Source organism: Pseudomonas sp. P105 (genome assembly GCF_032614175.1).
GTDB classification, from domain to species: Bacteria; Pseudomonadota; Gammaproteobacteria; order Pseudomonadales; family Pseudomonadaceae; genus Aquipseudomonas; species Aquipseudomonas rhizophila.
Map to the genome: position 1 here is coordinate 1 of NZ_CP126693.1, position 56,926 is coordinate 56,926.

Here is a 56,926-nt window from a genome sequence, read left to right on the forward strand (position 1 = left end):
GTGTCAGTGGAACTTTGGCAGCAGTGCGTGGAGCTTTTGCGCGATGAGCTGCCTGCCCAACAATTCAACACTTGGATCCGTCCGCTACAGGTCGAAGCCGAAGGCGACGAGTTGCGCGTCTATGCACCGAACCGTTTCGTTCTTGACTGGGTCAACGAAAAGTACCTGGGACGGGTCATGGAACTGCTCGATGAGCATGGCAATGGCATGGCGCCTGCGCTGTCCTTATTAATAGGCAGCAAACGCAGCTCTGCGCCGCGCGCCGCCCCCAACGCCCCGTTGGCCGCTGCGGCCTCCCAGGCCCAGGCTGTCGCGGCGCCGGTTAACCATGCCGCACCGGCCCCCACGCCGGCACCGAGCAAGCGTAATGCACAAAAAGTGGCCGAGGTCAGCGAAGAGCCCTCGCGGGACAGCTTCGACCCAATGGCCGGCGCCAGCTCCCAACAAGCTCCGGTACGCGCCGAACAGCGCACCGTCCAGGTCGAAGGCGCGCTCAAGCACACCAGTTACCTGAACCGCACCTTTACCTTCGAGAACTTCGTTGAGGGCAAGTCCAACCAACTGGCGCGAGCGGCAGCCTGGCAGGTCGCGGACAACCCCAAGCATGGCTACAACCCGCTCTTCCTTTATGGTGGCGTAGGCTTGGGTAAAACCCACTTGATGCACGCGGTGGGTAACCACCTATTAAAGAAGAACCCGAATGCCAAGGTCGTGTACCTGCATTCCGAGCGTTTCGTGGCCGACATGGTCAAGGCGCTGCAGCTGAACGCGATCAACGAGTTCAAGCGCTTCTACCGTTCGGTGGACGCCTTGCTGATCGACGATATTCAGTTCTTCGCCCGCAAGGAGCGTTCCCAGGAAGAGTTTTTCCACACCTTCAACGCATTGCTTGAAGGCGGGCAGCAGGTCATTCTTACCAGTGACCGCTACCCGAAAGAAATCGAAGGTCTGGAAGAACGTCTCAAGTCGCGTTTTGGCTGGGGCCTGACGGTTGCCGTCGAGCCGCCGGAGCTGGAAACCCGGGTGGCGATCCTGATGAAGAAGGCTGATCAGGCCAAGGTCGAACTGCCTCACGATGCCGCATTCTTCATTGCCCAGCGTATCCGCTCGAACGTCCGTGAGCTCGAAGGCGCCCTCAAGCGGGTCATCGCTCATTCCCACTTCATGGGCCGCGACATCACCATCGAGTTGATTCGCGAGTCCTTGAAGGACTTGTTAGCGCTCCAGGACAAGCTGGTTTCTGTGGATAACATTCAGCGCACTGTCGCTGAATACTACAAAATCAAGATATCCGACCTGCTGTCCAAACGCCGATCGCGTTCGGTGGCTCGCCCGCGTCAGGTGGCGATGGCCTTGTCCAAGGAGCTGACCAACCACAGTCTGCCGGAAATTGGCGATGTGTTTGGCGGACGCGACCACACCACGGTGTTGCACGCCTGTCGTAAGATCAACGAACTTAAGGAATCCGACGCGGACATCCGCGAGGACTACAAGAACCTGCTGCGAACACTGACCACTTGATGACCACCAGCGCAGCTTATTAAGGCAAGGGACTAGACCATGCATTTCACCATTCAACGCGAAGCCCTGTTGAAACCCCTGCAACTGGTCGCAGGCGTCGTCGAACGCCGCCAGACCTTGCCGGTACTTTCCAACGTGCTGCTGGTTGTCGAAGGCCAGCAATTGTCGCTGACCGGTACCGACCTGGAAGTCGAGCTGGTCGGTCGTGTACAGCTTGAGGAACCGGCCGATCCAGGTTCCATCACCGTGCCGGCGCGCAAGCTGATGGACATCTGCAAAAGCCTGCCCAACGATGCGCTGATCGACATCAAGGTCGATGAGCAGAAGCTCGTGGTCAAGGCCGGTCGCAGCCGTTTCACCTTGTCGACGCTGCCGGCCAACGACTTCCCGACGGTGGAAGAAGGCCCAGGCTCGCTGACCTGCAGCCTCGAGCAAAGCAAATTGCGCCGTTTGATCGAACGCACCAGCTTCGCCATGGCGCAGCAGGACGTGCGTTACTACCTCAACGGCATGCTCCTGGAAGTGTCCGCCGGTATCATCCGCGCCGTCGCCACCGACGGTCACCGTCTGGCCATGTGCTCGATGCAGGCCGATATCGGTCAGCCAGACCGCCACCAAGTCATCGTTCCGCGCAAAGGTATCCTGGAGCTCGCGCGCCTGCTGACCGAGCCGGACGGCAATGTCAGTATCGTGTTGGGCCAGCACCATATCCGCGCCACCACGGGTGAGTTCACCTTCACCTCGAAGCTGGTCGATGGCAAGTTCCCTGACTACGAGCGCGTGCTGCCCAAAGGCGGCGACAAACTGGTCTTGGGTGACCGCCAGGCGCTGCGCGAGGCGTTCAGCCGTACCGCGATCCTGTCCAATGAGAAGTACCGCGGCATTCGTCTGCAATTGGCCAACGGTCAGCTGAAAATCCAGGCGAACAACCCGGAGCAGGAAGAGGCGGAAGAAGAAGTGGGCGTTGAATACAACGGCGGCTCTCTGGAAATCGGCTTCAACGTCAGCTACCTGCTCGACGTACTGGGCGTGATGACCACTGAGCAAGTGCGTCTGATCCTGTCGGACTCCAACAGCAGTGCGCTGGTGCAGGAATCCGATAACGACGACTCGGCCTACGTTGTCATGCCGATGCGTCTGTAATCAGCTAGATGTCCTTAAGTCGCGTCTCGGTCACCGCGGTGCGCAATCTGCACCCGGTGACCTTCTCCCCTTCCCCCCGCATCAATATCCTTTACGGCGCTAACGGCAGCGGCAAAACCAGCGTTCTGGAAGCTGTTCACCTGCTGGGGCTTGCTCGTTCGTTTCGTAGCACCCGTCTGTTACCGGTTATCCAATACGATCAGTTGGCCTGCACCGTGTTCGGACAGGTGGAGTTGGCGCAAGGCGGTCACAGTGCCTTGGGGATATCACGGGACCGGCAAGGCGAATTCCAGATCCGCATCGATGGGCAGAATGCCCGCAGCGCCGCGCAACTGGCGGAGATCCTGCCGTTGCAGTTGATCAACCCGGACAGTTTCCGTTTGCTGGAAGGCGCGCCGAAGATTCGTCGACAGTTTCTCGACTGGGGCGTGTTCCACGTGGAACCGCGGTTCATGGCCACTTGGCAGCGCTTGCAGAAGGCGCTGCGCCAGCGAAATTCCTGGCTGCGGCATGGTACACTTGACGCCGTTTCGCAAGCGGTTTGGGACAGGGAACTGTGCCAGGCCAGCGCTGAAATAGATGAATACCGCCGCGCTTACATCAAAGCCTTGAAACCGGTCTTCGAGCAGACCTTGAGCGAACTGGTTGAGCTTGAGGGCCTGACGCTCAGCTATTACCGAGGCTGGGACAAGGACCGGGAACTGAGCACCGTACTGGCTGGCTCGCTGCAGCGGGACCAGCAGATGGGCCATACCCAGGCTGGACCGCAACGCGCTGACTTGCGCCTTAGATTGGGCGCACATAATGCCGCGGACATCTTGTCCCGGGGGCAGCAGAAGTTGGTGGTGTGTGCCTTGCGTATTGCCCAGGGCCATTTGGTCAGCCAGGCTCGACGCGGTCAGTGTATTTATCTGGTGGATGACTTGCCGTCCGAATTGGACGAAGCCCACCGCCGCGCACTTTGCCGCTTGCTGGAAGACTTACGCTGCCAGGTTTTTATCACCTGTGTAGATCACGAATTATTGAGGGAAGGCTGGCAGACGGAAACGCCAGTCGCTCTGTTCCACGTGGAACAGGGCCGTATCACCCAGACCCACGACCATCGGGAGTGAAGGCATTGAGCGAAGAAAATACGTACGACTCAACGAGCATTAAAGTGCTGAAAGGCCTGGATGCCGTACGCAAACGTCCCGGTATGTACATTGGTGACACCGACGATGGCAGCGGTCTGCACCACATGGTGTTCGAGGTGGTCGACAACTCCATCGACGAAGCCCTCGCCGGTCATTGCGATGACATCAGCATCATCATCCACCCGGATGAGTCCATCACTGTTCGTGACAACGGTCGTGGCATCCCGGTAGACGTACACAAGGAAGAAGGCGTTTCCGCAGCCGAGGTCATCATGACCGTGCTGCACGCCGGCGGTAAGTTCGATGACAACTCCTACAAGGTTTCCGGCGGTCTGCACGGCGTAGGTGTATCGGTCGTGAACGCACTGTCCGAAGAGCTTGTTCTTACCGTTCGCCGCAGTGGCAAGATCTGGGAACAAACCTACGTCCACGGTGTGCCTCAGGCGCCAATGGCGATCGTGGGTGACAGCGAAACCACCGGCACCCAGATTCACTTCAAGGCTTCCAGCGAAACCTTCAAGAACATCCACTTCAGCTGGGACATCCTGGCCAAGCGGATTCGTGAACTGTCCTTTCTCAACTCCGGTGTCGGTATCGTCCTCAAGGACGAGCGCAGCGGCAAGGAAGAGCTGTTCAAGTACGAAGGGGGCCTGCGTGCATTCGTTGAATACCTGAACACCAACAAGACTGCGGTCAACCAGGTGTTCCACTTCAACGTCCAGCGCGAAGATGGCATCGGCGTGGAAATCGCCCTGCAGTGGAACGACAGCTTCAACGAGAACCTGTTGTGCTTCACCAACAACATTCCACAGCGCGATGGCGGTACTCACCTGGTGGGTTTCCGTTCGGCGCTGACCCGTAACCTGAACAACTACATCGAACAGGAAGGTCTGGCGAAGAAGCATAAAGTCGCCACCACCGGTGACGATGCCCGTGAAGGCCTGACGGCGATCATTTCGGTGAAAGTGCCGGATCCGAAGTTCAGTTCCCAGACCAAGGACAAGCTGGTTTCTTCCGAAGTGAAGACTGCGGTCGAACAGGAAATGGGCAAATACTTCTCCGACTTCCTGCTGGAAAACCCCAACGAAGCCAAGCTGGTGGTCGGCAAGATGATCGACGCCGCCCGTGCCCGTGAAGCAGCGCGCAAGGCTCGTGAGATGACCCGCCGCAAAGGCGCGCTGGACATCGCCGGTTTGCCGGGCAAGCTGGCCGACTGCCAGGAAAAAGACCCTGCCTTGTCCGAACTGTACCTCGTGGAAGGTGACTCTGCTGGCGGTTCCGCCAAGCAAGGCCGCAACCGCCGCACCCAGGCCATCCTGCCGCTCAAGGGCAAGATCCTGAACGTCGAGAAGGCGCGCTTCGACAAGATGATCTCCTCCCAGGAAGTCGGCACGCTCATCACTGCGCTGGGCTGTGGCATCGGCCGCGATGAGTACAACATCGACAAGCTGCGTTATCACAACATCATCATCATGACCGACGCCGACGTCGACGGTTCGCACATCCGCACCCTGTTGCTGACGTTCTTCTTCCGTCAGTTGCCGGAGCTGATCGAGCGCGGCTACATCTATATCGCCCAGCCTCCGCTGTACAAGGTCAAGAAAGGCAAGCAAGAGCAATACATCAAAGACGACGACGCCATGGAAGAGTACATGACGCAGTCGGCCCTGGAAGATGCGAGCCTGCACCTGAACGAAGAGGCCCCAGGCATTTCCGGCGAAGCCCTTGAGCGCCTGGTCAACGACTTCCGCCTGGTGATGAAGACTCTCAAGCGCCTGTCGCGCCTGTACCCACAGGAGCTGACCGAGCACTTCATCTACCTGCCGGCTGTCAGCATGGAACAGCTCTCCGATCACGCTGCAATGCAGGATTGGCTGGCCCAGTACGAAGTTCGTCTGCGCACCGTAGAGAAGTCTGGCCTGGTGTACAAAGCCAGCCTGCGTGAAGACCGTGAACGTAACGTCTGGCTGCCAGAGGTCGAACTGATCTCCCACGGCCTGTCGAACTACGTCACCTTCAACCGCGACTTCTTCGGCAGCAACGACTACAAGACTGTCGTCTCCCTGGGCGCGCAACTGAGCACCCTGCTGGACGAAGGCGCGTACATCCAGCGTGGTGAGCGCAAGAAAGCCGTTACCGAGTTCAAGGAAGCCCTTGAGTGGCTGATGGCCGAAAGCACCAAGCGCCACACCATCCAGCGCTATAAAGGTCTGGGTGAAATGAACCCGGACCAGCTGTGGGAAACCACCATGGACCCAGGCTCGCGCCGGATGCTGAAAGTCACCATCGAAGACGCCATTGGCGCGGACCAGATCTTCAACACCCTGATGGGTGATGCGGTCGAGCCTCGTCGTGACTTCATCGAGAGCAATGCGTTGGCGGTGTCTAACCTGGATTTCTGATCCACAGCCACCCTGCCCCAACGAAAAAGGCCAACGCATATGCGTTGGCCTTTTTTTTCGCCCGTTGGCCCTAACTCGCCACCGAAGCCTCACTCCCCGCCGCCACACTCTCCAACCGATACCCATACCCATAAATCGTCAGCAACTGCCAACCCCGATCCGCCGTCAGCCCGAGTTTGTTGCGCAGACGGTAGATGTGGGTGTCGAGTGGGCGCGACGAGGTCATTTCCTCGTGGGTCCAGAAGCGTTCATAGAAATACTCCCGGGACAGCGGACGGCCCAGGTTGGCGAACAGGCAGCGGGCCAGCCGGTATTCCCGTTCAGTCAGGCTGATGGGCATGCCGGCGCGGGTGACGGTCAGTTCGGCGTCGTCGAATTCCAGGTCGTTGAATACCAGCACGTCGCTGGCTGGAGCACGTTGCAGGTTATGGCGTCGCAACACGGCTGTGACCCGGGCCTTGAGTTCGTTAGGCCTGAAGGGCTTGCTCACGTAGTCGTCGGCTCCGGCATTGAGGGCCTGGACCACATCGTGCTCGCCGTCGCGGCTGGTGAGCATGATGGCGGCCGGGGGCGAGTCCATGTGCTCCCGCGTCCAGCGCAGCAGCGACAACCCGCTGATGTCGGGCAATTGCCAGTCGAGGATCAACAGGTCGAAGGTTTCCCGGCGCAGCTGCCGCAACAGGTCTTCGCCGCGCTCAAAACTGTGCAAGGTCCAGGCTTGCTCGCCCCTGCCGGGGATTTGTTGCAGTGTCTGTTCCACCCGGCGCAGCTCGGCCGGTTCGTCATCCAGTATGGCGACACGCATGGGATGCGATTCCTTGATCTCGAGAGTAACGGACATCATCAGGGTGGCCTGCAATCTGAACAAATATTCCACTTGCCCGATGTAACCTCGGCGGGCCGATAAGTTGTCGGGTTGCAGGTCCCCTGTCGCTGGCAGTGACAATACCGGCTCATGACGCGCAGGGAAAGGTAGCAGCGCGCCACCTATCGAGTCCGCTATAGTCTTTGGTCTTCAGCCTGCTGGTGCGACACGCGACCCCCCATGAAAAAAATCCCCCGTTCCTATGTTCTGTCAGGGTGCTTATGAGCAACCAGCGTCGTCGTGAAAGCCGTGAACCGACCCAAGTCCAACGCATGTTTCGCCAATTGGTACGGGAATGGTTGTGGATAAGTCTTCTTCTATTACCGCTCACCGCGTTGTTGTCGTTCAGTACCCAGCCAACACGCCACGGGCCAGAAGCGGCGTTGTTGTCGGTGTTTGTGGTCGCTGTTGTGCTGGGGTTGCTATTGCTGCGCCCTCGCCTGGCGCTGTGGACGACAGTGGGTGGCATGAGCATGGCCCTGCTGATCAGTGTCGTACTCGCGGCTGAAGGTTGGTGGTGGTCGCCCATGGCGAGCGTGCTGGGCATCGTGTTTGGTTATCTGATCTGGAATTGGCGGCGGCTGAGCGTGGTGCTGGCCTACTTTGGCTGGGAACTGGCGCGCCTGGATGCGGAGCCCAAGGTTTTCCCCGAACGGCGTCGTGCGCCCTACACGGGCAGCGACCGCTTGCAGGGCCAGATCATGGCCCTGGAGCAAGCCATGGGGAGAACCCGGGACACCCGTCGCTTTATTGCCGATGGCCTCGAATACCTGCCGGTGGCAACAATGATCATCGATCCCCAAGGCAAGATATTGCTGGGTAACCGCAAAGCGCGTGATCTCTTCGGCCATGGCTTGGCGGGGGGCGATGTATTGGAGCATCTCGCGCAGCTGGGTTACCCAGGACTGGAACGCGGGGTGCCTCACCGGTTATCCACATTACCCCTGGTGGAGTTTCGCGACAGCCGGGAGCGCAGCCTGCGTCTGGAACGAGCCCCGCTATTGCCGGTTGACGGAGAGGCGCCGATAGGCTGGTTACTGAGCCTCATCGACCTGAGCGCGGAGCGCGAAGCCGAAGAGCAGCGCAGCGTCATGCTGCGTTTTTTGTCCCATGATTTGCGCGCGCCCCACTCGGCGATCCTGGCCCTGCTGGATGTGCAGCGGCATCAGACCGGAGCGAATAATCCGCTCTTCGATCAGATCGAGCGGCAGGTGCGTCGCGCCTTGGAATTGACCGATGGCTTTGTGCAACTGGCCAAGGCCGAGTCTGAGGCGTATCAATTCCAACCGACGCTGTTCGCCATGTTGGTCCTGGATGTACTTGACCAGGCGCTGCCCATCGCCCAGGCAAAACGCATCCAGTTGATTCATGAAATAGAGGATGAAGAGGCGATGGTGAGCGCGGATCAATCATTGCTGACCCGTGCCCTGTTCAATCTGCTGGAAAATGCCATCAAGTACAGCCCGCCCGACGCCTGCATTTCCCTGCAGGTTCATTGCACGCCGGGTTGGTTGACCTGCAACGTCGCCGACCAGGGCAAGGGCATCAGCGCCGAAGAACTACCGGACCTGTTCAGCCAGTATCGACGGTTTTCCTCGGCTCACGGTGTGGATGGTATTGGCTTGGGACTGTCGATGGTCAAGGCCGTGGTGGACCATCACGAGGGGAAAATCGAATGCCATAGCGTGGTAGGCAAAGGCACGACGTTCAGCCTGCGATTCCCGTTGTTGGCGGAGTAAAGACCGTCCGAACGCGGCCCGAGCCTTCGGACGATCTTTTGGTGCTATAAAAAACTTATGCACCTGTACGTGGCTTTTATGTGTTTATGAAATATGTATTAAAAACAAAGACATAAAACAGAAAAGTAACGGATTTCGAAAAAACGGTGCACAGGTTATCCACAGATATCAAACAGCGGCTTGTTCCGTGGGCACTTCCGCGACAGGACCGGGTGGAAGCGAACCCATCTCCCGTTGGGTCTGTTCGTTCCAGGTTTGTACGCGTTCATTGAGCTCGGCAATGGCGCGGGGCCCACTACCTTCGGCGTACATGGGTTTGCCGATCACCACGGTGATGACGCCCGGTGTCCGGAGCCAGCCACCTTTGGGCCAGAACTTGCCGGCATTGTGTGCAATCGGCAGCACCGGGAGGTCAGCGTTTACCGCCAATGCGCTGCCACTGCGGGAGAATTTGCCGATCGTCCCGTAGGGAACACGGGTACCCTCTGGAAAGATCAAAACCCAAACCTTGTCCTTGAGCAGCTCATCACCTTTTTTCGCCACTTGCTTGAGAGCAACCTTGGGGTTGTCCCGGTCAATGGCGATGGGGCGCAGCATTGCCATGGCCCAGCCGAAGAAAGGTACGAACAGCAGCTCACGTTTGAGCACTTGGCTCAGGGGCTCGAAGTAAGCCGAAAGGAAGAAAGTCTCCCAGGTGCTCTGGTGGTTGGACTGGATCACGCACGGCCGCTCAGGCACGTTTTCGGCGCCTTTTACTTCATACCGTATCCCCAGAAAAACCTTGCTCAGCCACAGCGCGCAACGGCACCAGTACACATTGATAAAACGGTAGCGCGTCCTGAACGACATGAAAGGCGCTACAAAAAAACTCAACGTGCACCACAACAACGAACTGGTGCCCAGCAGCAGGTAAAAGAGAAAGGTTCTGATGGCCTGCAATATCGACATAGCGGCATTTACCGTTGCGGGCAGTGCCCGACTGTTTAAGCGCTTCCCGAACAGTCCTTGATCAGGATGTCTTGGGAGCTCTAATTGTGGATAAGTTCAGCGGCAATCGCCGCCAAGTCTTCAAAAATCAGGGTGCCCACCGGCAGGGTCTTGCCCAGAGTCTTCTCGCCTTTGCCGGTCTTTACCAAAACGGGCTGACAATCGACGGCCTTGGCCGCCTCCAGGTCACCCAGGCTGTCGCCGACGAACCACACTCCCGCCAGCGTTACATCGTAGTGAGCGGCAATGGTTTTCAACATGCCCGGCTTGGGCTTGCGGCAATCACAACCTTCGTCCGGCCCGTGCGGGCAGTAGACGATCAGCCCGACTTCACCGCCCTGCTCGGCCACCAATGCGCGCAAGCGCTCATGCATGGCCTCAAGGACCGCGAGGTCGTAGTAACCGCGGGCAATGCCCGACTGGTTGGTGGCAACCGCCACCGTCCAGCCGGCCTTGCTCAACTGCGCGATGGCTTCGATCGAACCGGGGAGCGGCAACCACTCCTCCACCGATTTGATATAAGCGTCGGAGTCGTGGTTGATCACTCCGTCCCGATCGAGAATCAGCAGTTTCAACAGCAGCCCCTCAACCCAGCATGGAAATGTCGGCAATATTGAGGAACAGGCCCCGCAGGCGCGCCAGCAGTGCATAGCGATTCTTGCGAACATCTTCGTTGTCCGCATTCACCATCACGGCTTCAAAGAACGCATCGACAGGATCGCGCAGTGCTGCCAGGCGTGCCAGCGCTTCGGCATACTCGCGCTTTTCCATCAGCGGTTGCACGGACGTAGACGCCTGCTGGATAGCCGAGTTGAGAGAGAACTCCACGGCGTTATCAAAGTACCGCGCCTCAGGTACGGCGAAAATTGTAGGCTCGGCCTTGCTCAGCAGATTCGACACCCGCTTGTTCACCGCCGCCAGCGCTGCTGCTTCCGGCAGTTGGCGGAAAGCCTGCACCGCTTGGACGCGCTGGTCGAAGTCCAGGGCCGAACCGGGCTTCAGGGCCCGCACCGACAGGTAAGTGGCGACATCGACGCCTTCGTCTTCATAACGCGCACGCAGGCGGTCGAAGATGAATTCCAGCACCGCATCGGCCAGACCGGCAGACTTGACCTTGCTGCCGAACGCATTGACGGCGAACGCCACGGCGTCGTTCAGGTCCAGGTCCAGTTGCTTGTCGATCAGGATCCGCAGCACACCCAGTGCCGCGCGACGCAGGGCGTACGGGTCTTTGCTGCCGGTAGGCAACATGCCGATGCCGAAAATACCGACGAGGGTGTCGAGCTTGTCGGCGATGGCCACGGCCGCACCGGTCAGGGTGGTCGGCAGTTCAGCGCCGGCACCGCGGGGCATGTACTGCTCGTTCAGCGCCAGGGCCACGTCTTGCGGCTCGCCGTCGTTGAGGGCGTAGTAGTAACCGGCAACGCCTTGCATCTCCGGGAACTCACCGACCATTTCGGTGGACAGGTCGCACTTGGACAGGATGCCGGCACGGGCCGCGCGCTGGGCGTCGCCGCCAATGCGTGGAGCGATGAAAGCAGCCAGTTTCGAAACGCGCTCGGCCTTGTCATAGACGCTGCCGAGTTTTTCCTGGAACACCACGTTCTGCAGGCGTTCGTTGAAGCTTTCCAGCGGTTGCTTCTTGTCCTGCTTGAAGAAGAACTCGGCGTCGGTCAGGCGCGGGCGAACGACTTTCTCGTTACCGGCGATGATCTGCTGCGGGTCCTTGCTTTCGATGTTGGCGACGGTGATGAAGCGCGGCAGCAACTTGCCTTCAGCGTCCAGCAGGCAGAAATACTTCTGGTTGTCCTGCATGGTGGTGATCAGCGCTTCCTGCGGCACTTCAAGGAAACGTTCCTCGAACGAGCACACCAGCGGCACTGGCCATTCCACCAGCGCGGTCACTTCGTCCAGCAGACTTGGCGGCACGATGGCGGTGCCTTCCTGCTGGGTGGCCAACTCTTCGGTGCGCTTGCTGATCAGTTCGCGACGCTCGTTGGCGTCAGCCAATACGTAGGCGGCACGCAGGTCGGCCAGGTAATTGGCCGGCGAGGTGATGCGCACGCTCTGCGGATGATGGAAGCGGTGACCGCGGGAATCGCGACCGGCCTTCTGGGCCAGGATCGTGCAGTCGATGACTTGGTCACCGAGCAGCATCACCAGCCATTGGGTCGGACGCACGAACTCTTCCTTGCGCGCGGCCCAGCGCATGCGCTTGGGAATCGGCAGGTCGTTCAGGGAATCTTCGACGATGGTCGGCAACAGGCTGGCGGTCGGCTTGCCCTTGATGCTCTGGCTGTAGCGCAGCTTCGGCCCGCTCTGGTCGATTTCGCTCAGGTCCACGCCACATTTCTTGGCGAAACCGAGGGCGGCTTGGGTTGGGTTGCCGTCGGCATCGAACGCGGCCTGGCGTGGCGGGCCGTCGAGGTTGATGCTGCGGTCCGGCTGCTGGGTCGCCAGGGCGGTGATCAGCACGGCCAAACGACGCGGCGCGGCGTAGACATGCTTGGCTTCGAAGTTCAGGCCAGCGGCTTGCAGGCCCTTCTCGATACCGGCCAGGAACGCATCGGCCAGGGTGTTCAGGGCTTTGGGTGGCAGTTCTTCGGTGCCCAGTTCAACCAGAAAATCTTGAGCACTCATTGTGCAGCCTCCAGCTTAGCCAACACTTCATCACGCAAATCCGGGGTCGCCATCGGGAAGCCCAGCTTGGCACGGGCCAGCAGGTAGGCTTGCGCAACGGAACGCGCCAGGGTGCGTACACGCAGGATGTATTGCTGGCGCGCAGTCACGGAAATCGCCCGGCGTGCGTCCAGCAGGTTGAAGGTGTGGGACGCCTTCAACACCATTTCATAGCTCGGCAACGGCAGCGGCTGGTCCAGTTCGATCAGGCGCTTGGCTTCGCTTTCATAGAAATCGAACAACTCGAACAGCTTGTCGACGTTGGCGTGTTCGAAGTTGTAGGTCGATTGCTCCACTTCGTTCTGGTGGAACACGTCGCCGTAGGTCACTTTGCCGAACGGGCCGTCGGCCCATACCAGGTCGTAGACCGAGTCCACGCCTTGCAGGTACATGGCCAGACGTTCCAGGCCATAGGTGATTTCGCCGGTCACCGGGTAGCACTCGATGCCACCCGCTTGCTGGAAGTAAGTGAACTGGGTCACTTCCATGCCGTTGAGCCAGACTTCCCAGCCCAGGCCCCAGGCGCCCAGGGTTGGCGATTCCCAGTTGTCTTCAACGAAACGAATGTCGTGCACCAGCGGGTCGAGGCCGACGTGCTTGAGCGAGCCCAAGTACAGCTCCTGGAAGTTTTCCGGGTTCGGTTTCAGGACTACCTGGAACTGGTAGTAGTGCTGCAGACGGTTCGGGTTTTCGCCGTAGCGGCCGTCAGTCGGGCGGCGGCTGGGCTGCACATAAGCGGCGTTCCAGGTTTCCGGGCCGATGGCACGCAGAAACGTGGCAGTGTGGAAAGTGCCGGCGCCTACTTCCATATCGTAGGGCTGAAGTACCACGCAACCTTGCTCGGCCCAGTATTGCTGGAGGGCGAGGATCAAGTCTTGGAAGGTACGCACGGCTGGCGTAGGCTGGCTCACGAAATTCACCTGTTTCTTGGGCTGCGATTTAAAGAGCGGGAGTATACCCGATTCGTTCGTGCGCACGCCCCCTGGAGCCTTATGCCACGCTGCTTTTGGTGTTCTGACGATCCTTTGTACATGGCTTATCACGATCAGGAGTGGGGCACGCCGCTGCGCGATGCGCAGGGTTTGTTCGAGTTGCTTTTGCTCGAAGGGTTCCAGGCCGGGTTGTCCTGGATCACCGTTTTGCGCAAACGCGAGCGCTACCGGCAAGTGCTGTTCGGCTTTGACGTACAGCGCGTGGCGCAGATGAGCGATGCAGAAATCGATGAGCTGATGCTCGACCCCGGCATCATCCGCAACCGCCTCAAGCTCAATGCGGCCCGGCGCAATGCCCAAGCCTGGCTGGCCCTGGAGGATCCGGTGGCGTTCCTCTGGTCGTTCGTGGACGGCAAGCCGGTCATCAACCACTTCAAGGACCGCTCCGAAGTGCCGGCCATCACGCCCCAGGCCGTGCAGATGAGCAAGGGCCTGAAAAAAGCCGGCTTCACCTTTGTCGGGCCGACCATTTGTTACGCCTTGATGCAGGCCTCGGGAATGGTCATGGACCACACCCAGGACTGCGACCGCTACGCGGAGCTGGCAAACGGCGGTTAGAATAGCCGGCTCGCAACACGCCCATGAATTCAGGAGTGACCTGTGGATAAGTTGAAAGGCGCCTTGCTGGTCGGCGCTCTGCGGTTGTTTGCGCTGCTGCCTTGGCGCGCGGTGCAGGCGTCGGGTTCGGCCATTGGCTGGCTCATGTGGAAGCTGCCCAATCGTTCCCGCGACGTGGTGCGGATCAACCTCGCCAAGTGTTTCCCCGAGATGGACCCGGCCGAGCGCGAACGCCTGGTGGGCCAAAGCCTCAAGGACATCGGCAAATCCCTGACCGAAAGCGCCTGCGCCTGGATCTGGCCGGCCCAGCGTTCCATCGACCTGGTGCGGGAAGTCGAAGGCCTGGACGTATTAAAAGAAGCGCTCGCTTCCGGCAAAGGCGTGGTGGGCATCACCAGCCACCTGGGCAACTGGGAAGTGCTCAACCACTTCTATTGCAGCCAGTGCAAACCGATCATTTTCTACCGTCCGCCCAAGCTTAAAGCGGTGGATGAATTGCTGCGCAAACAGCGCGTGCAACTGGGCAACAAAGTCGCGGCGTCGACTAAGGAAGGTATCCTCAGCGTCATCAAAGAGGTCCGAAAGGGCGGTCAAGTGGGCATTCCCGCCGACCCGGAACCGGCCGAGTCTGCCGGCATCTTCGTACCCTTCTTCGCCACCCAGGCCCTGACCAGCAAGTTCGTACCGAACATGCTCGCCGGCGGCAAGGCCGTCGGCGTATTCCTCCACGCCCTGCGCCTGCCGGACGGCTCCGGCTACAAAGTCATCCTCGAAGCCGCCCCAGACGCCATGTACAGCACCGACACCGAAACCGCCTGCGCCGCCATGAGCCAGGTTGTGGAGCGTTATGTACGGGCCTACCCGAGCCAATACATGTGGAGCATGAAACGCTTCAAAAAACGCCCGCCAGGCGAGGCGCGGTGGTACTGAAGGCCTGTTGCTGCATATGAGTGACACAGGGATTTGTGGTGAATGCAGGATATGCGAACACCCAAGAACCCATGTGGGAGCCGATCTTGCTCGCGATGGCGGCGGCCCATTCAACATCAGTGCAAGCTGACCCACCGCTATCGCGAGCAAGCTCAGCTCCCACGGGGATTTGTGATGGATGCGATATCTGTGAACAACCCGGAAAAACTGTGGGAGCGAGCCTGACAGACAACACATATCCAACCGAACGGCTCACCCTGTGGCGAGGGAGCTTGCTCCCGCTGGGTTGCGCAGCAGCCCCAACCAAGCTGACACATTCTTTCAGGCACAGAGGTCGATTTTTCCAAGCACAGTGCGGGCTGAATGTCCTAAGCTCGCCTACCCCCAATCAGCCAAGGACGCGTCAATGGGCATTCGAGGTAATGACCGCCAGATTGATAACATCGAGTTCAATGTCAGCGATATCGCCCGAAGCAAAGCCTTCTATGCGAGCGCATTCGGCTGGAGTTTCGTCGACTACGGCCCGACCTACACCGAATTCAGCGACGGTCGTCTGACCGGTGGCTTCACGACCGGTGAACCTGTGCGCCCAGGCGGCCCGTTAATCATCCTGTACGCGGATGACCTTGAAGGCACCCAACTCAGAATCGAAGCCGCAGGGGCGATCATCAGCCGTGAAGTGTTCGCTTTCCCCGGTGGCCGACGTTTCCACTTTATCGATCCGGATGGTTATGAGCTGGCGGTGTGGTCGGCTTCCTGATGGCTGATTGATCACGAGGAGGCGCAAAGCCTCAATCGTGTCCATGATTAAGGACCTGCGATATCGGTGACGTTGGAATGGCAAAGCCATCTCTAAATCCGTCGGATTACCGTCCGTTCAGAAATATCGCACTTCCTCTGGTTCATTAATCAAGGAGTCCCCTCATGAAAATCGACTTCACCGGACGCCACGTCTTAGTCACCGGCTCCTCCAGCGGCATCGGTTTCGCCACAGCCAAAGGCTTCCTCGAGTCCGGCGCCCACGTGGTCATCAATGGTCGCAGCGAGAGCAGCGTGGAGGACGCGTTGCAGCGGTTGGGCGACCTTGCTTCAAGTGCCGCGGGCTTTGTGGGTGACCTTAGTCATGAGGCTGGCTGCCAGGCACTGATCGCCAAGCACCCAAGCTTCGATATCGTCATCAACAACCTGGGCATTTTCAAACAGGAAGACTTTTTCGAAACGCCGGACAGCGAATGGCAGCGCTTTTTCGAAACCAACGTGATGTCGGGCGTGCGGGTTTCCAGGGCCTACGCGCCGGGCATGGTCGAGCGCGGTTGGGGGCGGATTGTGTTTGTCTCGTCGGAATCGGGTCTGAACATCCCCGCCGACATGATCCACTACGGCTTTACCAAAACCGCCCAACTGTCCATTGCTCGCGGCCTGGCCAAGCGCCTCGCCGGCACCGGCGTTACGGTGAATTCGGTACTGCCTGGGCCGACGCTTTCCGAAGGAGTTGCCCAGATGCTCCAGGCAGACGTTGAGCGTAGCGGGGAAAGCCTGGAAAAGGTCGCGGCGGATTTCGTCAACCAGCACCGCAGCACCTCGATCATCCAGCGTGCGGCGCGCGTCGAGGAAGTCGCCAACATGATCATCTATGCCAGCTCGGAACAGGCCTCGGCCACCACCGGTGCGGCGTTGCGTGTGGATGGTGGTGTGGTGGATAGCATCGTTTAGGGCCCTATGACACGTTGCAAAAAAACGCCGCTTCCTCATGAGAGATAAGCGGCGTTTTTTCTTTTGGAAGCAACATGGGTTGATTTGACCCGTTTTCGGAGCGTTGAAGGGTTTGTTCAGCCTACCCGGTTTTCGATCAAGCGATCCGAGCCACCTTCGGCTACACGTTTATCAATCAGCCGGTCCGAGCCACCTTCGGCGACACGTTTTTCGATCAGCCGATCCGAACCGCCTTCAGCGACACGTTTTTCGATCAGTCGATCCGAACCACCTTCGGCGACACGTTTTTCGATCAGTCGATCCGAACCACCTTCAGCGACACGTTTTTCGATCAGCCGATCCGAACCGCCTTCAGCGACACGTTTATCGATCAGCCGATCCGAACCGCCTTCAGCGACACGTTTATCGATCAGCCGATCCGAACCACCCTCAGCGACCGTAGGTTGAACAAAAGAAGTTGCGAATGCATTGCCGAGCGCCAGTGCGAGAAGCGAGCCAACGAGCTTTTTGTTGAAAGTGTTCATGTCCTGATCCTTTTTATTCGTAGATGAAGTGAGTTAGACGGTGACGTGCAAACGGACGTCGACGTTGCCGCGTGTCGCGTTGGAGTACGGGCAGACCTGGTGAGCCGCGTCGACCAGCGCTTGAGCATCGGCTTGATCCAGACCCGGCAGATTGATGTGCAGGTCAATGTCCAGACCGAAACCGCCAGGGATCTGGCCGATGCCGACGTGTGCCGTGATCGAGGCGTCAGCAGGGATGCTGCGTTTGCTTTGGCTGGCGACAAACTTCAATGCGCCGATAAAGCAGGCCGAGTAACCGGCGGCGAACAACTGCTCAGGGTTGGTGGCTTCACCACCGGCGCCGCCCAGGGCTTTTGGTGTGGCCAGTTTCACGTCGAGAATCTTGTCGCTGGAAACAGCACGGCCATCACGGCCACCGGTGGAGGTTGCGACTGCGGTATAGAGAACGTTCATGGTGTTTCCTCGCTTGCTGATTGGTTTGACCGATTTGGTTTGCGCTAAATGTTTGTGCGCTAACCAGTTGAGATAAAGTTAACGGACAAATAGTTTGCGCGCAAGATAAATTTTTGAAAATTTGCCGAATTTGAATTAACCAGTTGATCCGAAAGGAAATTTATTTTTAAGCGCCGCCGTGTCGACAGAGCGTGTGGGCGAAGTGATTCAAGGGGAAGGAGGTGCTAGGGAGTATCAGCAGGGCCAGCGCAATTGCAGGCCTTCGAAGAGAGGGGCTTCACCAGCAGAATGGTGGGTTTCTCGATCATTCCCACGCTCCTGCGTGGCAATGTCGTCAGGGACGCTTCTGATCAAACCCTTTCCGACGGCGTTGCAGATGCTCCAAGTAGACGTCGAGCGCAGCGAGGAAAGCCCTGGAAAGGGTGGCGGTAGATTTCGTCAACCAGCGTCGCACCTCGATCATCCAGCGCGAGACGCGCGTCGAGGAAGTCGCCAGGTCGGAGCAGACCTCGGCGACCACGCCGGAGGCCGCTCACTTGTGTGCTTGCCCCGAGTTATTCCGTCTTCCCGCCATTGCTCATCAATGCTCGTGTTTAGTCGCCCGTGGTTATCTGGAGAGGCTGTCATCTGAGCAAATTGCTTTCAGAGCGAGGAAGGTGGTTGGAGTGGGACCAATCTGAGTCGGCATGCTGACGAGCGTAAGAGTGTCCGAATTACCTTCCAGGCGGTACGGCTTTCCGTTACACAGCTTTTTGGCTTTCTGATTTATATCTTCCAACATGCCTTCCCTTGAATTGAAGACACTCCCACTGTTGGTAAGCATATATTCGCCTGGACCCACCTTGTCAACGGAGGTGAAGGTACACCCTGCTAGGGAGGAAAAGATAAATCCGATTAATGCTGTTTTTTTCAACTGTTCAATCTCCGGTGCAAGTTTATACCGCCGAAACGGCCTTCTTCTAAGCAACAGCAACCTGATTACGCCCCAACGCCTTTGCTCGATACAGAGCTTTGTCCGCATCGTTCATCAGGCTGTGAAGGTCCTTATTACAAGCCTCCGTCGACGCGACGCCGAGGCTGGCTGATATGCAGTGAACAGGCTCGATCATCAAACCCGCAATCGTATCGATGAGCTGTTCTGCAATCTGGGTAGCGACTTCGATGGAAGTGTCCGGAAGCAGGATGGCGAACTCTTCCCCGCCTAGCCGGCCATGAATATCCGTTCCCCGAAACGACGAACTGATGACCGCCCCCATCTGGCGCAGAACCTGATCCCCCACCTGATGGCCGTAGGTGTCGTTGATGTGCTTGAAGTGATCCATGTCCAGCATGACGGCGCACAACCCTACCCGCTTGGCCTTGCATTCGTCGTAGAGCTGTTGGGCATGCTCGAAAAAAGCCCGACGGCTCTTCAGGCCGGTCAGTTCATCGGTTTGGGCTGCGCGAGTTGAAATGCTGTTGGCCTGTTCCATTTCGCGGGTGAGTCGAAAAGCGGTTTCCAGTGCCTGGGACATTTTGTGTGTAGCACGGGCGGCAAATGCTGCGAACACCAAAATCGAGAGTGCGATGCCCACTTGAATCGGCGACGGTTGAAACAGCAGCCAGGCGGTACACGGCAACAGCACCAGGCCAATGGAGACGAGAGTCATATCACGGTAGGCGGAGTAGCAGGACACCGCGCTGACGGACATGCCGACAGTAAAAAGCATGACCAATGCCTGGGACAACAGATCGTCCGCCGGCATGACCGCTAATGCACCTCCTCCCCAGATGCTGGCGGACAATACCAGTGTGATCCAGTATTTGCGCTCCCAGCGTTGGGGGGTGCGCTCGCTTTCGTCGCTGCGAACATAGGCAACGAACAACGAAATGCGCAACAGCGTCGAGCCAGTCAAGATGGCCAACCACCAAAAGATGACGCTGTGCTCAAACCGATTCCAGCACAGCCAACACAGCATGATGGCCGCGAGGTAGCTACCGAACACCGCAGAAACCGATTGGCGAAACAGTTGCTGCAGCCGGTCAGTTCGCACCTGCTCGGCTATGAAGAAAGCCTGGTCATTCCGAGATCCTGGGCAATCCATGTGATCCACCTGATCGTGACGCAACTGAAAGAGAGCGATTGTGGCACCCTGCCAGTAAGGCGAACAACTGAATTACACCCACAGTCCCGATATCCCGATTAAACCGAACCCCGTGGCGAGGGAGCTTGCTCCCGCTGGGCTGCGAAGCAGCGCCAACCATTCCTACAGACAAATCGCATCGTCTGCTTTACCGGATCAGGCAGGCAGCAATCCCGCCTCCTGATAGCTCGATATCAAATCATCGAACAGGCTCACATCCGCCCGAGTTCGCGCGATTAACTGAGCACCCGCCACAGCGGTGTAAATAGCGAGGGCTCGGCGTTCACATTCTTGCGTGCTGCCAGTTCCGGCATCTGCCAATACCTGGGCAAGCCACGTTACGTTACCGTCCACAAAGGTCCTGATCTCTCGCAACACCTCATCGGGAAGGTCTTCGTATTCGGCTGCCATGAAGCTGGACAGACAAAGCTTGTTGCCGTCCTGAAGCGAAGTTCGAAAAATGGCGGCGTACAGCTGCACGCACTCCTTAGGATCAGTATTGGCGGCCCGGATCCCTTCAAGCACCCGCCGCGTGTCCTGCCAGTAGCGTTCAGCAACCGCCGCGGCCAGGCCGGCCTTGCTCGGGAAGTGGTAATAAATGCTGGCGTTCTTGATGCCCACCTCTTCGGCAATGTTACGGAAATTTATCCCATTGTAACCGTGCAGTTGTGCAGCGGATTTCGCTGCCGCCAAGATGGCTTCTCGAGCATTTTCGTTCACGTTGTGGCCTCGTTTCGAAATTCGATTCACTCATGTCATCGCGATTCTACGCCCGGATTTGCTTACCTGCCAATTGTCAGGTAGGGGGTTGACAGCGCCCGATCTCCAGCTCAATCTTTTACCTACCAATTGACAGGCAGGTAACCGAATCATGACTTCTTCCCAACAGAGCGCTGATGTTTACACCGTTCCTACGATGAAAATTTACGATTGGTTCAACGGCCCTTACCCCGCCCGAGTGCGCATAGCGCTGGCGGAGAAGGGATTGCTCTCGAAAATCGAATTCGTGTCGGTGAATCTCTGGAGCGGCGAACATAAGCAACCCGAGTTCCTGGCCCTCAATTACTCCGGGACACTGCCCGTGCTGGAGCTGAGCGATGGGACGCTGATTGCCGAGTGCACGGCGATTACCCAATACCTGGATAGCCTGGTCGGCGAACCGACGCTGACGGGCGAAACACCTGTTGAAAAAGGCCTCATCCACATGATGACCAAGCGCGCCGAGATCGAGTTTCTCGATGCGGTCAGCATGTACTTCCACCATGCAACGCCGGGCCTGGGCCCAAAGGTCGAGCTGTACCAGAATGCAGAATGGGGCGGCCGAATGGGCGACAAGGCGATCAGAGGCATGCGCTATTTCGACAACCTGCTCAAAGACCGGCCTTTTGTAGCGGGTGACAAGTTCTCGATGGCCGATATTGCGGTGCTGGGCGGCATGATCTTCGCCTCGCTGGTGCAGCTCACCGTTCCTGAAGAATGTGTCGCATTGCGCGCATGGCATGCCAGGATGCAGGAACGTCCCAGCGTGCAGACATGGCGTGCCATGGTCGAGCGTGGCGTTGAGCCGCGATAGTGGGTAAACCCGCCAAAGAAAAACCCGACGCTTTAGGTCGGGTTTTCCTGGGTATTCCGACCTGCAAGTGAGTCACGGGTGCAAAAGGGATGGAGCGTAATCTTGAAAGAGCACGAGCAAGCCCGACGTGCTCATTGTTTACGGGTTACTCGACTCGCGACAGCTTAGCGTCGTCGCAACCGGCAGCACGGCACTCGCGCTCGACAGCCTTGAGTATGACGATACGCGCCTCTGTCTTCTCATTGGCACAGTCCAGGTAGAGCAGGCCATCGTTGGAACAGGCGTTGTCACGGATTTTGATCCACTGGATTTGAGCGGCTTTCACTTTTTTCTTTTGCTCCGGGTTCAGAGCACTCATCGTCTTCTTGTATTGCTCGTTGATTTCCTGATCCGACTGAACCATTTTCAGCGACGCGCAATATGTCCTGTCATAGGCGTTTCTAGGGTTATCGCAACTCATCGCAGATGCCGATGCTGATGCCATTGCCAGCAATGTCCCAACCAACAAAGACTTGATCACTCACTTCACTCCCTGAATGCCCTCTATTCATTAGAGGTCGCGGCGGGGAATTTATCATGAGGGTTGTAGAACAATGAAGCAGATCCTAGGGTTCATTCGGTCTGAACAATGGGCAAATGCTGATAGGGGTTGGGGAGCAAGTGATTTCTGAAAAAGGCTGCGTAGCTCCCGCTAACCTGCGTACAGCTGCCACCCCTTGTTTAGTAGCTAGAGGGTTACGGCTTCACTTACAGGACTTAGTACATGTTCAAACCTACACCGAATCCGCCTGAAACAGACCATACCGCCTCGCGCAGCAAATCCAAGGGCAAAAAACACGACGAAGCCGCCAAACGCACCTTGGATTACTACCTGCTACCCAAACCGGAAAAGTCCGAAGATGCGTCCCAACCGGACCAACTCTTCACCGTCGCAAAAAACGCCGACAACGAATCCCTCCTCGCCAACCTCAGCGAAACCCTGGCGGCAGCCTGGCCTTTGACCTGGAAGGACCGCGCCGTCATATCCTTCTCGGCATCCAGCAATTGATCGAATTGAGTTCATTGCTAACGAATCGGGTGTTGGATAACGTCGATCCGCGATAGCAGGTAAATATCCTCCCGAAAAGCAAACCCGACATCTTGTGTCGGGTTTGCTTTACTAACGCTCTATGGGCCTTACATGAGGGACATTAGTCGCCTGCGAGGGCACCAGCTGCATCGGGCATAGTCTCTCCGGCCTGCTCGGCGGGTACCTCAGCGGTCTTCTGATGTTCCAGGCCGCTGCTTGGCATTGTGACTTTGGCGATACGATCAGAAAAATATTTGTCGAATGGTTCCAGCTCCGAATATTCATCAGGGGCAACCAACAAGGCCTTCAGGCGCCCGATAAGGCCGCAGATCCAGTCGGCGCACTGGATGGTTTGGAACAGATGGCTTTCGGCCTGAATTGGCGGCTCAATGAGTGCCCTGCATTTTTGCGAGGCATCCTCGAACATGGCCAGCGTGCAGACCTCCACGTTGGTTTCCCGCCATTCGTTACCGCAGCGTTGTTCATCGAGCATCAACATGAAGGTTGAGCCGCTCTGTACGCAGAATCGGTCTATTTTGCGCACGGCCTGCAGAAGCTGCCGTTTGAACGTCTCGGTGGAGTCATGGGCACCAGGATCAGTGGTCTTGTGCTCTCCTGTGTAGAACACGTGACCGCCGATTTTCTCAATGTGGCTCAGGAGACGGAACGTGGAGCGCCGGAGTTGCTCATATTTGGTGACGTTGCGGAGGGCGTATAGCTGAGAGCCCTTCTTTTCCCACTGATAGGCGGGCAGATTCTTGGGGTTATCGTTGGCAAGGTCGAACGCAAGGAGGTGGCATTTTAGCTTGTAGAAATAGATTGCGAACTCGCGGATTTCGGTAGCTGGAAGGATCAGCCCAGCAAACCCGAAAGCGGGATGCGTTTTGTACCTTGGATGGTGGCGTGAGACGTACTGGCCGACGTGCCCGAACTCATCCAGGTACGCGACGTAATGCGTCATAGTGACCGGACTCCTTGTCATAGAAACACGAAAGCCCGCAGAGATTTCTCTCAAGCGGGCCTCGGAAGGTAGGCACGAGAGTTAAACCCTCATGCGTTGGGGACAATTATTATTGCGGAACAAACACTATGTCAATCAAGTTTGATGAATGCCCATGATCTTGAGGGCCTTTCCGTAACGCCGTATTTCCGAGCAAAAAAACGGGCCTGCATTCCCACGCAGCCCCGTTTTTTCACCACCTGATCAGCTCAAAACGCCGGCAAAACCGCCCCTTTGTACTTCTCAAGAATAAAAGCCTTCACTTCCGGCGTATGCAACGCCGCCACCAGCTTCTTCATCGCCTCACTGTCCTTATCATCCTCACGAGCCACCAGGATGTTCACATACGGCGAGTCGTTCCCTTCAATCACCAACGCATCCTTGGACGGATCAAGCTTGGCCTCCAACGCATAGTTGGTATTGATCAACGCCAGATCTACCTGAGTCAGCACCCGTGGAATGGTCGCGGCTTCCAGCTCACGGAACTTCAAATCCTTCGGGTTCTCAACAATGTCCTTGGTCGTCGACAGGATGTTGTTGGAATCCTTCAGCGTGATCACCCCGTGCTTCGCCAGCAGCAACAGCGCACGGCCGCCGTTGGTGGCGTCGTTAGGGATGACCACGTTGGCACCGCCTGGCACTTCTGCCAGTGTCTTGAACTTGCTGGAGTACGCGCCCAAAGGTTCCAGGTGCACGCCGGTCACACTCACCAGGTGGGTGCCCTTGGCTTTGTTGAACTCATCCAGGTACGGCTGGTGCTGGAAGAAGTTGGCGTCCAGGCGCTTTTCCGCGACCTGTACGTTCGGCTGGATGTAGTCGGTGAAGACTTTGACCTTGAGGTCGACGCCTTCTTTGGCCAGGGCCGGTTTGACGAATTCGAGGATTTCCGCGTGCGGCACCGGTGTCGCCGCGACGGTCAGGGTCTCGGCGGCGTGGGCGGAAAATGCTGCGGCGGCAGCGAAGGCAACCAGTAGTTTTTTCATTCAGCTAACTCCTTGTGGGGCGCCCGCTCTTGGCGCCTGCCAGCGAATGGCCGGCTCATGGTTTATTGGCCGCGAGGCCTTACTTTCTAGAGAAATGCACAACCAGTTTGTCGCCCACGGTTTGCAGGACCTGGACCAGCACCAGCAGCAACACCACCGTGACCACCATCACATCGGTCTGGAAGCGCTGGTAACCGAAACGGATCGCCAGGTCACCCAAACCACCGGCACCGACCACACCGGCCATGGCCGTGTAGGACACCAGCGTAATCGCTGTCACCGTAATCGCGGCAAAAATGCCTGGACGGGCTTCCGGCAGCAAGGCGTTGACGATGATCTGCCGCGTGGTCGCGCCCATGGCCTGGGTCGCTTCGATGATGCCGCGATCGACTTCGCGCAAGGCGGTTTCCACCAAGCGGGCGAAGAACGGTGTTGCGCCGACCACCAGTGGCGGGATTGCGCCGGCCACGCCCAGGGATGTGCCGGTGATCAATACCGTGAACGGAATCATCACGATCAACAGGATGATGAACGGCAGCGAGCGCAAGATGTTGACGATCAGCGACAGCAGCGCATAAACGCCGCGGGCTTCGAGCAACTGGCGCGGGCTGCAGAGGAATAACAACACGCCCAGCGGCAGGCCGAGTAGCACGGTGAAAAGCAGCGAGCCAAAGAGCATCAGCAGGGTGTCGCCGGTCGCCAGCCAGATTTCCAGCCAATCGATGTTGGCGAAGAATGAATTCAACAGTTCCATCAGCGCAGCACCTCCATGTGGACGTCAGCCGCGGTGAAGCGGGCGAATGCCGCCTCCATGTCACCGCCGGTGACGGCGAGGGTCAGTTGCCCGTAGGGGGTGTCTTTGATGCGGTCGATACGACCGGCCAGAATGCTGTAGTCCACGCCGGTTTCCCGGGCGACGGTGCCGAGCAATGGCGCGTAGGTCGCTTCGCCTTGGAACGTCAGACGCACGATGCGCCCCGGTACGTGGGCGAAGTCGTCGCGCTGTTCGCTTTCGTCGATCTGCTCGTCTTCCTGGACGAAACGCTTGGTGGTCGGGTGCTTGGGGTGCAAGAACACCTCGGCCACGGGCCCCTGCTCGACGATCACACCGGCGTCCATCACCGCCACTTCATCGCAGACGCGGCGGATCACGTCCATTTCATGGGTGATCAGCACGATGGTCAGCTTCAGCTCGCGGTTGATTTCCGCCAGCAGTTGCAGCACCGAGGCGGTGGTTTGCGGGTCGAGGGCGCTGGTGGCTTCGTCGCACAGCAGGATCTTGGGCTTGGTCGCCAGGGCGCGGGCGATGCCGACGCGCTGCTTCTGGCCACCGGACAACTGCGCCGGGTATTTTTTGGCGTGGTCGGACAAGCCCACCCGCGCCAGCAATTCGGCGACGCGCTGGTCGATTTCGCTGCGGGACAATTCACCCGCCAGCGTCAGTGGCAGCGCCACGTTGTCGGCCACGGTCTTGGACGCCAGCAAATTGAAGTGCTGGAAAATCATCCCGACCTGCTGTCGGAAACGCCGCAAGCCGCCGGCGTCCAGGGCAGTGACTTCCTCGCCGTCGACGATGATCTTGCCGCCGCTGGAGTCTTCCAGGCGATTGATCAGGCGCAACAGGGTACTTTTCCCCGCACCGGAATGGCCAATCAGGCCGAAGACCTGACCGTTCTCAATCGTCAGACTGGTCGGGTGCAGGGCGGGGATATCCCTACCGGCGACCCGGTAGGTTTTATGGACGTTTTGAAACTCGATCACGTAGCGAACCTTGTGGGGCGCGTTGGAAAAGGATCAGCGGTTAGCCGGGCGCGCATTTTAGCCTGTCCGTATAGAGGTTCTTAGCATTTATTTGCGATTGAACCAGCCATTTGGCAATAAGGCGATCAAAGGACATAAAAAAGGAACGCGGCGAACCGGTATCGGTCACTCACTAAGCAACTCGAAAATGCCCGGGTACCGTGCCTGCGGCATCGAACTCAAGAGTCCTGGCCACGGCGGGGATCGCAACGAGGAGTTATGTCTGATGAGTACCAACAAGCCCACCGGCACCGAAAGCCAACTGGCCGGGACCGACACGCTGGATCGCGGCAACACCAACGCCAAGCTTGAAAGCCTGGAACAGTTTCGCTCCGACGCCACCGAGCAGGCGCTGCGCACCAATCAGGGCGTGAAGATTGCCGACAACCAGAACACCCTCCGGGTCGGGGCGCGCGGGCCTTCATTGCTGGAAGACTTCATCATGCGTGAGAAGATCACGCACTTTGACCATGAGCGCATCCCGGAGCGCATTGTCCATGCTCGCGGCACCGGTGCCCATGGCTACTTTCAGAGTTATGAAGCGCATTCGGCGCTGACCAAGGCTGGTTTCCTACAGGATCCGAGCAAAAAAACGCCGGTATTCGTGCGTTTTTCCACGGTGCAAGGTCCACGAGGATCCGGCGACACCGTGCGAGATGTGCGGGGCTTTGCGGTGAAGTTCTTTACCGACGAAGGCAACTTCGACCTGGTGGGCAACAACATGCCGGTGTTTTTCATCCAGGATGCGGTGAAGTTTCCAGACTTCGTCCATGCGGTGAAACCCGAACCCCATAATGAAATTCCCACGGGCGGTTCGGCCCACGACACCTTCTGGGATTTTGTCTCGCTGGTGCCGGAGTCGGCCCATATGGTGATTTGGGCCATGTCTGACAGGGCCATTCCCAAGAGCCTGCGGTCCATGCAGGGTTTCGGCGTACACACCTTCCGGATGATCAACGCCGAGGGCCGGAGCAGCTTCGTCAAATTCCACTGGCGCCCCACAGTCGGCACCTGTTCGCTGGTGTGGGACGAAGCGCAGAAGCTCGCCGGTAAAGATACCGACTACCACCGTCGCGATCTTTGGGAATCTATCGAGATGGGGGACTACCCGGAATGGGAATTTGGCGTACAAATTGTCCCCGAGGAAGACGAGCATAAGTTCGACTTCGACCTCCTCGACCCCACCAAGCTCATTCCCGAAGAGCTCGTTCCTATCACGCCCCTGGGCAAGATGGTATTGAACCGCAACCCGTATAACTTCTTTGCCGAGGTCGAGCAAGTCGCGTTCTGCCCTGGGCATATCGTGCCGGGCATCGACTTCACCAATGATCCGCTGCTGCAAGGCCGGCTGTTTTCCTACACCGATACGCAAATCAGCCGACTCGGTGGGCCGAATTTTCATGAGCTGCCGATCAACCGGGCGATTACCCCGGTGCACAACGGCCAGCGTGACGCCATGCACCGCACCACCATCGACAAGGGCCGCGCTTCCTACGAGCCGAACTCCATCGATGGCGGCTGGCCGAAGGAAACCCCGCCCGGCCCGCAGGACGGCGGCTTCGAAAGTTATCCAGAGCGCATCGATGCCCACAAGATTCGTCAACGCAGCGAGTCGTTTGGCGATCACTTTTCCCAAGCGCGGCTGTTCTACAACAGCATGAGCCCCCACGAGCAGGAACACATCATCGCCGCCTACAGTTTCGAACTGGGCAAGGTGGAGCGGGAGTTCATTCGGGCACGACAGGTCAATGAAATCCTCGCCAACATTGATCTGAAGTTGGCCGAGCGGGTGGCAATAAACCTCGGGCTGCCAGCACCGACCGCCTGCACCGTGGACGTACCGAAACCTTCGTTGGAACAATCCCCCGCCTTGAGTCAGGCGAACCTGCTGTCCGGGGACATCAAGACCCGCAAGGTGGCTGTGCTGGTGGCCAACGGTGTCGATGGGGCGATTATCGATGCGCTCAAGCAAGCCTTGGAAGCCAAGGGTGCTCACGCCAAAGTGCTGGGGCCGACCTCCGCCCCCGTCACCACAGCCGCTGGGCAAAAACTGCCGGTGGATGCGTCCATGGAAGGTATGCCGTCCATTGCCTTTGACGCGGTGTTCGTCCCAGGTGGCGCTGAATCGATCAAAGCCTTGAGTGCGGACGGCGTGGCGTTGCATTACGTACTGGAAGCCTACAAGCACCTGAAAGCCATCGCGCTCAACGGCGAGGCCCGGCAATTGCTGGTGCTATTGAAGCTGGAGGCGGATGCGGGGCTGATTCCCGACGCGGATGCCAGCCAGTTCCCGGCATTCTTCGACGCTATTGCCCAACATCGGGTGTGGGCGCGGGAGCCTAAGGCCAAGGCGATTCCGGCTTGATGGGCGGCTGACAGAGCTTTTGTTGGTAGGACGCAATCGCGAGCAGGCTCGCTCCCACAGTGGTTTTGTGTCGATCACAAAACCTCATGTGGGAGCGAGCCTGCTCGCGATGCTTTTTAGGGATTGCGCGGTGTCAGCACCATTTGCGCCGGTACGTTGCGCAGAATCTGCTTCTGCAGTTTCAAATCAAACCCCGGGTCCAGTTTCTGGACCCGCTTGGTCAGCAAAGTCGCCAACCACGGATAATCGTCGGTGCGCGGCGCCTGGATGCTGACGTCACATTGAAAATTCACCACGTCGGCGGCAATGGCATCCAGTTGTCGACGCATTTTCTGTATATCGCCGATATTCAGCGCAACTGTCGTGCTTTCAGCACTCGGGTCGATCACTTTGGCGACCGGTTTGGCTTCGGCGGCCTTGAGGGCGGCCTCGGCTTTTTCCAGCTCGACCTTGCGGGCCTCGGCAATGGCGCTGTTGACCTCACCGGAGAGCGCTGGCGCCTTGGGCATCAAGGCTCGGGCTCGGCTCAGGGCGGTGGCGGCGGCGTTTACATCGCCTTTTTGCAGGTCAATTTGGCTGCGGCGCAGATACGCCTCGGCCAGTTGCCGTTGGTAGGGTTCCAGCGCCGGGTCTTCCGGCGACTGGGCCTGCAAGGCGGCCAGTTGGTCTTCAGCAGTGGCCAGCTCATTGCCGGCCAGACTTTGTTCAAACTGCGCGAGGGCCGGGCCCCGGGTGTCGGGGGCTTCGGCGACTGGCGGCGAACTCTGGCAGGCGCCCAGCAGCAGGGAAAATGCGACAAGGAGCAGATAACGGGAGGCGAACGGCTTCATTCCTGCGACTCTCTATTTGCGCAAAAAGCGAGCAAGTCTACACCCCTCGGCGGGGCAGGACAAAACTCAGCAGAAATAGCGCGGCGGCGCTGACCACAATCGACGGCCCGGCCGGGGTGTCCTTGAACCACGATAGCGCCAGCCCGCCGCATACTGCGAGCATGCCCAGCAGGCTGGCGCCCAGGGCCATCTGCTCCGGGGAGCGGGCGTGCCGCTGTGCTGCGGCTGCCGGGATAATCAGCAAAGAAGTAATCAGCAATACACCGACGATTTTCATCGCCACGGCAATGACCACCGCAATCAACAGCATCAACGCCAGCCGCAAACCCACCACGGGCAAGCCTTCGACCCGCGCCAGTTCCTCATGCACCGTAACCGCCAGCAACGGGCGCCAGAGCGCTACCAGCAGCAGCAGGACGGCCGCGCTGCCACCCAGGATCCACGAAAGATCCATGGGGCTGATGGCAAGCAGATCACCAAACAGGTAGGCCATCAGATCAATCCGCACGTCATGCATGAAGCTTAGTACCACCAGCCCGAGAGACAGGGTGCTGGGCGCCAGAATGCCCAGCAGCGTGTCGGACGCCAGCGGTTGACGCTGTTGCAGCGTCACCAGCAGCACCGCCAGCAACAGGCAGCCGACGGTCACCGCTACTGCGGGGCTGACGTCCAGCAAAAAGCCCAGGGCCACGCCCAGCAAGGCCGCGTGGGACAAGGTATCGCCGAAATAGGCCATGCGCCGCCAGACCACGAACGAGCCCAGGGGGCCGGCCACCATCGCGAGGGCCAGGCCTGCGAGCAGGGCGTACAACAGAAAATCAGCCATGCTTGCAGCCATCTCCATGAACATGGGTAGTAACAGACGAGTCGCTGACCACCGAACCATGCAGGTCATGGGCGTGATCGTGATGGTGGTGATAAATCGCCAGGCTTTGTGCGTTCTTTCCGAACAGTTCGACGAATGCCGGATCGCCGCTGACCTGCTCGGGATGCCCGGAACAGCAGACGTGGCGATTGAGGCAGACCACCTGGTCAGTGGTGCTCATGACCAGGTGAAGGTCATGGGAAACCATCAGCACGCCGCAGCGGTGACGGTCGCGCAGGCGGGTGATCAGGCTGTACAGCTCGGCCTGACCGGCCACGTCGACCCCTTGTACGGGCTCGTCGAGCACCAGCAACTCGGGTTCGCGCAGCAGCGCGCGAGCCAGCAACACGCGCTGCATTTCACCGCCGGAAACACTTTGTACCGGACTGTCGATCACCTGTTCGGCACCGACTTCGTTGAGCGCCGCCAGGGCCCGTGCGCGATCCACGCCAGGCACCAGGCGCAAGAAGCGCAGGACCGACAGGGGCAGCGTCGGGTCGACATGAAGCTTTTGCGGCATGTAACCGACCCGCAGCTTCGGCTTGCGCCAGACGCTGCCGCTGTCGGGTTTGAGCAACCCCAGCACGGCACGCACCAGGGTCGTCTTGCCGGCGCCGTTGGGGCCGATCAGGGTGACGATCTGCCCCGGCTCGACGCTCAGGTGAATATTATCCAGCACGCTCTGGCCGGCGAACGTCACGCCTACGTGCTCGAGACGGATCAACGCATTGCTCATCAGGCCCCCTGGCAACCGGAGCAGAGCCCGACCACTTCGACGGTCTGGGTATCAACCACGAAACCCACTTCTTTGGCGCTGGCAACGATGGCATCGCTGATGGACTTCTGCTCCAGCTCGATGGCTGCGTGGCATTCGCGACAGATCAGGAACTGGCCCTGGTGCGCGTGTTCCGGATGATTGCAGCCAACGAAGGCATTCAACGACGAGATGCGATGCACCAGGCCGTTTTCCAGCAGGAAATCCAGCGCCCGATAAACCGTGGGCGGCGCGGCGCGGCGGCCGTCCTGCTCACTGAGCACCGCGAGTATGTCGTAGGCGCCCAGCGGCTTGTGGCTTTGCCAGACCAGCTCCAGCACGCGTCGACGCAAAGCGGTCAGGCGCAACCCTTGGCGCGCGCAGATGGCGTCGGCCTCGGACAGCGCGGTGTGCACGCAGTGAGAATGGTCATGGGGACGACTGGCAAGGGGCGTAATAGGCATGGGCAGCGACGATTTTAGTGAGAGACGTTATTATGTTACCCGTTCTCGCCTCTCCGAGTGGTCATCGTGTCCCGAAATTTTTCGATCTTTGTAGCTTTTGTCGCCAGTTTTCTGCTGATCGGCCCGGCCCAGGCCGAAGTCAAAGTGCTTACCAGCATCAAGCCATTGCAACTGATTGCCGCCGCGGTGCAGGACGGCGTGGCGGTTCCTGAGGTCCTGCTGCCGCCCGGCGCTTCACCTCACCATTACGCCCTGCGGCCTTCCGACGTACGGAAGGTGCAGTCGGTGGATTTGCTCTACTGGATTGGCCCCGACATGGAAAGTTTCCTGCCGCGCGTGCTGAACGGTCGTACGTTGCCGTCCGTCGCGGTGCAGGACGTGCCGGGGCTCAAGTTGCGTCACTTCGCCCAGGACAGTCATTCCCACGCCGAAGATGAGCATGACGCCGATGAGCATGATCACGACCATCGCCCCGGCACCATCGATGCCCATCTGTGGCTCTCGCCAACCAATGCCCGGGTGATTGCCGCCAAGATGGCTGCCGACCTGAGCGCGGCCGATCCGGCCAATGCCAGCCGCTATCAAAGCAACCTCAAGGGTTTCAACCAGCGTCTCGATGCGCTGGATGCGCGTTTGAAGACCCGTCTGGCCGGCGTCGCGGGCAAGCCGTATTTCGTGTTCCACGAAGCGTTCGACTATTTCGAAGACCACTACGGCCTCAAGCACGCCGGAGTTTTTGCCGTGGCCACCGAAGTCCAGCCCGGCGCCCAACACGTGGCGGCGATGCGCAATCGCTTGCAGGCCGTGGGCAAGACGTGCGTCTTCAGCGAACCGCCCCTGCGCCCGCGCCTGGCCGAAACCCTGGTGGCCGGGTTGCCGGTGAAATTGGCGGAGCTGGATGCGCTGGGCGGCTATACCCCTGCGACGGCGCAAGGGTATGAGCAGTTGCTGGAGAAGTTGGGGAATGATCTGGCGGGGTGCCTGGAGTCGCTATAACTGCCGAGCGCAAACCCTGTGGCGAGGGAGCTTGCTCCCGCTCGGTTGCGCAGCGACCGCAAAATCTTAGGGCTGCTGCGCACCCCAGCGGGAGCAAGCTCCCTCGCCACAGAGGCATTCAGTTGCGTCAGAGGGCGAACGGCAACATCGCACTGACCGTCTGCCGCTGCGCCAGGCGCTGCTGAAACTCCATCGGATCGTGGATCAGTACATCCTGCCCGGCAAAAGACTCGGCGGCGATCAACCGCGACAGCCAGAAGCGCACGCATGCCACGCGCAGCATCGTCGGCCATGACTCGGCCTCGGCAGCGGTGAATGGGCGCAGCGCCGCATAAGCCCCCAACAAGGCCCGCGTCCGTGGGCCATCGAGCACACCGTTGTCATCCGAACACCAGTCGTTCAGGGCGATGGCAACGTCATACAGCATTGGCCCGGAGCAGGCGTTATAGAAGTCGATCAGCCCGGTCAGGTGTGTGCCCTCGAACATCGCATTGTCGCGGAACAGGTCCGCGTGGATGTTGGCCCGGGGCAGCGCCAGAATTTTTACCTTCTGTTGGGCGATTTCATCCAGCGCAGCCTCCAGCAACCGGCGGGGTTCGGTATCCAGGTGCGACAACAGCTTCGCGCCCTCCTCCTGCATCCAGTCCAGGCCGCGATCAGTCTTGCGCTTGATCATGTTGTCCTTGGTCGCCAGGTGCAGATGGGCCAGTAACTCCCCTACCTGGGCGCAATGCTGTGCGTTGGCCTGCTTGATGTGCTTGCCGGCCAGGCGCGGTTGCAGCAGCGCCGGCTTGCCGGCCAGCTCTCGCAGCGCAACGCCGTCGGTGGTACGCAAGGCGTAAGGCACCGGCAGGTCGGCGTCATGCAGCACATCCAACAGCTCGATGAAGAACGGCATTTCCTGCACCGGGCCGCGTTCCACCAGGGTCAGGACAAATTCACCCTGCTCCAGGCTGATAAAAAAATTGGTGTTTTCGCTGCCGGCGGCGATCCCCTGGAAATCAAGCAGGCGGCCAAGCCCATACGGGGCGAGAAAGGTTTCCAGCTCGGGCCGAGCCAGGGGAGTGAACACAGACATGGTTAAAAACTGCCAGTACGGGCGCCCATCAGTGAGCGCCGGTTGAAGTCGAGAGCGGTATTACCACTCAAAGATTTTCCACGATGGAATCAGCATATCCGGTTGATCCGAGCGGATGAAATTCCCGTCGCTGCCATCGGCACGGACCAGGAAATAAGGCTTGCCGTTTTTGGGCGTGACCTTGATCGCGTACAAAAAGCCGTTTTGCCGGTACTCCTGAATGGTTCTATCGCCTTCGGTGCGGATGGTGACATCCGGGTCCGCCGAGGGGGCGTCGTCCGCCGCCATGACGGCCAGCGGGGTGATTGCAAACAAGCCAGCCAGTAACAGGCGATTTAGTGTACGCATGATAACCTTGTCCCTTTGTCGTCAACGGTCCCGCTATTCTAGCCCCGGACCCGCCGAAAAGGTTGATCCTGCTCATGAGCCAAGCCCCCCTCGTCCTGGTGGACGGTTCTTCTTATCTTTATCGCGCCTTTCACGCGCTACCACCGTTGACCACCTCCAAAGGCCTGCCGACAGGCGCGGTCAAGGGCGTGCTGAACATGCTCAAGAGCCTGCGCAAGCAGTATCCGGACAGCCCGTTCGCCGTGGTGTTCGATGCCAAGGGTGGGACCTTTCGCGATGAGCTGTACGCCGAATACAAGGCCAACCGCCCCAGCATGCCCGACGACATGCGCGTGCAGATTGAGCCGCTGCATGCCAGCGTCAAGGCCCTGGGCTTCCCGCTGCTGTGCGTGGACAACGTCGAAGCCGATGACGTGATCGGCACCCTGGCCCGCAGCAGCGCCGCAGCCGACCGTCCGGTGGTGATCTCCACCGGCGACAAAGACATGGCGCAACTGGTCGACGGGCACATTACCTTGGTCAACACCATGACCGGTAGCGCCCTGGACGTGGCTGGCGTGAAGGAGAAGTTTGGCGTCGCTCCGGAGCAGATCATCGATTATCTGGCACTGATGGGCGATTCTTCCGACAACATTCCCGGTGTTCCGGGCATCGGTCCGAAGACCGCCTCGGGCCTGCTGGTGGGCGTCAATGGCGGCCTGACCGAGCTGTATGCGCAACTGGACATCGTCGCCACCTTGCCGATTCGTGGCGCCAAGACCCTGGCCGCCAAACTCGAAGAACACAAGGAAATGGCCCTCCTCTCCTACGAACTGGCGACCATCAAGACCGACGTGCCGTTGGATGTCGGTCTCGACGACCTGCAAATGGGCCAGCCGGATCACGAGAAACTCGCCGAGCTGTATACCCTGCTGGAGTTCAAGAGCTGGTTCGAAGAAAACCAGCGCGATGCCAAGCGTGCCGGTCAGGAGATCGTCGAAGCTGCCGACGAACAACCCGGCGCCGCTGAGGCCAAGTACGAGATCATTCTCGACCAGGCACGTTTCGACGCCTGGCTCGCCAAGCTTGAACAGGCGCCGCTGTTTGCTTTCGTCACCGAAACCAATGGTAACGACGCCCAGCATGCGCAACTCGTAGGGTTGTCGTTTGCCGTCGCGCCCTTTGAGGCGGCCTACGTTCCCTTGACCCATTCCTACATGGGCGTGCCGGAGCAACTGGATCGCGACACGGTACTCAAGGCGCTCAAGCCATTGCTGGAGAACCCGAACAAGCTCAAGGTCGGCCAGCATGCCAAATTCGAAACCAACATCCTGGCCAACTGCGCCATCGGTGGTGATCAAAACCACGGCATTCTTGTGCAAGGCATTGCCTTCGACACCATGCTTGAGTCCTACGTACTGGACTCCACAGCAACCCGTCACGACATGGACAGCCTGGCGCTCAAGTACCTGGGACAAAGCAAGACCGATATCCAGGACATCGCCGGCAAAGGCGTCAAACAGCTGACCTTTGACCAGATTGCCCTGGAACTGGCCGGCCCTTACGCCGCCGAAGATGCGGACGTGACTTTCCGCCTGCACCAGGCCCTGCAGGAAAAACTGGCTGCCACGCCAAGCTTGGGCAAGGTGCTCAACGAAATCGAAATGCCGCTGATGCCGGTCCTGGCACGCATTGAGCGCCAGGGTGCGCTGGTCGATGCCAACCTGCTGGGGGTGCAGAGCGTTGAGTTGGGCGAGAAGCTGGTGGCTCTGGAACGCGAGGCATTTGCCATCGCCGGGGAGGAATTCAACCTGGGTTCACCCAAGCAACTGGGGGTGATCCTCTACGAAAAACTTGGCTTACCGGTGCTCAGCAAAACCGCCAAGGGCCAGGCGTCTACCGCCGAAGCGGTGCTGGCCGAGCTGGCCGAGCAGGATTATCCGCTGCCCAAGGTATTGATGCAGTACCGCTCGCTGAGCAAGCTCAAGAGCACCTACACCGACCGCCTGCCGGAGCAGATCAACAGCCGTACGGGCCGCGTCCATACCAATTATCAGCAAGCCGTCGCCGCTACCGGACGACTGTCCTCGATCGACCCCAACCTGCAGAACATTCCGATTCGCACCGCCGAAGGCCGCAGGATTCGTCAAGCATTCGTTGCGCCGAAAGGCTACAAGCTGCTGGCGGCGGACTACTCGCAGATCGAACTGCGGATCATGGCGCACCTAGCCAAGGATGAAGGCCTGCTCCACGCCTTCCGCAATAATCTGGATGTGCACCGGGCCACCGCCGCCGAGGTTTTCGGCGTTGAGCTGGACGCCGTCACTCATGACCAGCGCCGCAGCGCCAAGGCGATCAACTTCGGCCTGATCTACGGCATGAGTGCTTTCGGTCTGGCCAAGCAGATCGGCGTGGATCGCAAGCAGTCCCAGGCTTACATCGACCGCTACTTTGCCCGCTACCCAGGCGTACTGGCCTACATGGAGCGCACCCGTGCCCAGGCAGCCGAGCAAGGTTACGTCGAAACCATTTTCGGTCGTCGGTTGTACCTGCCGGATATCAACGCGAAAAATCCGGCTTTGCGCAAAGGCGCAGAACGCACGGCCATCAACGCGCCGATGCAGGGCACAGCGGCAGATATCATCAAGAAAGCCATGGTGGCGGTGGATCGCTGGCTGACTGCGTCGGGGCTGGATGCCAAGGTCATCCTGCAGGTCCACGACGAATTGGTGCTGGAGGTGCGCGAGGATCTGGTCGATCAGGTGCGCGAGGAAATACGCCAGCACATGAGCGCCGCCGCCATGCTGGATGTGCCGCTCCTGGTGGAAGTGGGCGTGGGCAATAACTGGGATGAGGCGCACTGAGTCTCAACTGCTGAAATTGCGGGGACCTGTGTGGGTCAGGGAGATATGGTAGGCCCTGTGGCGAGGGAAATCCCCTCGCCAAATCGAATCCTGGCCTCATTAGTTCGGAAAATTCCTAAGGTTATTTCCAAAAATAATCTGAACTAAAACCGTGAATTGCTACTCAGAGTTTCTGAAAGGCTGGTGAAGCCCTTCAATGCTCCTATGTTGTGTTAAGTGTTGGCAGATATCTGGACCCCGCCCTAGCGGTCCGGAACTTGGACCCCGAACTTCCCCCTCCCCATACGAAGTCCGGGGTTTTTTTTGCCCGCGATTTGGCTTATTCCGCCTCTTCGCTGCCCTTGTCTGCCAATTCCATCCAATCGGCCAATACAGTGTAGGCCTCTTCCAGGCCCATGCGCTTGGGCGCCGAGAACAACTGGATGGTGATCGTCTCGCCCCATCCCTTGCGGATTTCCGACTGCACTTTGAGCAGGGTGTTCTTGGCTGCGCCGTAGGTGAGCTTGTCTGCCTTGGTCAGCAGGATGTGCATCGGCATGCCGCTGGCGACAGCCCAGTCGAGCATCAGCAGATCGAAGTCGGTCATCGGATGGCGGATGTCCATCATCAGAATCAAGCCTTTCAAACTCTCGCGGCTGCCCAGGTAGGCTTCCAGATGGCGCTGCCAGTGTTGTTTGAGCGGGATCGGTACTTTCGCGTAGCCGTAGCCGGGCAGGTCGACCAAACGGCGTTCATCGTCTAGCTTGAAGAAGTTCAAGAGCTGCGTGCGGCCCGGAGTTTTCGAGGTGCGTGCCAGGCTTGCATGGGTCAGGGTGTTCAGTGCGCTGGATTTACCGGCGTTGGAACGCCCGGCGAAAGCCACTTCAAAGCCTTCATCGTCGGGGCATTGATCGACTTTGGCGGCGCTGAGCATGAAGGTGGACTGTTGGCACAGGCCGAGGATGGGGTTCTTCAGTTGCATGGGATTTCCGATGTGGGTGGCGTCGGGAATGGACGCGGCAAGCTGTGTCGTTTCCGTTTCAGTGACGCCAGTATATAATGCCGCAGATTTTGTGTGCGCTTTGTCCCAGCGTAGGATGAAGCTCACGGGAGCGACCGACTGAAATTGCGCACTAGAACGCAGCTCGCTCTCAACCCTGAAAAGGTCGTTTTATGACGAAATGGCTGCTAGCTGCCGGTGTCTTGATGCCGCTTTACAGCGCTCAGGCTACACAGGATCCGGAAGCTGTGTACAACCGTGTTTGTGGTGCCTGTCATTCCGGCCAACTCCCCATGGCACCCCGCAAGGGTGATCAGGAAGCTTGGACGCCGAGGTTGGCGAAAGGTATGGAGACGCTGGTGCAACACGTGACCCAGGGTTTCAAGGCGATGCCGCCGCGTGGTTTGTGCATGGACTGCAGTGCCGAGGATTACCGAGCCATCATCCAGTGGATGAGCGAGTAAACCCGGTCCATAACTCTTTAACCCTTAGCCGTAGTTGGATTAGCTGATGAACAAACTGATCGTGAGTCTGCTGTTGACATTGGGGATATCCGGCGTAGCCCATGCCGCTGGCGATGCCGCCGCCGGCCAGGCGAAAGCCGCCGTATGTGGGGCCTGCCATGGTCCGGATGGCAACAGCATGGCACCAAACTTTCCGAAACTGGCGGGCCAGGGTGAGCGTTACCTGACCAAGCAGTTGAAGGACATCAAGGACGGCAAGCGTGTCGTGCTGGAAATGACCGGCCTGCTGACCAACCTGAACGATCAGGACCTGGCGGACATGGCGGCTTATTTCGCCAGCCAGAAGGGCAGCGTTGGCGCCGCCGATCCAAAACTGGTCGCACGTGGTGAAGCGCTGTTTCGCGGAGGCAACCTGGAAAAGGGGCTTCCAGCTTGCACCGGTTGCCACTCGCCTGACGGCAAAGGTAACGCAGCGGCCGGCTTCCCGCACCTTGGGGGCCAGCACGCTCAGTACATTGCCAAGCAGCTGACTGACTTCCGCAAGGAAGCAGACGGTCGTAACAATGATGGCGAGGCGATGATGCGCACCATTGCCCGCAAGCTGAGCGACGAAGAGATCGCGGCGGTGGCCAGCTACATTCAGGGCCTGCACTAAGACCGTTGGCCGGGCGTTGTGAGGGTTTACATCTCTTGCAACGTTAACGCTCGATTAATCTGTCGATGCGAACATCAAAAGGGTGGCTTTGGCCGCCCTTTTTTGTGGCCGCTACCGTTACACTAGCGAACTTGAACCCGTCACGGCCTGTCTGAAAAACACGCCTCGCGAGGTCACCTCATTGTCCAGGAGTAAAGCATGCGTAATCTGATCATCAGCGCCGCGCTCGCCGCTGTCAGCCTGTTCGGCATGGCCGCCCAAGCCAACGCCGAGGAATCGAAAGCCCCTTACGTCGAATTGAGCAATCCCGTTCCGGTGGCCGTGCCTGGCAAGATCGAAGTGGTGGAACTGTTCTGGTACGGCTGCCCGCATTGCTACGCGTTCGAGCCGGTCATCAACCCATGGGTCGAGAAACTGCCTTCGGACGTTAACTTCGTACGCATTCCGGCCATGTTCGGCGGCCCATGGGACGCCCACGGCCAGATGTTCCTGACCCTCGAAGCCATGGGCGTCGAGCACAAGGTTCACGCTGCAGTGTTCAATGAGATCCAGGTTGAGAAGAAGCGTCTGACCGATCCTGAAGAAATGGCTGAATTCCTCGCCACCCAAGGTGTGGACAAGGACAAGTTTCTGGCGACGTTCAACTCCTTCGCCATCAAGGGCCAGATCAACAAAGCCAAAGAACTTGCCAAGAAATACGAGATCACTGGCGTACCCACCATGGTCGTCAACGGCAAATACCGCTTTGATATCGGTTCGGCCGGTGGTGCTAACCAGGCGCTGGAACTGGCCGACCAGCTGATTGCCAAAGAACGAGCGGCAACCAAGGCCGCCGCTAACTAAGCGCGGCGCTGACCATGGCCCGCTGGAGCACCGAACGCGTCGTTGGCCTGCATGAACCGCGGGTCAATGAGCATCATATCGCCTCCACGGGCCTGCCTGCCGACAACTGCCTGCGGCTGCTCAGTTTCAATATTCAGGTGGGCATCAGCACAGAGCGTTACCGGCATTACCTGACCCGTGGCTGGCAACATCTGCTGCCGCACACCGGACGCGCCGTCAACCTGCAGAAGATCGGCGACCTGCTGAAAGATTTCGACCTGGTGGCCTTGCAAGAGGCCGACGGTGGGAGCCTGAGATCGGGCTACGTCAATCAGGTGGAGCATCTGGCTCAATTGGGTGCTTTCCCCTACTGGTACCAACAACTCAATCGCAACCTCGGGCGCCTGGGTCAGCACAGCAATGGTGTGTTGAGCCGCCTGCGGCCGTGGGCGATAGAAGACCACCCGTTACCCGGGCCCAAGGGACGCGGAGCGATCCTGGCGCGCTTTGGCGAAGGTCCGGAGGCGTTGATCGTGGTCATGATGCACCTGGCCCTCGGGGCTCGTACCCGAACGATGCAACTGGCCTACATCCGCGAGTTGATTGGTGACTACAAGCACCAGGTATTGATGGGCGACATGAATACCCATGCCAACGACTTGCTGCAAAATTCGCCGTTGCGTGATCTTGGGCTGCTCGCCCCACAACTCGAAGCCACATTCCCCAGCTGGCGCCCCCAGCGCTGTCTGGACCATATTCTGCTGAGCCCCACCTTGACCCTCGAACGGTTCGAGGTGCTGGCTCACCCCATTTCCGACCACCTGCCTGTCGCGGTCGAAATTCGTCTGCCGGGTTCGCTCACGGCGGATGCATTCCCCGCACTGAGTCCTGCCCCTCGCGGATCCCATGAATGAGCGACGAAGCCGAACGCTGGAGAGAGAAGTACTTCAAGAGCATCGAACAGCAAGAAAAGCTCGAGCGCCGCTGGGCGGCTCGGCTCGACTTGCTGCGTCGCGGCCTGGTGCGCAGTACGCTGGCCGCCGAAGGCACTGACCGGGCGGTCGATCAGTGCATGAAAGAAATGCGCGAAGTGGTGCGCAGCGATGACATGGATGCCGCCCTCGCCGCTCTTTTGCCCCGCCTGGAAAAAGCTGTGCTTGATTCCGAGCAGCGTCGCGAGACTCGAGTCGAACAGGTGAGCGCTGCATTGACTTCCCTGGTCGCTCAGTTGCAAACCTTGCCGCTGCCAAAGGAAGTCAGCCGGCCCTTGAAAAAGTTTTCCAAGCAGTTGGAAGACCGGGTGGACCAGGCTCGGGAGATTCCTTTGCTGCTCAGTGAACTGAGCAGCTTGCAGGGCCAGGCGCTGAGTGTGCTGGAAGCGCCCACTGAACCGAATCGTCCCGGCCTGCTGCAACGGTTGTTTGGTGGCCACGGCCAGGAAGAAGCGGCGCCTCCGCCGCACGAACCTGCCCAGCGCAGCGCGGTAACGGTTTTGGAAACGACACCGCCGGCACCGGCACAGTTAGCGACTGACGCTGCGCCTGCCATAACTCCAGTTCCAGCCCCGGCAGTGTTAGCCGGACCTGCGGCAACAGTCGATGAAGCGCCTGAACCGGTCGCGTTCATTCCGCCAATGGTCGATCCCGATCCAGAACGCTCTCCGTCGCCGGTATCCGAAGCTGCCGAGCCGACTCTGGAGCGAGATGAAGCTACCGAGCAGGAGGAGGCAACCGAGCCGGCGCCGATTCCCACGGAACAGGCGGTGCCGGTACCCGCCCTTGGGAACCCTGATGAGCTGATGCCCGAGGAGCCGCCGCAAGCGCTGGACGAGTCGCTGCCCCTCCCGGAAGAGCCCGTCGAACCCTCGGCCGCGGTCGAGCCGGCAGCGTCTGAGCCGGAGGACGACCATTATGAACTGCCCGACTCACCGGAGCCGTCCTACAGTTCGGTGGCCAGGCATATAGAAGACACCCTGTTGGGCCTGCTGGGCGACCTGACCCTGCCCGAGCGTCATCGTCCCCAGGCCGAGGCCATGCGCGAACGGCTGCAAAATGGCTTGAACTGGTATGAATTACTGCCAATTCTCGACGATCTTGCCGTGCTCATGCTGGCAATTACCGACACCGGCCAACATGAATTCGAAGCGTACCTGCAGCGCCTCAATGATCGGCTTGAGTCCTTCCAGAGCAGTTTACGGGCAGCCAGTGAAGACCATGCCGATAACCAGTCGGCCTCCCGGGAAATGGACACGCAGATTCGCGAGCAGGTGGATGGCTTGCAAAGCAGCGTGCAGGAAGCTGATGACCTGGAAGGTCTCAAGCAAGTGCTGGAGAACCACCTCGAAGGCCTGCTTGGCACGATGGACCTGCACCAGAAGCAGCGCGATCAGCGCGAGCAGGAAGTGTCGGCTCGCCTCAAAAGCCTGGCCGAGCGCGTCGCGCTGATGGAGCAGGATGCCCAGGTTGTCCGGGATAATCTTGAAGAGCAGCGGCAAAAAGCGCTTATCGATCCGCTCACTGGGCTGCCTAACCGCGCCGCCTGGTCCGAGCGTCTCGAACAGGAAGTTGCCCAATGGCAGCGGCACGGCAACAGTCTGCTGCTGGCCATGCTCGATCTGGATCACTTCAAGCGCATCAACGATAACTACGGCCACCTGGCAGGTGATCGGGTGCTGAAGATCATCGCTTCGGTGCTGCGCAGACGTTTGCGTGGCAGCGATTTTATCGCCCGCTTTGGCGGTGAGGAATTTGTCCTGCTGGTGCCCGACACGCCGCTGGCGGCCGGAGCAAGACTGGCCGAGTCCCTGCGCGCAGCCATCGAGGCCTGCCCGTTTCACTTCAAGGGTGAGCCGGTCACGATCACCGTGTCTGTGGGCATGACCGCGTTCAAAAGCGGGGAGCACAGCGATTCGGTGCTTAAAAGAGCCGATCAGGCGCTATATAGAGCCAAAAATGCCGGGCGCAACCGAGTGGAATGGGGCTGAAGGCAATTGTTCCATTTTGTGAATCCCGTTATGCGAGCCAGATCATCGCAACGCGATACGTTACACTGTTGCATTACCCCAGCGCGTAATGCACCTGCCATGAAATTTTTTTCGCTCATTGCCTTCTTACTGGTTCTGGCCGGTTGCGCCAGCGGCCCCAGGCTCGATACCAGCCACCCTTCAGTCAATCATGACAACCGTATCCAGTTCGTGGTGCTGCATTACACTTCCGCTTCCCTGGAGCGGTCCCTGGCTCTGCTCACCCACGGCGAAGTCAGTGCGCATTACCTGATCGGCGATGATAAAAGCGCGACCGTCTACAAGCTGGTAGATGAAGGCCGGCGCGCCTGGCACGCCGGAGACAGTGAATGGGATGGCCGGACCTGGCTCAATTCCAGCTCCATCGGCATTGAGATCGTCAATCCCGGTTTCGTCGATACGCCCACCGGGCGCCTCTGGTATCCCTACAGCGAAGCTCAGGTCCAGGCCTTGATCGCCTTGCTCAAGGACATCTCCCAGCGTAATGGGATCAACCCGCGCAACATCATTGGGCATAGCGATATTGCCCCGATGCGCAAGCTTGACCCTGGGCCGCTGTTTCCCTGGAAGCGCCTGGCGCAAGCTGGGGTGGGGATTTGGCCAGACGAGCAGGCGGTAATCCGCCAGCAGGCGGTTTTCGCGGCGCAGGTACCGAACGCCAGTTGGTTCCAGGCCGAGCTGGCCCGTTTCGGTTACCCGACGCCCCGCACCGGCGAATGGGATGTGGCCACTCATCATGTGCTCGCTGCCTTCCAGATGCGCTTCCGGCCGACCCGGTTCGACGGCATGCCGGATGCGCAAAGTGCGGCTATCCTGCAGGTGCTCAACCAGACAAAATAATGACGCCCGTCCGACGGTCAGGGCTAAATCCAAATCAGAAGCTATAACTCATTGGTAACTTTCGGATTACCAATGATGACGCCTGCCCGCGAAACCCTGCAAAGCTGGCTCCATCGCCCGTTTCTCCTGGCGATGATGGCGGCTGTCCTGAGTACCGTGCTATTGCTGGGCGCCAGTCTGTTCGTGGTGATGCAGCAAATCCAGCAGCGCGAAAGCGACCAGATGAATGCTCAGGGCGAGCGCTTTCTGCAGCGACTCGAGCAGCTTTTCGGACAGTTGCGCGAAAGCCTCGACGATCTGCAAAACCAGCCGTTGCGCAGATGCGACGACGACATGATCGCGACGTTGCAGCAGGTCAGCTTCAACTACCGTTTCGTCTACGAAGCGGCGTATATCGATAGCAGCGGGGTTTGTTCCAATCGTCCACGCCGCAGCGGGTTATCGGTGATCCGACCGCCTGACATCCGGGGGCCGACCTACAGCTACTGGCTCAATACCACCACCGAGCCGGATGAAAACCGTGCTGCATTGATGCTGGGGCGTGGCAATTTTCGCGTTGCGACTTCCCGCGGGCATCTGACCGACGTGGTCGACCTGCCCCCCGGCAGTAGCCTGCTTGTAGTGCTCGATCATGGCGAGCGGGCGATACCGGTGCTGGGTACCGATCAATACTGGCCGCCCACGGAGCCTTGGCCCTCGAAAAGCCGCAATGCATTGCAAGTGACGCAGAACCGCCTGATCTATCGGATGCAGACCGACAGCCCGGAATATCAACTGGTGCTGATTGCTCAACGCAATGGTTTCAATATTCCCTCCAACGCCTGGTGGTTGCTGCCCATCAGCCTGATGCTGGGCCTGGGGATTGGTTTCCAGGTATTCCTGCTGGCGCGTCAGCGCCAATCGATGGACGCCGAACTGCACGGGGCCATCCGGCGCGGGGAATTGCAGGTGCTGTACCAGCCGATCTTCGACCTGCGCAGTCGCAATTGCGTCGGTGCTGAAGCCCTGTTGCGCTGGCGGCGCCCGGACGGCACCCTCACCAGCCCGGATCTGTTCATTCCGATGGCAGAGAACACCGGGCAGATCCGTCAGATCACAGACTTCGTGCTGCAACGCCTGTTCGACCAGTTGGGTCAGCTGCTGCGGGCCAATCCGCAGCTGTACATCTCGGTGAACCTGGCAGCGTGCGACGTCATGGTGCCACGTATCGGCGAAGTGATCGCCCGCCTGCTGGCGTTGCATCGGGTGTCGGCGCACCAGATAGCCTTTGAAGTGACCGAACGCGGATTGGTCGATGTCCTGGTCGCCCGGGATAATCTGCAATCGCTGCGCGATGTCGGGCATCAGGTGTTGATCGATGATTTCGGCACGGGCTATTGCAGCCTCGCCTACCTGCAAACCTTGCCGGTGGACTGCTTGAAAATCGACAAAGCCTTCATTGACGCCTTGGGGCACGATGCCGCCAGCAGCGGTGTGGCCCCGCATATTATCCGCATGGCCCACGCGTTAGAGCTCAAGGTGATTGCCGAGGGCATCGAGCATGAAGCCCAGGCGTCTTACCTGAGCAGCGAAGGCGTGACTTTCGGGCAGGGTTGGCTGTTTGCCCATGCGCTCAGTGCCGTGCAGTTGATCGAGCTGATTACCCGCGGCCGGCGCCTGTTGGGGCGACGCCTGGACGATGAGGCCTGAACCGACTCAGACCGCCAGCGCCATATAGAACTGTGTGCCCTGCCCCGGCCGTGAATAAACGCCCATGCGCCCACCGTGGAGCTGGACGATTTCCTTGCACAGCGCCAGCCCCAGCCCTGCGCCGCCCTTCTTGCGACCGACCTGGACGAAAGGTTCGAAGATCCGTCCCTGCTGGCCGTAGGGAATGCCCTCACCATTGTCCTCGACGCTGATGATCACCCGCTCGCCGTGGCGACGGGCCTGCAGGCGGATCTGACCGTGGTCGCCCGTGTGACGCATGGCATTGTCGATCAGGTTATCCAGCACCCGGTCCAGTTGCGCAGCGTCGGCATGCAGGCGTGGTAAGGGTCCCTGGATCGCCACGAGCAATTGGATGCCCTTGGCTTGGGCCTGTGCGGCAAACCGCAGCCGGGCCGACTCCAGCAGTTCTTCGATGGAACAAGGTGCCAGCGTCAGTTTTTGCAGACCGTTCTGGTAGCGGGAGAAGTTCAGCAGGTCATTGATGAGCTGCATCAGGCGCTGCATTTCTTCGTTGACGGTGTTGAGCAGATCGGCTTCGCGCGATTCCTCAGGAAAATGCACGCGCTCCTGCAACAGGCCGAACGCCATGTGCATGCCGGTCACCGGGGTACGCAGCTCGTGGGACGCGCGCAACACGAATTCACTGCGCACCCGTTCGAAAGCGCGTTGTTCAGTGACATCGTGCAACACCATCACCGCCCCGAGGATGTGCCCCTGGGTATGGCTTACGGGGGTGAGGCTATACGTCAGCAACCGCGACTCGCCATCCACTTCGATGCTCAAGTCGTCCGGTGCCCGCTCCAGCGTTCCCCCGCGCAGCACCAGTTGCAGTTCCTCATCCAAATCCTTGCGTTCCAGCGCCTCGCCCAATCCCTGGCCCAGGCGCTCCTCGTCCCAGCCCAATTGACGCTGGGCCACCGGGTTGAGGTGCTCCAGGCGACCCTGGCGATCGATCATCAGCAAGCCGTCGTCGATGCTGTCGAGTACCGCTTGCAAGCGTTGCTGGCCGGCGAGCAGCTCATCGACGTTGGTGGCCTGATGCTCGCGCAGAGCCTGGGCCATGATGCCGAAACGACGGGTCAGCAAGTTCAGTTCCGAGGCCGAGGAGATCGGCAGCGTCACTTCGAAGTTGCCCTGGCCGATATTATCCGCCGCCGCCGCCAGCGCCTCGATCGGCGCCCCGAAACGTCGGGCGATACCGTGGGCTGTGATGAAGCCGATGATCAGCACCGCCAACCCTACCAGCCCCAGTAATCCGGAAATCAGCAACGCGCGCTCGCGAGCTTTGTTCTGGGTGTCGCTGATGTTGTTCAGCGCCTGCCGATACGCGTCGATCAAGCCCGTGCGCAGCACGTTGAATTTTTCGGTGAGGTTCTGGATACCGGACAGTTGGGCCGGTAGCTGGCGAGAGGCTGAAAAAGCCTCCAGAAAACTGATGTAATCGGCTTTGGCCTTGCTGAAGCTGTCGGCTGAATCGTCCAGCACCTGTTCGTGGGCGATGCCCTCGTCGAGCAACTCGAAGTATTGCCGTTTGGATGCTTCCAGAGCCACCAGGTCGGGCTTCTCATCGAGCATGATCATCAACTGGTCGCCCAGGGTCTGACGCAGCTTGAGGCCCAGGTCGAGCAGGATGAAGTTGTCGCGCACCGATTGTTCTTGGGTATTGGCCATCTGCACCACGCTGACCAGGCCAAGCAACAGCCCCAGCAAGGCCACGGTAATCAGCGCCGAGATACTCAGAAACAGCCGTGTGCGCAGCTTCATCGCCAGTTTCATAAGATGACGCTCACAGGTTGTACTGCTTGCGTTTGCGATACAGCGTGGAGGCATCGATTCCCAGGGTCTTGGCGGCCTGATCCAGCGTGTCGGCCGTGGCCAGCACTGCGCCAATATGCGCCTTTTCCAATTCGTCGAGGCTTAGCGCAGCCCCGATTCGCGGTGCATTGTTGACGGGTTGCTCGGCCATGCCCAAGTGGCTGATTTCGACTTTTTCCTGCGCGCAGATGATGCTGGCGCGCTCGACCACGTTGCGCAGCTCCCGGATGTTGCCAGGCCAGCGATAGCCTAGCAGCGCTTCACGAGCCTCGTCGCTGAAGCCGCGCGCCGGGCGGGCGTATTCCTTGACGAAGCGCGCCAGGAAGCGGTCGGCCAACGTCAGAATGTCTTCGGCCCGCTCGCGCAGTGGTGGCAGATGCAGGGTAATCACATTCAGGCGGTACAGCAGGTCTTCGCGAAAGCGCCCGTCGCGCACCATGTCTTCAAGGTTGAGGTTGGTCGCCGCGAGGATCCGCACATCGGCACGACGGGTCACCGGATCGCCGACCCGTTCGTATTCCTTGTCCTGAATGAAACGCAGCAACTTGGGCTGCAATGTCAGGGGAAAATCGCCGATTTCGTCGAGAAAAAGCGTACCGCCGTCGGCCTGGTTGACCCGTCCCAGCGTGCTTTCACTGGCGCCGGTAAATGCACCGCGGCTGTGGCCGAACAGTTCGCTTTCCATCAACTCAGCGGTCAACGACGGGCAGTTGATCGTGACGCAGGACTTCTTCGCGCGTTTGCTCCAGCCATGGATGGCTCGGGCCAGTTCACCCTTACCGGTGCCGGACTCGCCAAGGATCAGAATGTTGGCGTCAGTGCTGGCGACCTGGCGAGCGGTTTCGAGCACGACTTTCATCGCCGGGCTGTGGGAGTCGAGGCCGTCATTGGGTTTGCGCACTTCCCCTTCCAGGGCTTCCAGTCGCGCCGACAACTGGCGCACCTCTAACTGTTTGGCGGTCGCCAGGCGCAGTTGATCGGGGCTGCAAGGCTTGACCAGATAATCGGCGGCGCCCGCCTGGATCGCATCAACGGCGGTGTCTACCGCCGAGTGGGCGGTGACAATCACCACCCGCATCCAGGGTGCCTGGATGCGCATTTGCGCCAGGACATCAAGGCCGTTGTCTTCTCCCAGGCGCAAGTCCAGAAAGCACAGGTCAAACACCTGCCGCTGCAGCAGGGTGTCCGCCTGGGCGGCGCTGTTGGCGGTGGCGACGCTGTAGCCTTCGTCTTCCAGGCAATAACGGAATGTACGCAGGATGGCGGACTCGTCGTCTACCAGCAGAATGCGGCCTTGATGCTCAGTGGCGGATTCCATTTTTCCTACGCTCCTTTAATGAATGATGTTGGTTAGTGTCAGAAAAATCGGGCAAGTTGCATGGTCGTTTCTGAGGGGATATTACCCACCGGCAGCGTACTTGCGAGTGTCTGACTCCTAAAAGGTTGATTTAGGTCCCTTTTTTGCGCCCGCGGCCGCCTCGTACGGTATGGCTTGCCCATTCCGACATCTATTTCCGACGGGCAATTCAAAAAGATTCTATCGCGTCTATCTCCGCCGTTCGTGCATTACGCACGACCTTTGTCGTGGCCATCGTGCAGGATGCGCTCCGGCTGGCTCGCAAGTCATCCATAACTAATTGATTTTAAAGATATTTATATCGCCAGAAATTCTGGCATGCCGAGTGCAATGGTTAGCTCAACGTGGCGTCAAGGCGCCTCAACCAGGTCACCACTCGGGGTGGGGAGGAATTTCAGGATGAATCGTCAACGTGCCGCTCAGTTTCGAATCTCTGCCCTGCATGTTCAGCAGGGTTTGTGGGCAGCAGTGGCCCTGCTGATCACGCTTGTGGCTGGCCAGCAGTTGATGCTTTGGCATCAGAGCCAACAGCCTGAAGCGCCTCTGTTGTCAATTCAGCGCGCCCCGCAAACTCATTTCAGCGCTGTCAGCAGCCTCTCGGATATTTCCGCCTCGATGCGAATGATGGAAGTCGATCAGGCTGAGAGCGGCATGCCCCGCGAGGAGCGCTGGGTGTTTTAACTCGATGAACCGGTCGTCCACTGCACCGGAACCATCACTGCAAGACCCTAACTAAATAGAAAAGCGTAAGGAGAATCACCATGTTGAGCTGGGCAATTACTTTCCTGATCATTGCCATCATCGCCGCAGTACTGGGCTTCGGTGGTATCGCAGGCACCGCCACGGGCATCGCCAAGATTCTCTTTGTCGTGTTCCTGGTGATGTTCATCGCTTCCTTCTTCTTTGGCCGCCGCGGCCGAGGCTGACCATGAGCGTCGCACTCAAAGGATTGGTCGCCGCCCTGCTGCTGGGCGGCGGCACCATGGCCATGGCTGCCAACGACGGACAGATGCGGGTCAATCAGTTGCTCAAGGCCGACCCGCAATATGTCGAGACTTGGCAGCAAGTGGTTAAAAAGGAAGAACGCCTGCCGGAATGGGTGATGAACCTGTCAGGCGATTCGCAGCAGATGAATGCTGTCGAGGAAGATGGCGACAAATACCTGGTCGGTCCGTTGTGCGAAACCCAGGCGACATGCCGCAGCAAGCGCTTGTTCGTCGCTTTCAGTTTCGACAAGGACGAGGCTTATGCATTGCTGGTTGAAGTCCCTGCCGGACTTCCGGCCGACAAGTCGCCGACACGTCATGCCGATTACCGGTTCCTCGGCAATCCTGATGAAGGTATGCAAGAACTGTTAATGGAGCAACTCAAGAAAGATCCGAACTGGTACTGATTCTGAAAGCGAGAAAAGCACGTTGTTTTTCTCCTCTGCACAGTCCGAAGAGGGCCGATGCATGACCAGGGGGCCGGGACGCTCTGCCCGTCTAAGGGCGCAGTGACCTACGGGCACAAGGGGTGCCTGCGAAAGGGCCGGGTCAGGAAAAAGCTTCCACGCAGGCTCGCACAGTCATGACGACTGGCGAACTTGCGTGGAGCTTCGTGCATTGTAAAGTTCATGCCAGAGCGGTTGGCTATCCTGGCGTCTGCCCCACCCCTGCGTACCACCATCGTTTTTCCACGCTGCTCCACTCCCCCGCATCCGACCGTATATCGGAGATTTATCCGCCCGGTCCGCTCTTTCGAGAGTGCTTCATTCTTCCATCCTTTGAGCGCTTTTTGCGAGGCCGGACAAAAACCCCGTTGCGCGGAAAATGGCCGGTTCACGGCATTTTTGCCTGCCGAAATGGCGTATTCGAACCGATGGGTACGCACGTTTTATTTCAAAGACATCATGCCGATTCGGCATAGGGTAGGCGTTTACGGCATTAGACGCCCCTCCTTTGCATCGCAATAGTTGCGCCTTTTTTCGCCTGCCAGTGCGCCTTTGGCGCGTACTCGGGGTGACCTTATATGGGGGCAGCGGCACGCATTCGTATCGCCATCGGGTGGTTCGGTTTGTGGCAGTTGCCCGAGTCCAACTGAAGTAAGGGTAAAGATATGAAGAAGGCAAGACTAAGCCTCGCCTGGCAGATCCTCATCGGTCTGGTGCTCGGGATTGCAATTGGCGCGCTGCTCAACCATTTCAGTACCGAGAAGGCCTGGTGGATCAGCAACGTGCTGCAACCGGCAGGCGATATCTTTATCCGTCTGATCAAGATGATCGTGATCCCGATCGTGATTTCTTCGCTGATCGTCGGTATTGCCGGGGTCGGTGACGCCAAGAAACTCGGGCGTATCGGTCTCAAGACCATCCTCTACTTCGAAATCGTCACCACTGTCGCCATCGTCGTCGGTTTGCTGTTGGCCAATTTCTTCCAGCCGGGCAGCGGCATCGACATGAGCACCTTGGGTACGGTGGATATTTCCAAGTACCAGGCCACGGCCGCCGAGGTTCAGCATGAACATGCGTTCATCCAGACCATTCTCAATCTGATCCCGTCGAACATCTTCGCGGCGGTGGCGCGTGGCGAGATGCTGCCGATCATTTTCTTCTCCGTATTGTTTGGCCTGGGTCTGTCCAGCCTGCAATCGGACCTGCGCGACCCCCTGGTAAAAATGTTCCAGGGCGTCTCGGAAAGCATGTTCAAGGTCACCCATATGATCATGCAATACGCCCCGATCGGCGTGTTCGCCCTGATCGCGGTGACGGTTGCCAACTTCGGCTTCGCTTCGCTGTTGCCATTGGCGAAGCTGGTGATCCTGGTTTACGTCGCCATCGCGTTCTTCGCCTTCGTGGTGCTGGGGCTGATTGCTCGTCTGTTCGGCTTCTCCGTGGTCAAACTGATGCGCATCTTCAAGGATGAGCTGGTGCTGGCCTACTCCACCGCCAGCTCCGAAACCGTGTTGCCACGCGTGATCGAGAAGATGGAGGCCTACGGTGCACCCAAGGCGATTTGCAGCTTCGTGGTGCCGACCGGTTATTCGTTCAACCTCGACGGTTCGACCCTTTACCAGAGCATCGCGGCGATTTTCATCGCTCAGTTGTACGGCATCGATCTGTCCATCAGCCAGCAATTGCTGTTGGTGCTGACCTTGATGGTGACCTCCAAAGGCATCGCCGGCGTACCGGGTGTCTCTTTCGTGGTGCTGTTGGCGACCCTCGGCAGTGTCGGTATTCCGCTGGAAGGTCTGGCGTTCATTGCCGGTGTCGACCGCATCATGGACATGGCCCGCACCGCGCTGAACGTGATCGGCAATGCCCTGGCCGTGCTGGTCATTTCCCGCTGGGAAGGCATGTACGACGATGCCAAGGGCCAGCGCTACTGGAATTCCCTGCCCCACTGGCGCAGCAAAGAGCCGATGCCAGCGGGAGAAACTGCCAGCCGTTGAGGCGCATAACCCCTGTGGGAGCCGAGCTTGCTCGCGATTGCGGTGTGTCAGCCAACATCAATGCTGACTGATCCGGCCCCATCGCGAGCAAGCTCGGCTCCCACAGGATCTGCCATAGGATTTTTGTAGCCCCTGCGCAATGCCAAACAAACCCCGGAGAAATCCGGGGTTTGTCGTTTCTGCCAGCCCCGCTATCATTCGCGGCATCTTCCGGGGGACTTAACCGATGCTCAATGGCCTGTGGCTTGGCTTCTTTATCGTGGCAGCCGTATCGGCGCTGGCGCAGTGGCTGATCGGCGGTAACGCCGGGATCTTCGCCGCCATGGTGGAAAGCATTTTCGCCATGGCCAAGCTGTCGGTGGAGGTGATGGTCCTGCTGTTCGGCACCTTGACCCTGTGGCTGGGGTTTCTGCGGATCGCCGAAAAGGCCGGTATTGTCGACTGGCTGGCCAAGGCGCTCGGGCCATTGTTTTTGCGGCTGATGCCGGAGGTGCCAGCGGGTCATCCGGCGATTGGCCTGATTACCCTCAACTTTGCGGCAAACGGCCTGGGGCTGGATAACGCGGCGACCCCGATCGGCCTGAAGGCCATGCGAGCCCTGCAGGACTTGAACCCCAGCCCGACCATCGCCAGCAATGCACAAATCCTGTTCCTGGTGCTCAACGCCTCATCGCTGACGCTGTTGCCGGTGACCATTTTCATGTATCGCGCCCAGCAAGGGGCGCCGGACCCGACCCTGGTATTCCTGCCGATCCTGCTCGCCACCAGCGCCTCAACCCTGGTGGGGCTGCTGTCGGTGGCGTTCATGCAGCGTCTGCGCCTGTGGGACCCGGTAGTGCTGGCTTATCTGATTCCGGGTGCGTTGGTACTGGGCAGTTTCATGGCGCTGCTGGCGACGCTCTCAGCCACGGCACTGGCCGGGCTGTCCTCGATCCTGGGCAACCTGACACTGTTCGGCTTGATCATGATGTTTCTGGTAGTAGGCGCGCTGCGCAAGGTCAAGGTTTATGAAGCCTTCATTGAAGGTGCCAAAGAGGGTTTTGACGTCGCCAAGACGTTGCTGCCATACCTGGTGGCCATGTTATGCGCCGTCGGCGTGCTGCGGGCCTCGGGCGCGCTGGACTTCGGCCTGGACGGCATCCGGCACCTGGTGCAGTGGGCCGGCTGGGACACCCGTTTCGTCGACGCCTTGCCGACTGCCATGGTCAAGCCATTCTCCGGCAGCGCCGCGCGGGCGATGCTGATCGAAACCATGAAGACTTCCGGCGTGGACAGCTTCCCCGCGCTGGTGGCCGCGACCATTCAGGGCAGCACCGAAACCACCTTCTATGTGCTGGCGGTGTATTTCGGTGCCGTGGGTATCCAGCGGGCGCGGCATGCGGTGGGCTGCGCGCTGCTGGCCGAGTTCAGCGGCGTCGTGGCGGCGATCGGGGTTTGCTACTGGTTCTTTGGCTGAACCATATCCCCTTGCCACAGGCCCGGATTGCAGTCACGGGCCTTTAGGGGCGTGCGGGTATCGCCAAGCGCTGGCCTTGTTCCACCGTCCAGTTCACAACCTCGGCGGTCAGTCGATCGCTGGCCTGGCCGAAACCTTGCACCACTGCTGGCACTTGCACGTCGCTCAAGGGCTGGCGGACTTCAAAACGATGACTGGCAAGGATGCGTTGGTCAAATCCCCGCACCAGCAATGCGTCCAGGCGAATCACCACGCTGGCCCCCGCGCCTTGATATTCGGTCTGGAAGGCCTGCAATTGGCCACCCAACTCCAAATCCGTTTGCAAGTTGCTGTCGGCGACACTCAATAGCCCGACACGTCCATCCTGTGCGAAGCCATCGAGCAAGCGATTGCGCAGCAACACCGGTGCCGGGTCGCTCCAGCGTGAGGCTGCGTAGCTGCTCAACAGATTGCCGTGGGGAATGACCGCGATTTTAGGGCTGTTGAGCACTTCGCTGGCCTGCGGGCTGGCCAGGCGCAACGACCACTTCACGGGCGTGCCCGGGGCTGCGAGCGCCTGAGTCGCGGGTAAGCGATAGACGTCCGCGGGCTCGGCCTGGGGCAGAATCGAGCAACCGCCCACCAGGACACATCCTGCCAGCAAGAGGATAGGGCGGACGAACCGAGCAAACGGCTTCATGGCGTGAATTCCTTGTTCTTGTCATTGCCCAGCAAATAGCCGCTGGGGTTGGCATCCAGGCGCCGGGAAATACCCCGCAGCGCGCTCAGGGTGTCGCGCAGTTCCCGCACCGCCGGCGACAGGGCATTGAGCCCCTGCATGCCATTGTTCAGCGCGTCGCGATTGTCGTTGAGCAGTTTGTCGAGGGTTGCGGTGCTGCGGGCCAGCGATTGCATGGCCTGGTCTGCGCTGCTCATGACCTCTTTGCCCTGATCGTTGAGCAGACCGTTGGCGCTGCGCATCAATGCCGTAGTCTGCTCCAGGGTGGCGCTGGCCTGTTTGCCGACAGAAGCCAGTTGCTGCATGGCCTGGCGAATATCGCCGCGTTGATCGGCGATGACCCCGGTGGTTTGCTCCAAGTGTTCAAGGGTCTTGCCCAACCGCTGGACATTGTCCGAGGAAAACACCGCGTTGGCGTTATGCAGCAGCAGGTTGATGCTGGTCATCAGGTCATCGCTGTTGTTCAGCAGGCGGGCGATCGGCGAGGGCGCTGCGATGATCACTGGCGGCTCGCCATCGTGCCCGGTCAGTGGCGGGCTGTTGGGGGTGCCGCCACTGAGTTGGATAATCGAGGTGCCGGTGATGCCGGTCAGTGCCAGTTTGGCCTGGGTGTCCTGCTTGACCGGTGTTTCAGCACTCAAGCGTACCCGCGCCAGTACCCGGCGCGGGTCGTTCGGGTCCAGGCGCAGATTGACCACGTCTCCGACCTTGATGCCGCTGTACTCCACCGAGCTGCCTCTGGACAAGCCGCTGACCGCTTCGTTGAACACCACTTCGTAATCCTTGAATTCGCTGTCCACGCTGGACTTGGCCAGCCACAACCCAAACAGCAGGGCGCCGACCACCACGATCACGGTGAACAGGCCGATCAATACATGATGGGCTCGGGTTTCCATGTCAGACCTCGTTCAATTGTGTAGCAGCCGTCAAGGCCGCGCGGCCGCGAGGGCCGTGGAAGTATTCATGGATCCAGGCATCGTCGGTTTCCGACACTTTGTCGATGACATCGGCAACCAGCACTTTTTTCTGGGCCAGCACCGCCACCCGGTCGGTGATGGTGTAGAGGGTGTCCAGGTCATGGGTGACCAGAAATACGCTCAAGCCCAAGGCGTCGCGAAGCGTCAGGATCAATTGGTCGAACGCTGCCGCGCCGATGGGGTCGAGGCCGGCGGTGGGTTCGTCGAGAAACAGAATGTCCGGGTCCAGGGCTAGCGCCCGGGCCAGGGCTGCACGCTTGATCATGCCGCCGGACAGCGAGGCGGGGTATTTGTCGGCTGCCGATAGCGGCAGTCCGGCCAACGCCAGTTTCACCGCCGCCAGATGTTCGGCATCGGCCCTGCTGAGCCCGGCGTGTTCGATCAGGGGCAGGGCGACATTCTCTGTCACGGTCAGCGAAGAAAACAGCGCGCCTTTCTGAAACAGCACCCCAAAGCGTCGTTCCACTTGCGAACGCTGTTGCTGGGGCAGGCTCGGCAGATCCTGGCCGAATACTCGCACGGCCCCTTCACTGGGCCGGTTCAAACCGACAATGCTGCGCAACAGCACCGATTTACCACTGCCGGAGCCGCCGACCACCGCGAGGATCTCGCCCTTGTATACGTCCAGGTCGAGGTTTTCGTGCACGCTCTGCAGGCCAAAGCGATTGCACAAGCCACGTACCTGTATCACCGCCTCGGTGGGCGGCCTGGAAGGTCGACTCACCATTGCATCTCCATGAAAAACAGCGCGGCTACCGCATCGAGCACGATCACCACAAAAATCGACTGCACCACGCTCGAGGTGGTGTGAGCCCCGACAGACTCGGCGCTGCCGCTGACTTTGAAGCCTTCCAGGCATCCCACCGCAGCAATCAGGAAGGCAAAGATCGGCGCCTTGACCATTCCCACCACGAAATGCTGGACGCCGATGTCCGACTGCAACAGCGTCAGGAACATCGCCGGAGAAATATCCAGCGACAGGGCACACACCACACCGCCGCCGACAATGCCCGAGAGCATGGCCACAAAGGTCAGCATCGGCAGCGCCACCAACAGGGCCAGCACTCGCGGCACCACCAGCAACTCGATGGGATCGAGGCCCAGGGTACGAATCGCGTCGATTTCTTCGTTGGCCTTCATCGAGCCGATCTGGGCGGTGAAGGCGCTGGCGGTGCGACCTGCCATAAGAATCGCAGTCAGCAACACGCCGAATTCGCGCAGAAACGAGAACGCCACCAGGTCCACGGTGAAAATACTGGCGCCGAAATCGGCCAGCACCGTCGCCCCGAGAAACGCCACCACCGCGCCCACCAGAAAAGTCAGCAGGGCGACGATAGGGGCCGCGTCCAGCCCCGTCTGTTCGATGTGAACAACCATCGGGGTAATGCGCCAGCGTTTCGGGCGAAACAGGCCCCGGGCCAGCGTTTCTAGGATCAAGCCGACAAAGCCCAGCAATTGCAGGGTATCTTGCCAGACCTTGTCCACGGCTCGACCGATGCGTGTCAACAACTGGGTCACGACACTCACCGTCGGCTCTTTGACCGGCACGCAGAAGTCGGTCAGCGAGCAATACACCGTCTGCAACAGTGCCCGATCGGCGGACGACAACGTGCAGTCGCGGTGCTCGGCGGTCTTGCCCAGCCGCTCGGCGCCCAGCAGTTCCACCAGCAACGAGGCGCCGGCGGTGTCGAGGGCACCCAAGCCATTGAGGTCGATCAAAGTGTTGTCGTCGTACTGGCCGCGCAGCGAGTCGCTCAAACGCTTGAGCTGCGTGTAGTGAGCCAGTGTCCAGTCCCCGCTGATCCATAGCTGCGCCGGGGAGTGAGAGCGATCCAGTCGGGCACTGCCAGCCAGAGTGCCAGGGGTCATAAGCGCCATGCTCGTTCGGCTCGAAAAGTGTTACCTAATAGCACGCCCGGCATTATTTTGTCCCAGGCTCGAGCGCAGCGCTG

53 protein-coding genes and 1 pseudogene (1 of these 54 cut by a window edge) are annotated in these 56,926 nt (G+C 59.4%); 26 read left to right on the forward strand and 28 right to left on the reverse strand.

Translation table 11 applies throughout. The features are described 5' to 3' along the window. Genes dnaA through gyrB form a run of 4 tightly spaced genes read left to right on the forward strand, consistent with a single transcriptional unit; the run spans position 1 to position 6,199 of the window. Positions 1-1,521, forward strand: a complete 1,521-nt coding sequence (gene dnaA, locus QOM08_RS00005; RefSeq protein WP_047230104.1) for a chromosomal replication initiator protein DnaA — start codon at positions 1-3, stop codon at positions 1,519-1,521. 39 nt (positions 1,522-1,560) lie between these two features. Next, positions 1,561-2,664, forward strand: coding sequence for a DNA polymerase III subunit beta (gene dnaN / locus QOM08_RS00010; protein ID WP_007903001.1), 1,104 nt, complete (start codon positions 1,561-1,563; stop codon positions 2,662-2,664). Positions 2,665-2,672: 8 nt separating this feature from the next. After that, entirely contained in the window at positions 2,673-3,776 is a 1,104-nt protein-coding gene (recF, locus tag QOM08_RS00015; protein WP_047230105.1) for a DNA replication/repair protein RecF, read from the forward strand. 5 nt (positions 3,777-3,781) lie between these two features. Further along, entirely contained in the window at positions 3,782-6,199 is a 2,418-nt protein-coding gene (gene gyrB / locus QOM08_RS00020; RefSeq protein WP_047230120.1) for a DNA topoisomerase (ATP-hydrolyzing) subunit B, read from the forward strand. Positions 6,200-6,269: 70 nt separating this feature from the next. On the opposite strand, the gene QOM08_RS00025 is transcribed toward gyrB, so the two are convergent. Continuing rightward, positions 6,270-7,004 (reverse strand): response regulator transcription factor, encoded by a 735-nt coding sequence (locus QOM08_RS00025; protein WP_047230121.1) that lies wholly within the window; start codon positions 7,002-7,004, stop codon positions 6,270-6,272. 281 nt (positions 7,005-7,285) lie between these two features. On the opposite strand from QOM08_RS00025, the gene QOM08_RS00030 reads away from it, so the two are divergent. Beyond that, on the forward strand, positions 7,286-8,803 hold the full coding sequence (locus tag QOM08_RS00030; protein ID WP_316912396.1) for a PAS domain-containing sensor histidine kinase: 1,518 nt from the start codon (positions 7,286-7,288) through the stop codon (positions 8,801-8,803). Positions 8,804-8,971: 168 nt separating this feature from the next. Here the strand turns inward: QOM08_RS00030 and QOM08_RS00035 are convergent, their stop codons facing one another. The 4 genes from QOM08_RS00035 to glyQ all read right to left on the reverse strand — a co-directional run bounded on the left by QOM08_RS00035 (position 8,972) and on the right by glyQ (position 13,380). Next, on the reverse strand, positions 8,972-9,751 hold the full coding sequence (locus QOM08_RS00035) for a lysophospholipid acyltransferase family protein (protein ID WP_047230107.1): 780 nt from the start codon (positions 9,749-9,751) through the stop codon (positions 8,972-8,974). An 80-nt stretch (positions 9,752-9,831) separates the two neighbouring features. Further along, positions 9,832-10,371, reverse strand: coding sequence for a D-glycero-beta-D-manno-heptose 1,7-bisphosphate 7-phosphatase (gene gmhB, locus QOM08_RS00040; protein ID WP_171061292.1), 540 nt, complete (start codon positions 10,369-10,371; stop codon positions 9,832-9,834). A gap of 4 nt (positions 10,372-10,375) precedes the next feature. Continuing rightward, complete coding sequence (gene glyS / locus QOM08_RS00045) at positions 10,376-12,430, reverse strand: glycine--tRNA ligase subunit beta (protein WP_139048703.1); 2,055 nt, start codon at positions 12,428-12,430, stop codon at positions 10,376-10,378. Beyond that, positions 12,427-13,380, reverse strand: coding sequence for a glycine--tRNA ligase subunit alpha (glyQ, locus tag QOM08_RS00050; RefSeq protein ID WP_022641565.1), 954 nt, complete (start codon positions 13,378-13,380; stop codon positions 12,427-12,429). The genes glyS and glyQ overlap by 4 nt, the downstream gene beginning before the upstream one ends. Before the next feature lie 81 nt (positions 13,381-13,461). Here glyQ and tag point away from each other — a divergent pair, with 81 nt between their 5' ends. The 4 genes from tag (at position 13,462) to QOM08_RS00070 (ending at position 16,662) form a co-directional block, all read left to right on the forward strand. Continuing rightward, on the forward strand, positions 13,462-14,019 hold the full coding sequence (gene tag / locus QOM08_RS00055; protein ID WP_076383159.1) for a DNA-3-methyladenine glycosylase I: 558 nt from the start codon (positions 13,462-13,464) through the stop codon (positions 14,017-14,019). 42 nt (positions 14,020-14,061) lie between these two features. Then, a complete protein-coding gene (locus tag QOM08_RS00060) occupies positions 14,062-14,949 on the forward strand; it encodes a lysophospholipid acyltransferase (protein WP_188252212.1) in 888 nt (295 codons plus the stop codon). Positions 14,950-15,355: 406 nt separating this feature from the next. After that, the gene (locus QOM08_RS00065) at positions 15,356-15,709 is read left to right on the forward strand and encodes a VOC family protein (protein ID WP_316912397.1); all 354 of its coding nucleotides are present in this window, start codon (positions 15,356-15,358) and stop codon (positions 15,707-15,709) included. 164 nt (positions 15,710-15,873) lie between these two features. Continuing rightward, positions 15,874-16,662, forward strand: coding sequence for an SDR family NAD(P)-dependent oxidoreductase (locus tag QOM08_RS00070; RefSeq protein WP_047230113.1), 789 nt, complete (start codon positions 15,874-15,876; stop codon positions 16,660-16,662). A 116-nt stretch (positions 16,663-16,778) separates the two neighbouring features. On the opposite strand, the gene QOM08_RS00075 is transcribed toward QOM08_RS00070, so the two are convergent. From QOM08_RS00075 to QOM08_RS00090, 4 genes are all read right to left on the reverse strand, one after another. After that, positions 16,779-17,186, reverse strand: coding sequence for a phage infection protein (locus QOM08_RS00075; protein WP_316912398.1), 408 nt, complete (start codon positions 17,184-17,186; stop codon positions 16,779-16,781). A 33-nt stretch (positions 17,187-17,219) separates the two neighbouring features. Next, positions 17,220-17,639, reverse strand: a complete 420-nt coding sequence (locus tag QOM08_RS00080; RefSeq protein ID WP_003196182.1) for an organic hydroperoxide resistance protein — start codon at positions 17,637-17,639, stop codon at positions 17,220-17,222. Positions 17,640-18,598: 959 nt separating this feature from the next. Next, positions 18,599-19,723: a diguanylate cyclase gene (locus tag QOM08_RS00085; protein WP_316912399.1), complete on the reverse strand. Its 1,125-nt coding sequence runs from the start codon at positions 19,721-19,723 to the stop codon at positions 18,599-18,601. Between the two features lie 195 nt (positions 19,724-19,918). Further along, positions 19,919-20,482, reverse strand: a complete 564-nt coding sequence (locus tag QOM08_RS00090) for a TetR/AcrR family transcriptional regulator (RefSeq protein WP_316912400.1) — start codon at positions 20,480-20,482, stop codon at positions 19,919-19,921. A 151-nt stretch (positions 20,483-20,633) separates the two neighbouring features. On the opposite strand from QOM08_RS00090, the gene QOM08_RS00095 reads away from it, so the two are divergent. Next, positions 20,634-21,335 (forward strand): glutathione S-transferase, encoded by a 702-nt coding sequence (locus QOM08_RS00095; protein WP_410479117.1) that lies wholly within the window; start codon positions 20,634-20,636, stop codon positions 21,333-21,335. 145 nt (positions 21,336-21,480) lie between these two features. On the opposite strand, the gene QOM08_RS00100 is transcribed toward QOM08_RS00095, so the two are convergent. Next, positions 21,481-21,855, reverse strand: coding sequence for a lysozyme inhibitor LprI family protein (locus QOM08_RS00100; RefSeq protein ID WP_139048710.1), 375 nt, complete (start codon positions 21,853-21,855; stop codon positions 21,481-21,483). Between the two features lie 243 nt (positions 21,856-22,098). Between QOM08_RS00100 and QOM08_RS00105 the strand changes: the two are divergent. Next, positions 22,099-22,439, forward strand: a pseudogene (locus QOM08_RS00105) (DUF6124 family protein). An 86-nt stretch (positions 22,440-22,525) separates the two neighbouring features. On the opposite strand, the gene QOM08_RS00110 reads toward QOM08_RS00105, so the two are convergent. The 4 genes from QOM08_RS00110 to QOM08_RS00125 all read right to left on the reverse strand — a co-directional run bounded on the left by QOM08_RS00110 (position 22,526) and on the right by QOM08_RS00125 (position 26,148). Continuing rightward, a complete protein-coding gene (locus tag QOM08_RS00110; RefSeq protein WP_316912401.1) occupies positions 22,526-23,365 on the reverse strand; it encodes a DUF3800 domain-containing protein in 840 nt (279 codons plus the stop codon). Positions 23,366-23,613: 248 nt separating this feature from the next. After that, positions 23,614-24,387 carry a MetQ/NlpA family ABC transporter substrate-binding protein gene (locus QOM08_RS00115; RefSeq protein ID WP_316912402.1) on the reverse strand — a complete coding sequence of 258 codons (774 nt, stop codon included), beginning with the start codon at positions 24,385-24,387 and terminating at the stop codon, positions 23,614-23,616. Between the two features lie 79 nt (positions 24,388-24,466). Next, positions 24,467-25,141, reverse strand: coding sequence for a methionine ABC transporter permease (locus QOM08_RS00120; protein WP_047229776.1), 675 nt, complete (start codon positions 25,139-25,141; stop codon positions 24,467-24,469). Continuing rightward, positions 25,141-26,148 carry a methionine ABC transporter ATP-binding protein gene (locus tag QOM08_RS00125; protein WP_047229777.1) on the reverse strand — a complete coding sequence of 336 codons (1,008 nt, stop codon included), beginning with the start codon at positions 26,146-26,148 and terminating at the stop codon, positions 25,141-25,143. Before QOM08_RS00125 ends, QOM08_RS00120 begins: the two co-directional genes overlap by 1 nt. Positions 26,149-26,413: 265 nt before the next feature. On the opposite strand from QOM08_RS00125, the gene katE reads away from it, so the two are divergent. After that, entirely contained in the window at positions 26,414-28,552 is a 2,139-nt protein-coding gene (gene katE, locus QOM08_RS00130; protein WP_316912403.1) for a catalase HPII, read from the forward strand. Between the two features lie 116 nt (positions 28,553-28,668). On the opposite strand, the gene QOM08_RS00135 is transcribed toward katE, so the two are convergent. Genes QOM08_RS00135 through zur form a run of 4 tightly spaced genes read right to left on the reverse strand, consistent with a single transcriptional unit; the run spans position 28,669 to position 31,465 of the window. After that, a complete protein-coding gene (locus QOM08_RS00135) occupies positions 28,669-29,382 on the reverse strand; it encodes a PA5502 family lipoprotein (RefSeq protein ID WP_139048715.1) in 714 nt (237 codons plus the stop codon). Positions 29,383-29,419: 37 nt separating this feature from the next. After that, positions 29,420-30,208, reverse strand: a complete 789-nt coding sequence (znuB, locus tag QOM08_RS00140) for a zinc ABC transporter permease subunit ZnuB (protein WP_047229780.1) — start codon at positions 30,206-30,208, stop codon at positions 29,420-29,422. Beyond that, a complete protein-coding gene (gene znuC, locus QOM08_RS00145; RefSeq protein WP_047229781.1) occupies positions 30,201-30,983 on the reverse strand; it encodes a zinc ABC transporter ATP-binding protein ZnuC in 783 nt (260 codons plus the stop codon). The genes znuB and znuC overlap by 8 nt, the downstream gene beginning before the upstream one ends. Then, positions 30,983-31,465 (reverse strand): zinc uptake transcriptional repressor Zur, encoded by a 483-nt coding sequence (zur, locus tag QOM08_RS00150; protein WP_047229782.1) that lies wholly within the window; start codon positions 31,463-31,465, stop codon positions 30,983-30,985. Before zur ends, znuC begins: the two co-directional genes overlap by 1 nt. Before the next feature lie 66 nt (positions 31,466-31,531). Between zur and znuA the strand changes: the two genes are divergently transcribed. After that, on the forward strand, positions 31,532-32,461 hold the full coding sequence (gene znuA, locus QOM08_RS00155) for a zinc ABC transporter substrate-binding protein ZnuA (protein ID WP_107323309.1): 930 nt from the start codon (positions 31,532-31,534) through the stop codon (positions 32,459-32,461). Between the two features lie 127 nt (positions 32,462-32,588). On the opposite strand, the gene QOM08_RS00160 is transcribed toward znuA, so the two are convergent. Both QOM08_RS00160 and QOM08_RS00165 read right to left on the reverse strand, forming a co-directional pair. Further along, positions 32,589-33,539 (reverse strand): homoserine kinase, encoded by a 951-nt coding sequence (locus QOM08_RS00160; protein WP_274090625.1) that lies wholly within the window; start codon positions 33,537-33,539, stop codon positions 32,589-32,591. Positions 33,540-33,599: 60 nt separating this feature from the next. Next, complete coding sequence (locus QOM08_RS00165; RefSeq protein ID WP_047229784.1) at positions 33,600-33,887, reverse strand: DUF2782 domain-containing protein; 288 nt, start codon at positions 33,885-33,887, stop codon at positions 33,600-33,602. Between the two features lie 74 nt (positions 33,888-33,961). Here QOM08_RS00165 and polA point away from each other — a divergent pair, with 74 nt between their 5' ends. Continuing rightward, a complete protein-coding gene (gene polA / locus QOM08_RS00170; protein ID WP_316912404.1) occupies positions 33,962-36,730 on the forward strand; it encodes a DNA polymerase I in 2,769 nt (922 codons plus the stop codon). Between the two features lie 319 nt (positions 36,731-37,049). On the opposite strand, the gene yihA is transcribed toward polA, so the two are convergent. Next, positions 37,050-37,691, reverse strand: a complete 642-nt coding sequence (gene yihA / locus QOM08_RS00175) for a ribosome biogenesis GTP-binding protein YihA/YsxC (RefSeq protein WP_047229786.1) — start codon at positions 37,689-37,691, stop codon at positions 37,050-37,052. A gap of 191 nt (positions 37,692-37,882) precedes the next feature. Here yihA and QOM08_RS00180 point away from each other — a divergent pair, with 191 nt between their 5' ends. From QOM08_RS00180 to QOM08_RS00210, 7 genes are all read left to right on the forward strand, one after another. Continuing rightward, positions 37,883-38,173, forward strand: coding sequence for a c-type cytochrome (locus QOM08_RS00180; protein ID WP_003196231.1), 291 nt, complete (start codon positions 37,883-37,885; stop codon positions 38,171-38,173). Between the two features lie 46 nt (positions 38,174-38,219). After that, on the forward strand, positions 38,220-38,828 hold the full coding sequence (locus QOM08_RS00185; protein ID WP_047229787.1) for a c-type cytochrome: 609 nt from the start codon (positions 38,220-38,222) through the stop codon (positions 38,826-38,828). A 198-nt stretch (positions 38,829-39,026) separates the two neighbouring features. Next, positions 39,027-39,671: a thiol:disulfide interchange protein DsbA/DsbL gene (locus QOM08_RS00190; protein ID WP_047229788.1), complete on the forward strand. Its 645-nt coding sequence runs from the start codon at positions 39,027-39,029 to the stop codon at positions 39,669-39,671. A 14-nt stretch (positions 39,672-39,685) separates the two neighbouring features. Beyond that, entirely contained in the window at positions 39,686-40,564 is an 879-nt protein-coding gene (locus QOM08_RS00195; protein ID WP_047229789.1) for an endonuclease/exonuclease/phosphatase family protein, read from the forward strand. After that, a complete protein-coding gene (locus QOM08_RS00200; protein WP_316912405.1) occupies positions 40,561-42,633 on the forward strand; it encodes a diguanylate cyclase in 2,073 nt (690 codons plus the stop codon). The genes QOM08_RS00195 and QOM08_RS00200 overlap by 4 nt, the downstream gene beginning before the upstream one ends. 99 nt (positions 42,634-42,732) lie before the next feature. Further along, positions 42,733-43,512: an N-acetylmuramoyl-L-alanine amidase gene (locus QOM08_RS00205; RefSeq protein WP_047229791.1), complete on the forward strand. Its 780-nt coding sequence runs from the start codon at positions 42,733-42,735 to the stop codon at positions 43,510-43,512. A 75-nt stretch (positions 43,513-43,587) separates the two neighbouring features. Next, positions 43,588-45,201 carry an EAL domain-containing protein gene (locus QOM08_RS00210; protein ID WP_076386507.1) on the forward strand — a complete coding sequence of 538 codons (1,614 nt, stop codon included), beginning with the start codon at positions 43,588-43,590 and terminating at the stop codon, positions 45,199-45,201. Positions 45,202-45,207: 6 nt separating this feature from the next. Here the strand turns inward: QOM08_RS00210 and QOM08_RS00215 are convergent, their stop codons facing one another. Next, positions 45,208-46,998, reverse strand: a complete 1,791-nt coding sequence (locus tag QOM08_RS00215; protein ID WP_047229792.1) for an ATP-binding protein — start codon at positions 46,996-46,998, stop codon at positions 45,208-45,210. Positions 46,999-47,008: 10 nt separating this feature from the next. Beyond that, complete coding sequence (gene algB, locus QOM08_RS00220) at positions 47,009-48,355, reverse strand: sigma-54-dependent response regulator transcription factor AlgB (protein WP_047229793.1); 1,347 nt, start codon at positions 48,353-48,355, stop codon at positions 47,009-47,011. Between the two features lie 438 nt (positions 48,356-48,793). Between algB and QOM08_RS00225 the strand changes: the two genes are divergently transcribed. The 5 genes from QOM08_RS00225 to QOM08_RS00245 all read left to right on the forward strand — a co-directional run bounded on the left by QOM08_RS00225 (position 48,794) and on the right by QOM08_RS00245 (position 53,279). After that, a complete protein-coding gene (locus tag QOM08_RS00225; RefSeq protein ID WP_139048722.1) occupies positions 48,794-49,075 on the forward strand; it encodes a hypothetical protein in 282 nt (93 codons plus the stop codon). Between the two features lie 80 nt (positions 49,076-49,155). Continuing rightward, positions 49,156-49,320, forward strand: a complete 165-nt coding sequence (locus tag QOM08_RS00230) for a DUF1328 domain-containing protein (protein WP_003177151.1) — start codon at positions 49,156-49,158, stop codon at positions 49,318-49,320. A gap of 2 nt (positions 49,321-49,322) precedes the next feature. Then, positions 49,323-49,787: an inhibitor of vertebrate lysozyme family protein gene (locus QOM08_RS00235; RefSeq protein ID WP_047229795.1), complete on the forward strand. Its 465-nt coding sequence runs from the start codon at positions 49,323-49,325 to the stop codon at positions 49,785-49,787. A 704-nt stretch (positions 49,788-50,491) separates the two neighbouring features. Next, positions 50,492-51,823 (forward strand): glutamate/aspartate:proton symporter GltP, encoded by a 1,332-nt coding sequence (gene gltP / locus QOM08_RS00240; RefSeq protein ID WP_047229796.1) that lies wholly within the window; start codon positions 50,492-50,494, stop codon positions 51,821-51,823. Between the two features lie 226 nt (positions 51,824-52,049). Beyond that, positions 52,050-53,279 carry a nucleoside recognition domain-containing protein gene (locus QOM08_RS00245; RefSeq protein ID WP_316912406.1) on the forward strand — a complete coding sequence of 410 codons (1,230 nt, stop codon included), beginning with the start codon at positions 52,050-52,052 and terminating at the stop codon, positions 53,277-53,279. Between the two features lie 43 nt (positions 53,280-53,322). On the opposite strand, the gene QOM08_RS00250 is transcribed toward QOM08_RS00245, so the two are convergent. The 5 genes in view from QOM08_RS00250 to QOM08_RS00270 are tightly spaced (at most 52 nt apart) and all read right to left on the reverse strand, a layout consistent with a single transcriptional unit that may run on beyond the window. Beyond that, on the reverse strand, positions 53,323-53,958 hold the full coding sequence (locus QOM08_RS00250; protein WP_316912407.1) for an ABC-type transport auxiliary lipoprotein family protein: 636 nt from the start codon (positions 53,956-53,958) through the stop codon (positions 53,323-53,325). Further along, a complete protein-coding gene (locus tag QOM08_RS00255; protein WP_047229799.1) occupies positions 53,955-54,893 on the reverse strand; it encodes an MlaD family protein in 939 nt (312 codons plus the stop codon). The genes QOM08_RS00250 and QOM08_RS00255 overlap by 4 nt, the downstream gene beginning before the upstream one ends. Position 54,894: 1 nt before the next feature. Further along, positions 54,895-55,701, reverse strand: a complete 807-nt coding sequence (locus QOM08_RS00260) for an ABC transporter ATP-binding protein (RefSeq protein WP_171061294.1) — start codon at positions 55,699-55,701, stop codon at positions 54,895-54,897. Beyond that, positions 55,695-56,843, reverse strand: a complete 1,149-nt coding sequence (locus QOM08_RS00265; RefSeq protein ID WP_047229800.1) for an ABC transporter permease — start codon at positions 56,841-56,843, stop codon at positions 55,695-55,697. The genes QOM08_RS00260 and QOM08_RS00265 overlap by 7 nt, the downstream gene beginning before the upstream one ends. 52 nt (positions 56,844-56,895) lie before the next feature. Then, positions 56,896-56,926, reverse strand: the 3' portion of a protein-coding gene (locus QOM08_RS00270) for a DUF5924 family protein (protein WP_047229801.1). 998 nt of this gene lie beyond the right edge of the window; only the last 31 of its 1,029 coding nucleotides appear in the window; its start codon lies beyond the right edge, outside the window; it ends in the stop codon at positions 56,896-56,898.

Bases quoted from the DNA above. Each gene is read 5' to 3' on its own strand.
- QOM08_RS00260 (WP_171061294.1), bottom strand. From the start codon at position 55,701: ATGGTGAGTCGACCTTCCAGGCCGCCCACCGAGGCGGTGATACAGGTA.
- recF (WP_047230105.1), top strand. From the start codon at position 2,673: ATGTCCTTAAGTCGCGTCTCGGTCACCGCGGTGCGCAATCTGCACCCG.
- QOM08_RS00215 (WP_047229792.1), bottom strand. From the start codon at position 46,998: ATGAAACTGGCGATGAAGCTGCGCACACGGCTGTTTCTGAGTATCTCG.
- QOM08_RS00080 (WP_003196182.1), bottom strand. From the start codon at position 17,639: ATGAACGTTCTCTATACCGCAGTCGCAACCTCCACCGGTGGCCGTGAT.
- algB (WP_047229793.1), bottom strand. From the start codon at position 48,355: ATGGAATCCGCCACTGAGCATCAAGGCCGCATTCTGCTGGTAGACGAC.
- QOM08_RS00200 (WP_316912405.1), top strand. From the start codon at position 40,561: ATGAGCGACGAAGCCGAACGCTGGAGAGAGAAGTACTTCAAGAGCATC.
- QOM08_RS00225 (WP_139048722.1), top strand. From the start codon at position 48,794: ATGAATCGTCAACGTGCCGCTCAGTTTCGAATCTCTGCCCTGCATGTT.
- QOM08_RS00030 (WP_316912396.1), top strand. From the start codon at position 7,286: ATGAGCAACCAGCGTCGTCGTGAAAGCCGTGAACCGACCCAAGTCCAA.
- QOM08_RS00065 (WP_316912397.1), top strand. From the start codon at position 15,356: ATGGGCATTCGAGGTAATGACCGCCAGATTGATAACATCGAGTTCAAT.
- QOM08_RS00070 (WP_047230113.1), top strand. From the start codon at position 15,874: ATGAAAATCGACTTCACCGGACGCCACGTCTTAGTCACCGGCTCCTCC.
- QOM08_RS00120 (WP_047229776.1), bottom strand. From the start codon at position 25,141: ATGGAACTGTTGAATTCATTCTTCGCCAACATCGATTGGCTGGAAATC.
- gltP (WP_047229796.1), top strand. From the start codon at position 50,492: ATGAAGAAGGCAAGACTAAGCCTCGCCTGGCAGATCCTCATCGGTCTG.
- QOM08_RS00230 (WP_003177151.1), top strand. From the start codon at position 49,156: ATGTTGAGCTGGGCAATTACTTTCCTGATCATTGCCATCATCGCCGCA.
- polA (WP_316912404.1), top strand. From the start codon at position 33,962: ATGAGCCAAGCCCCCCTCGTCCTGGTGGACGGTTCTTCTTATCTTTAT.
- yihA (WP_047229786.1), bottom strand. From the start codon at position 37,691: ATGCAACTGAAGAACCCCATCCTCGGCCTGTGCCAACAGTCCACCTTC.
- QOM08_RS00185 (WP_047229787.1), top strand. From the start codon at position 38,220: ATGAACAAACTGATCGTGAGTCTGCTGTTGACATTGGGGATATCCGGC.
- QOM08_RS00235 (WP_047229795.1), top strand. From the start codon at position 49,323: ATGAGCGTCGCACTCAAAGGATTGGTCGCCGCCCTGCTGCTGGGCGGC.
- QOM08_RS00110 (WP_316912401.1), bottom strand. From the start codon at position 23,365: ATGACGCATTACGTCGCGTACCTGGATGAGTTCGGGCACGTCGGCCAG.
- QOM08_RS00160 (WP_274090625.1), bottom strand. From the start codon at position 33,539: ATGTCTGTGTTCACTCCCCTGGCTCGGCCCGAGCTGGAAACCTTTCTC.
- QOM08_RS00265 (WP_047229800.1), bottom strand. From the start codon at position 56,843: ATGACCCCTGGCACTCTGGCTGGCAGTGCCCGACTGGATCGCTCTCAC.
- QOM08_RS00250 (WP_316912407.1), bottom strand. From the start codon at position 53,958: ATGAAGCCGTTTGCTCGGTTCGTCCGCCCTATCCTCTTGCTGGCAGGA.
- QOM08_RS00095 (WP_410479117.1), top strand. From the start codon at position 20,634: ATGACTTCTTCCCAACAGAGCGCTGATGTTTACACCGTTCCTACGATG.
- znuB (WP_047229780.1), bottom strand. From the start codon at position 30,208: ATGGCTGATTTTCTGTTGTACGCCCTGCTCGCAGGCCTGGCCCTCGCG.
- katE (WP_316912403.1), top strand. From the start codon at position 26,414: ATGAGTACCAACAAGCCCACCGGCACCGAAAGCCAACTGGCCGGGACC.
- QOM08_RS00255 (WP_047229799.1), bottom strand. From the start codon at position 54,893: ATGGAAACCCGAGCCCATCATGTATTGATCGGCCTGTTCACCGTGATC.
- QOM08_RS00085 (WP_316912399.1), bottom strand. From the start codon at position 19,723: ATGGATTGCCCAGGATCTCGGAATGACCAGGCTTTCTTCATAGCCGAG.
- QOM08_RS00180 (WP_003196231.1), top strand. From the start codon at position 37,883: ATGACGAAATGGCTGCTAGCTGCCGGTGTCTTGATGCCGCTTTACAGC.
- QOM08_RS00190 (WP_047229788.1), top strand. From the start codon at position 39,027: ATGCGTAATCTGATCATCAGCGCCGCGCTCGCCGCTGTCAGCCTGTTC.
- QOM08_RS00025 (WP_047230121.1), bottom strand. From the start codon at position 7,004: ATGCGTGTCGCCATACTGGATGACGAACCGGCCGAGCTGCGCCGGGTG.
- znuC (WP_047229781.1), bottom strand. From the start codon at position 30,983: ATGAGCAATGCGTTGATCCGTCTCGAGCACGTAGGCGTGACGTTCGCC.
- QOM08_RS00195 (WP_047229789.1), top strand. From the start codon at position 39,686: ATGGCCCGCTGGAGCACCGAACGCGTCGTTGGCCTGCATGAACCGCGG.
- QOM08_RS00115 (WP_316912402.1), bottom strand. From the start codon at position 24,387: ATGAAAAAACTACTGGTTGCCTTCGCTGCCGCCGCAGCATTTTCCGCC.
- QOM08_RS00165 (WP_047229784.1), bottom strand. From the start codon at position 33,887: ATGCGTACACTAAATCGCCTGTTACTGGCTGGCTTGTTTGCAATCACC.
- QOM08_RS00075 (WP_316912398.1), bottom strand. From the start codon at position 17,186: ATGAACACTTTCAACAAAAAGCTCGTTGGCTCGCTTCTCGCACTGGCG.
- QOM08_RS00245 (WP_316912406.1), top strand. From the start codon at position 52,050: ATGCTCAATGGCCTGTGGCTTGGCTTCTTTATCGTGGCAGCCGTATCG.
- glyS (WP_139048703.1), bottom strand. From the start codon at position 12,430: ATGAGTGCTCAAGATTTTCTGGTTGAACTGGGCACCGAAGAACTGCCA.
- QOM08_RS00035 (WP_047230107.1), bottom strand. From the start codon at position 9,751: ATGTCGATATTGCAGGCCATCAGAACCTTTCTCTTTTACCTGCTGCTG.
- QOM08_RS00205 (WP_047229791.1), top strand. From the start codon at position 42,733: ATGAAATTTTTTTCGCTCATTGCCTTCTTACTGGTTCTGGCCGGTTGC.
- tag (WP_076383159.1), top strand. From the start codon at position 13,462: ATGCCACGCTGCTTTTGGTGTTCTGACGATCCTTTGTACATGGCTTAT.
- dnaN (WP_007903001.1), top strand. From the start codon at position 1,561: ATGCATTTCACCATTCAACGCGAAGCCCTGTTGAAACCCCTGCAACTG.
- zur (WP_047229782.1), bottom strand. From the start codon at position 31,465: ATGCCTATTACGCCCCTTGCCAGTCGTCCCCATGACCATTCTCACTGC.
- QOM08_RS00210 (WP_076386507.1), top strand. From the start codon at position 43,588: ATGACGCCTGCCCGCGAAACCCTGCAAAGCTGGCTCCATCGCCCGTTT.
- QOM08_RS00135 (WP_139048715.1), bottom strand. From the start codon at position 29,382: ATGAAGCCGTTCGCCTCCCGTTATCTGCTCCTTGTCGCATTTTCCCTG.